At 63.2% G+C, this 57671-nt stretch carries 41 protein-coding genes and 1 pseudogene (1 of these 42 running past the window's edge); 15 read left to right on the top strand and 27 right to left on the bottom strand.

Annotated features, from left to right (window positions below; all coding sequences use genetic code 11):
- A protein-coding gene (locus GV819_RS15555; protein WP_178126015.1) for a molybdopterin molybdotransferase MoeA crosses the window boundary here: on the top strand, nt 1–870 show its 3' portion. Its footprint begins 318 nt before the window's first position; the window shows 870 of its 1188 coding nt (coding positions 319–1188); its start codon lies beyond the left edge, outside the window; it ends in the stop codon at nt 868–870.
- Nucleotides 871–916: 46 nt separating this feature from the next.
- Here the strand turns inward: GV819_RS15555 and GV819_RS15550 are convergent, their stop codons facing one another.
- From GV819_RS15550 to GV819_RS15490, 13 genes are all read right to left on the bottom strand, one after another.
- A complete protein-coding gene (locus GV819_RS15550; RefSeq protein WP_161756944.1) occupies nt 917–1171 on the bottom strand; it encodes a hypothetical protein in 255 nt (84 codons plus the stop codon).
- A 127-nt stretch (nt 1172–1298) separates the two neighbouring features.
- Nucleotides 1299–2225 (bottom strand): glycosyltransferase family 2 protein, encoded by a 927-nt coding sequence (locus GV819_RS15545; protein WP_161756943.1) that lies wholly within the window; start codon nt 2223–2225, stop codon nt 1299–1301.
- A gap of 27 nt (nt 2226–2252) precedes the next feature.
- Nucleotides 2253–3668, bottom strand: a complete 1416-nt coding sequence (locus GV819_RS15540) for a lipid II flippase MurJ (protein WP_161756942.1) — start codon at nt 3666–3668, stop codon at nt 2253–2255.
- A gap of 9 nt (nt 3669–3677) precedes the next feature.
- On the bottom strand, nt 3678–4499 hold the full coding sequence (locus tag GV819_RS15535) for an acyltransferase (RefSeq protein WP_161756941.1): 822 nt from the start codon (nt 4497–4499) through the stop codon (nt 3678–3680).
- Nucleotides 4496–5914 (bottom strand): O-antigen ligase family protein, encoded by a 1419-nt coding sequence (locus GV819_RS15530; RefSeq protein WP_161756940.1) that lies wholly within the window; start codon nt 5912–5914, stop codon nt 4496–4498. The genes GV819_RS15535 and GV819_RS15530 overlap by 4 nt, the downstream gene beginning before the upstream one ends.
- Complete coding sequence (locus GV819_RS15525) at nt 5914–7014, bottom strand: glycosyltransferase family 4 protein (protein ID WP_161756939.1); 1101 nt, start codon at nt 7012–7014, stop codon at nt 5914–5916. The genes GV819_RS15530 and GV819_RS15525 overlap by 1 nt, the downstream gene beginning before the upstream one ends.
- Nucleotides 7005–8222: a glycosyltransferase family 4 protein gene (locus tag GV819_RS15520; protein WP_161756938.1), complete on the bottom strand. Its 1218-nt coding sequence runs from the start codon at nt 8220–8222 to the stop codon at nt 7005–7007. Before GV819_RS15520 ends, GV819_RS15525 begins: the two co-directional genes overlap by 10 nt.
- 2 nt (nt 8223–8224) lie before the next feature.
- Nucleotides 8225–9529: a cellulase family glycosylhydrolase gene (locus GV819_RS15515; protein WP_161756937.1), complete on the bottom strand. Its 1305-nt coding sequence runs from the start codon at nt 9527–9529 to the stop codon at nt 8225–8227.
- A complete protein-coding gene (locus GV819_RS15510) occupies nt 9519–10709 on the bottom strand; it encodes a glycosyltransferase (protein WP_161756936.1) in 1191 nt (396 codons plus the stop codon). Before GV819_RS15510 ends, GV819_RS15515 begins: the two co-directional genes overlap by 11 nt.
- Nucleotides 10709–12703, bottom strand: coding sequence for a GumC family protein (locus GV819_RS15505; RefSeq protein WP_161756935.1), 1995 nt, complete (start codon nt 12701–12703; stop codon nt 10709–10711). Before GV819_RS15505 ends, GV819_RS15510 begins: the two co-directional genes overlap by 1 nt.
- A gap of 18 nt (nt 12704–12721) precedes the next feature.
- Nucleotides 12722–13498: a polysaccharide biosynthesis/export family protein gene (locus GV819_RS15500; protein ID WP_161756934.1), complete on the bottom strand. Its 777-nt coding sequence runs from the start codon at nt 13496–13498 to the stop codon at nt 12722–12724.
- 67 nt (nt 13499–13565) lie between these two features.
- A complete protein-coding gene (locus GV819_RS15495; RefSeq protein WP_161756933.1) occupies nt 13566–15023 on the bottom strand; it encodes a mannose-1-phosphate guanylyltransferase/mannose-6-phosphate isomerase in 1458 nt (485 codons plus the stop codon).
- Complete coding sequence (locus tag GV819_RS15490) at nt 15024–16460, bottom strand: undecaprenyl-phosphate glucose phosphotransferase (protein WP_161756932.1); 1437 nt, start codon at nt 16458–16460, stop codon at nt 15024–15026.
- Nucleotides 16461–16893: 433 nt separating this feature from the next.
- On the opposite strand from GV819_RS15490, the gene yegS reads away from it, so the two are divergent.
- Complete coding sequence (gene yegS / locus GV819_RS15485) at nt 16894–17793, top strand: lipid kinase YegS (RefSeq protein ID WP_161756931.1); 900 nt, start codon at nt 16894–16896, stop codon at nt 17791–17793.
- 2 nt (nt 17794–17795) lie between these two features.
- Here the strand turns inward: yegS and GV819_RS15480 are convergent, their stop codons facing one another.
- The 3 genes from GV819_RS15480 to GV819_RS15470 form a co-directional block, all read right to left on the bottom strand.
- A complete protein-coding gene (locus GV819_RS15480) occupies nt 17796–18455 on the bottom strand; it encodes a response regulator (RefSeq protein WP_161756930.1) in 660 nt (219 codons plus the stop codon).
- Complete coding sequence (locus GV819_RS15475) at nt 18452–19345, bottom strand: sensor histidine kinase (protein ID WP_161757114.1); 894 nt, start codon at nt 19343–19345, stop codon at nt 18452–18454. The genes GV819_RS15480 and GV819_RS15475 overlap by 4 nt, the downstream gene beginning before the upstream one ends.
- Nucleotides 19346–19851: 506 nt before the next feature.
- The gene (locus tag GV819_RS15470; protein WP_161756929.1) at nt 19852–20289 is read right to left on the bottom strand and encodes a hypothetical protein; all 438 of its coding nucleotides are present in this window, start codon (nt 20287–20289) and stop codon (nt 19852–19854) included.
- Between the two features lie 562 nt (nt 20290–20851).
- Between GV819_RS15470 and GV819_RS15465 the strand changes: the two genes are divergently transcribed.
- Both GV819_RS15465 and GV819_RS15460 read left to right on the top strand, forming a co-directional pair.
- Nucleotides 20852–21787, top strand: a complete 936-nt coding sequence (locus GV819_RS15465; protein WP_161756928.1) for a chemotaxis protein CheV — start codon at nt 20852–20854, stop codon at nt 21785–21787.
- Between the two features lie 91 nt (nt 21788–21878).
- Nucleotides 21879–22682 (top strand): MOSC domain-containing protein, encoded by an 804-nt coding sequence (locus GV819_RS15460; RefSeq protein WP_161756927.1) that lies wholly within the window; start codon nt 21879–21881, stop codon nt 22680–22682.
- 93 nt (nt 22683–22775) lie between these two features.
- Here GV819_RS15460 and GV819_RS15455 read toward each other — a convergent pair whose 3' ends face one another.
- The 9 genes from GV819_RS15455 to GV819_RS15415 form a co-directional block, all read right to left on the bottom strand.
- Nucleotides 22776–23060, bottom strand: coding sequence for a pyrimidine/purine nucleoside phosphorylase (locus GV819_RS15455; RefSeq protein WP_161756926.1), 285 nt, complete (start codon nt 23058–23060; stop codon nt 22776–22778).
- 74 nt (nt 23061–23134) lie between these two features.
- On the bottom strand, nt 23135–23674 hold the full coding sequence (locus GV819_RS15450; RefSeq protein ID WP_161756925.1) for an exonuclease domain-containing protein: 540 nt from the start codon (nt 23672–23674) through the stop codon (nt 23135–23137).
- Between the two features lie 62 nt (nt 23675–23736).
- Nucleotides 23737–24693, bottom strand: coding sequence for an Ldh family oxidoreductase (locus GV819_RS15445; protein ID WP_161756924.1), 957 nt, complete (start codon nt 24691–24693; stop codon nt 23737–23739).
- A gap of 74 nt (nt 24694–24767) precedes the next feature.
- The gene (locus GV819_RS15440; protein ID WP_161756923.1) at nt 24768–26723 is read right to left on the bottom strand and encodes an acetyl/propionyl/methylcrotonyl-CoA carboxylase subunit alpha; all 1956 of its coding nucleotides are present in this window, start codon (nt 26721–26723) and stop codon (nt 24768–24770) included.
- Between the two features lie 56 nt (nt 26724–26779).
- Nucleotides 26780–27574, bottom strand: a complete 795-nt coding sequence (locus GV819_RS15435) for an enoyl-CoA hydratase/isomerase family protein (protein WP_368668901.1) — start codon at nt 27572–27574, stop codon at nt 26780–26782.
- Nucleotides 27574–28731 (bottom strand): citronellyl-CoA dehydrogenase, encoded by a 1158-nt coding sequence (gene atuD, locus GV819_RS15430; RefSeq protein WP_161756921.1) that lies wholly within the window; start codon nt 28729–28731, stop codon nt 27574–27576. Before atuD ends, GV819_RS15435 begins: the two co-directional genes overlap by 1 nt.
- 128 nt (nt 28732–28859) lie before the next feature.
- Nucleotides 28860–30476 carry a geranyl-CoA carboxylase subunit beta gene (atuC, locus tag GV819_RS15425; RefSeq protein WP_161756920.1) on the bottom strand — a complete coding sequence of 539 codons (1617 nt, stop codon included), beginning with the start codon at nt 30474–30476 and terminating at the stop codon, nt 28860–28862.
- 3 nt (nt 30477–30479) lie between these two features.
- The gene (locus GV819_RS15420) at nt 30480–31349 is read right to left on the bottom strand and encodes an SDR family oxidoreductase (RefSeq protein WP_161756919.1); all 870 of its coding nucleotides are present in this window, start codon (nt 31347–31349) and stop codon (nt 30480–30482) included.
- Between the two features lie 9 nt (nt 31350–31358).
- Nucleotides 31359–33149: an acyclic terpene utilization AtuA family protein gene (locus GV819_RS15415; RefSeq protein WP_161756918.1), complete on the bottom strand. Its 1791-nt coding sequence runs from the start codon at nt 33147–33149 to the stop codon at nt 31359–31361.
- Between the two features lie 185 nt (nt 33150–33334).
- Between GV819_RS15415 and GV819_RS15410 the strand changes: the two genes are divergently transcribed.
- The 3 genes from GV819_RS15410 to GV819_RS15400 all read left to right on the top strand — a co-directional run bounded on the left by GV819_RS15410 (nt 33335) and on the right by GV819_RS15400 (nt 35303).
- Complete coding sequence (locus GV819_RS15410) at nt 33335–33958, top strand: TetR/AcrR family transcriptional regulator (RefSeq protein WP_161756917.1); 624 nt, start codon at nt 33335–33337, stop codon at nt 33956–33958.
- A 96-nt stretch (nt 33959–34054) separates the two neighbouring features.
- Entirely contained in the window at nt 34055–34849 is a 795-nt protein-coding gene (locus GV819_RS15405; RefSeq protein WP_161756916.1) for a substrate-binding periplasmic protein, read from the top strand.
- A 94-nt stretch (nt 34850–34943) separates the two neighbouring features.
- Nucleotides 34944–35303 carry a pyoverdine biosynthesis protein gene (locus GV819_RS15400; protein ID WP_161756915.1) on the top strand — a complete coding sequence of 120 codons (360 nt, stop codon included), beginning with the start codon at nt 34944–34946 and terminating at the stop codon, nt 35301–35303.
- 53 nt (nt 35304–35356) lie between these two features.
- Here the strand turns inward: GV819_RS15400 and GV819_RS15395 are convergent, their stop codons facing one another.
- The gene (locus tag GV819_RS15395; RefSeq protein WP_025127259.1) at nt 35357–35905 is read right to left on the bottom strand and encodes an RNA polymerase factor sigma-70; all 549 of its coding nucleotides are present in this window, start codon (nt 35903–35905) and stop codon (nt 35357–35359) included.
- Nucleotides 35906–36278: 373 nt separating this feature from the next.
- Between GV819_RS15395 and GV819_RS15390 the strand changes: the two genes are divergently transcribed.
- From GV819_RS15390 to GV819_RS15355, 8 genes are all read left to right on the top strand, one after another.
- Nucleotides 36279–49298 (top strand): non-ribosomal peptide synthetase, encoded by a 13020-nt coding sequence (locus tag GV819_RS15390; RefSeq protein ID WP_161756914.1) that lies wholly within the window; start codon nt 36279–36281, stop codon nt 49296–49298.
- 211 nt (nt 49299–49509) lie between these two features.
- On the top strand, nt 49510–49848 hold the full coding sequence (locus tag GV819_RS15385) for a hypothetical protein (RefSeq protein WP_161756913.1): 339 nt from the start codon (nt 49510–49512) through the stop codon (nt 49846–49848).
- Nucleotides 49849–49938: 90 nt separating this feature from the next.
- Nucleotides 49939–50976, top strand: a complete 1038-nt coding sequence (locus tag GV819_RS15380) for a hypothetical protein (protein WP_161756912.1) — start codon at nt 49939–49941, stop codon at nt 50974–50976.
- A 119-nt stretch (nt 50977–51095) separates the two neighbouring features.
- Entirely contained in the window at nt 51096–52145 is a 1050-nt protein-coding gene (locus GV819_RS15375) for a hypothetical protein (protein ID WP_161756911.1), read from the top strand.
- 113 nt (nt 52146–52258) lie between these two features.
- On the top strand, nt 52259–52765 hold the full coding sequence (locus GV819_RS15370; protein ID WP_161756910.1) for a sigma-70 family RNA polymerase sigma factor: 507 nt from the start codon (nt 52259–52261) through the stop codon (nt 52763–52765).
- A complete protein-coding gene (locus GV819_RS15365) occupies nt 52762–53721 on the top strand; it encodes a FecR family protein (RefSeq protein ID WP_161756909.1) in 960 nt (319 codons plus the stop codon). Before GV819_RS15370 ends, GV819_RS15365 begins: the two co-directional genes overlap by 4 nt.
- A gap of 88 nt (nt 53722–53809) precedes the next feature.
- Nucleotides 53810–56257, top strand: coding sequence for a TonB-dependent siderophore receptor (locus GV819_RS15360; protein WP_161756908.1), 2448 nt, complete (start codon nt 53810–53812; stop codon nt 56255–56257).
- A gap of 407 nt (nt 56258–56664) precedes the next feature.
- Nucleotides 56665–57030, top strand: coding sequence for a DUF6124 family protein (locus GV819_RS15355; protein ID WP_161756907.1), 366 nt, complete (start codon nt 56665–56667; stop codon nt 57028–57030).
- 249 nt (nt 57031–57279) lie between these two features.
- Here GV819_RS15355 and GV819_RS15350 read toward each other — a convergent pair.
- Nucleotides 57280–57671 (bottom strand): annotated as a pseudogene (locus tag GV819_RS15350) (molecular chaperone); the annotation flags it as partial.

The raw sequence follows: 57671 nt of genomic DNA, 5'->3' as shown, positions 1-57671 counted from the left end.
CAGGAAAACGCCCAGGTCCAGGACGATCAGCGGGTGCTCTTTACCGAGCCCTTGAAGGTCGGGCAAAACATCCGGCCCCAGGGGCAGGAGACCACTGTGGGCGAGCAAGTGCTGGCGCCCGGCACGCGTCTGGGGCCGATCGAGCAAGGCTTGGCCGCTTCTTTGGGGTGTGCGGAGCTGGAGGTAGTGCGTCGGGTTCGGGTCGCCGTGTTGTCAACCGGTGACGAATTGCTGGAGCCGGGTCAGCCTCTGGGACCGGGACAGATCTACAACAGTAATCGGGTGTTGTTGTGCAGCTGGTTGCAGCGCCTGGGTTGTGAAGTACTGGATGCCGGGATTCTGCCTGACGATTTGCCAGCAACTCGCCAGCGTCTGGCGGAGCTGGAGGGGGTCGACCTGATCTTGTCCACTGGCGGTGTGTCGGTCGGGGAGGCGGACTTTCTTGGTGTCGCATTGCGCGAAGCCGGCGAGCTGGGCATGTGGAAGCTGGCAATCAAGCCAGGCAAGCCTCTGACCTTCGGACATTTTCGCGGTGTGCCGGTGATCGGCCTACCGGGCAACCCGGCATCGACGCTGGTCACCTTTGCCTTGTTGGCGCGGCCTTATCTGCTGCGGCGCCAGGGTGTGCAGCAGGTACAGCCATTGCGCTTCCAGGTGCCGGCGGGGTTTGTCTGGCCACAGCCCGGCAACCGCCGCGAGTACCTGCGCGGCCGCCTTGAAGGTGGGCGGGCAATCATCTACCGCAACCAGAGTTCCGGTGTCTTGCGCAGTGCAGCCTGGGCGGAAGGCCTGGTGGAGGTACTGGAAGGGCGGACCCTGGTCGAAGGCGATTGGGTCAGTTTCATTCCCTTGAGTGAAGTGCTGGATTGACCCCGGTGTGGTGAGCCCGGTCGGGACCGGGCTCACAGGTCGCCGTTCAGCGCAGCAGCAGTAACAGCAGCAGGCCGAAACGGCTGTGGAAACCCCAGGTCACCAGGCCAGCCAGCATGGTCGCCGCCAATACCAGCCAGGCCAGGCGCTTGAGTGTCGGCAACAGCCTGGAGTGGCGTAGGGACGGTTCGGACGAGAGTGGTCGATCGAGTTGTCGAGCCGGGTTGCCGGTCAGCCATGAGTTGCCTGTCATGCGGTTGAGCGAAGAGTACGCTCGCGGATAAAGCCCCTTGTCGTTCATGACGGTGCACTTCCCTGTATGAGGCGTCAGCGCCTGACATGCACAGTCACTGATTGGCTCCGTAGGGTCAATTCAGGCAATTCTCTTTCTTCAGTCAGAAAAATCACTTTAAGGCGGGCGCGGCTGTTCAGGCGTAGGGGCTGTCCCAATAGCGTTTGTGCATCCCCAGGTTTTTCTTCAAGGCCAAAGGCAGGTAACGCTCCTGCTGGCTGAGTTTGTAGGCGAGCAATTTCAGCGCATTACGCAGCAACGATCCGGGCCATTCCATCATTCGTCCGAGGCCGAGGAACTTCAGTTCGGATTTGACGTAGCGCAACCCCTCACCGCCGGCGCCACCAAAAGCCTGGCGAATCCAGGGTTCCCGGGCATGGAACACGCCGATGTCGAAGTAGCGGCGAAACTCTTCCTTGAGGCTGTAGTTGTGCGAATGGCGGCAACAGGCGCTGCCTTCATAGGCGACCTTCCAGCCCGCCAGGAGCATCTTGGCGCCGACGTACATGTCTTCGGACAGAATCACGTGGCTGGGAAAGCCGCCAACCTGCATCAGCGCCTCGCGTCGATAGGCAGAGAAGGAGTTGGACATGAAGGCGGTCTTGATCCCCAGTGCCGGCACATCGGCCAGGCTTTTCACCTGGGAGGTCGGCGGGTAGTTGAACCGCCGTGCATGGCTGGCCAGGGGACTGGCATTCAGGTGTGGCAGTTGGCGCCCACACACGGCCCCCACTTGCGAGTCGGCGAAGGGGGCAATGATGTGGGCGATGCCATCGGCGTCATCCAGGTAGGCATCCTGGGTCATGAACACATAGACATCGTAGTCGGCATGGCGCTCTACCATCAGTTGCCGGGTACCACCGTGATTGAAATCCCGGCCGTCGATGCGCAGCACATTGGGGCAGCGGGACAGGGCCAGCTCGTAGGTGCCATCGCTGGAACTGGAGTCGACGATCAGGGTATCGAATGGGGTGCTCTGGATCGCCAGGGAATCCAGCAGCCGGGCCAGATCCTGGCAGCCGTTGTAGGTTGGGATCACACACGCTACGCGTAGTGTCGCCATGTTCGATATCTCCGGTTCCAGTCAGGTTCAGGTCAGGTTTTGGCGCCAGGGTCGCAGCCAGGCTGCGAGGATCAGCAACAGCAGCAGACCGCAGGCACTGCTCAGTCCCAGTTGCCACCAGATAGAAGTCAGCGGGTGCAGGAACAGCGCCGCCAGTACCATGCCGCCGATACCGATCAGCCAATGACTGCGCCATGGCACCAGGCCCAGCAGTTGCTGGCGTCGCATCAACAGCAGGCCGGTGAGGACAACGCCGCAGATGGCTGCCAGGGCTATCCCGATCAGGCCAAAGACGTACGGCAGCAGGGCCAGCAGCAATGCATTCAGCAGACTGCCGGCCAACTCGCAGTTGAGCGGCATGCGGGTGTCCCCTGCGGCGTAGGCATAGCGCGCCAGCAGGGCGTTCCAGGCGCCGAACATCAACGGTACGGAGAACCACGCCAGCAGTGTTGGTAGAGGGCTGTCGGCGGCCTGATTGGGCAGCAGCAGGTGCACCAGCGCCGCCGCCGCACCGATCAGGCCGACCACTGCCGGAATCGTCAGCAGGGTGGTGGTACTCAAGCCTTTACGCAGCAAGCCCAGGCGTTGTTCGCCGGAACTGCCGCTCATCAGCCCGAGCAACACTTGATTGAGGCTCATCAGGGCAATCAACGGCAGATTGATCAACTTGCGTGCCAGGTTGATCCAGGTGACGGCCCCTTCCCCCAGTAGCGATGCGGCCATACGCTCCAACAGTGCCAGGCCCTGGCTGGCCAGGTTGCTGCTCAGCAATGGGCCGATACGCTGCAGCAGCTCGCGCCCGGCCCCGGGTGCTGCCTGGAAGCGCCATGGGCGCCAGCCGTCCCGCAGCAGGCTTGGCAGCAACACGGTCGGCATCAGCAGGCTGCCTAGTACACAGGCGGCCGCCAGTCCGCCGGGCGTGGCGTCATGATGAAAACTGGCCAGGTAGATCACCGGCGGCAGGTTGAATAGCAGTGAACCCAGGCCCGCCAGGACAAAGCGTGCGCGAGCCTGCAGAGGAACGCAGAACAGGCTGTGGAGGATGAACCCTGGCGCGCACCAAGCCAGCCAGTGCAGGCCGCCGCTGGCCAGGGTGTAACCATCGTTGCCCAGGCCAGGCCCGATCAAGCGCACCCATAAGGGGGCGCCAAGGCTGAGTACACCGCCCAGTACCAGGCCACACAGCAGCAGGCGCGGTGCCAGGGCACTCAACCAGGCCTGTTGCTCAGGGGCCGAGCGTTGCTGGTACAGCGGCAGCGCGGCAGCACTGAGCAGCCCGGCGGCCAGGGCCATGCGCAGGGCCTCGGGCAGGAACATCGCCACCAGGAAACCGTCGCTCTGCCCCCCGGCCCCCCAGGCTGCCACCAGCAGCCATTCACGGGCAAAGCCTGCGGCCAGCCCGGTCAGGGTGGCCAGGGTCAGCCACAGCGTTGCACCGAACATGGGCGCGGTTCAGTGGAATAAAGTGAACAGGCCTTTGCCGCCCACTTTGTAGTTGAGGTTGCGGCAGCGTTCGCCTTTGATCGCCGCGTCCGGCCCGCTGACGATGGCGTAGGGGGGGACCGGCTTGGATACTACCGACTGTCCGCCGACCACTGCGCCTTCGCCAATGTCGGCGCCAAAGGACAGCAGTGCGCGACTGGCGATCCAGGCGTAGTCATGGATATAGATCGGCCCGCCCACCGCCCAGAACTCCGGCGCCTTCAGGTCGTGGCCGCCGGCGATGATCAGCACGTGGGAGGCAATGGTCACATGGTCGCCGATGATCAGCCCGCCGCGGGCATCCAGCTGGCAGTGCCAGGCGATGGTGCTGTCCTGGCCGATGCGCAGGCTGTCGATGCCAAGCACTTCGGTATTGCGCCAGACCGTGGAGCCCTTGCCGATCTTCGCCCCGCCCATGCGCAACCAGAGCAGCCGCAAAGTGTGGCTGGGGATCTTGCAGATCAGGATGTTGTAGATCTGCTCCCAGGTCCGCAGCATGCGGTCGCGCAGGGTTGGCCAGTTGATGCCATACATGGGAATCAGCGCACCTTTGACTTCACGGCCGAGCAATGCATAAAAGCGTCGGGGCAAGGGCGGCTCGATCTTCGATTCGATATTCAGGTAGCTGATATAGGTCAGCACATTGTCCTTGAGCGGCTGCTCGAACAGCACGTCGTTTTCCAGCATCCACTGATAGGCTGCCTCCAGTTCCTCGAGGTTCACGCCCATTTTTTGCGCATATTCAGGCAATGCCTGTTTCAGGTTCTGCGAGTGAAAGATGCGATGTTTCATGAGCGGATTCCTGAGGGAAGTGAGTCTGAAATAACCCTTGATGGCGAAAGCTTGGCCTTGAGTCGCAGGCGCCTGGCCTCATGCAGGTTGAGGCCCAGCAGCAGCCAGAACAGGGCAATCAATACTTGGGTAAAACTGAAGTAGTGGTCGAACAAGCCGCTGATCAGGGCGGCGCTGAGGCCTGCGCTGCTGCCGAGCCAGAGGGCGTTGTCACGGGTCAACTTGACCTGTAGACCGGGGCCACGGGTTTCCCGCCACCAGCTCCAGATCACGGCGATGAACAGCAACATGCCGGGTAGGCCGATCTTGTAGATGTAGTTCAACCACAGGTTGGAGATCCCCCACAGGCCTGTGCCCGGTACCGGGGGATCAACCTTGAAGCCGATGCCGAAGGGGAACATCGCCATGGCCGCGGGGAAGTGTGAATACTCGTCGACGCGTACGCTGGTACTGGCGTCGTTGGAGCTGAACAAGGTCAGCAGACGATCCTGCAGCGGTGGGTAGGACATCAGCAACAAGGCTCCGAGAACAAACCCGCCCATGAGCATGCGCCCGGTATAGGGCACCCGCTGACGAGCCATCCAGATCAGTACCAGCAACAGGCTCAGCAATGCCCCGCGGGACCCGGAAAGCAACAGCCCGACCGCTCCCAGCAGCGCCACGCACAGCCCCAGCTTGCGCTCCCAGCCACTGCGGGTCAGGCCAAAGCAGAAGGCCAGGGGCAGGATCAGCGCCATGGCCCCACCAGTGACGTTCGGGTGCATCCAGGGCGAGCCCATGCGATCGGCCAGGGCGCTGAGGCTATCACCCAGGGTCGCGATACCGCCGTATCCGAGTTTCTCCAGGATCGGCGTCATGGCGGTGGCACTGCCGTTTTTCAGGAACACCGGAATCGACAGCAGCAGGAGCAGCAGGGTCCCCAGCAACAGGCCGCAGACCAGTTGCTCCCGGGCCTTCTGTTCCTGCAGTAGGCGCGGTACCAGGAATAACGCCGACAGATTGAGCAGCCAACGTACCCAGTTCACCGGCCCGTTGCCCTCGGCGTTCACCGTCAACTGACCAATGATGAAAGGCAGGGCACTGAAGGCCATCAGTGCCAGCAGCAGTTTTTCGGTGCGCAACAGCTTGGGCGGGCGCGGCAGGTTGGAGAACAGGCTTTGCGCCAGAATGCTGACCCAGACCAACAGCAGCAGTGCTTCCGAGACCGTGGTGCGGATGCCGATCTGCACCGTTGAATAAGGCAGGAAAGTCGCCAGCACGGCGAACAGCAACAGCCCGCGCAAGGGCTGGCGGATCACCGTCACCGCGGCCGCGAGGCCGACCATCAGCACCAGCACCGTGAGCGGCGGCAGCAGCCAGATCAGCACGCCGAACACCAGGCTGAAGATCAGCGCCAACGGCAGAGCGATGGGCATTACTTGAGCTCCTCGAGCAATTCATTGAAGCGTTGGCGATAGGCGTTTTCGGCGTAGCCAGTGGCCCAGGCCTTGAGCGCCTCTGTGTTGTCCTTGGCAGCGCTGGCCAACTGCACCATCAGTTGGCTCAGCGCGCCGCTGTCGCTGGGTGAGAAGCGCGGGCTGTCGGTTGGGGTGATCTCATCCAGGGCCGAGCCGCTAGCCACCGCCACCGGGGTGCCAACACTCAGGGCCTCGATCACCGGCAGGCCGAAGCCCTCGGCGTAGGACGGCTGCCACAAGCGCTGGGCCTGGAGGTACACGGCATGTAATTGGCTCTCGCTGAGATCACTGAGAAAATGCAGGCCATGCAGCACCCGCAACTCGCTGGGCAAGTGCTCGGGTGCACCGACCAGCACCAGTTCCGGCACCTCGGAGGATTGCTGGCGCGCGGCCTGCCAGGCAGCGACGAACCAGGGAATGTTCTTGCGTGGTTCGCGGGTGCCCACCGCCAGCCAGTAGCGCTCGGGCAGTTGCAGATCGGCGATATCGGCGGGCTCGCCGTGAAAGCCGTTGACCAGGTTGGGCAGCACCCGGACCTTGTCCCGGGCCGCGGGGAAGAGCTTCACCAGTTCATCGGCGGTGTACTGCGAGGGGGTCCAGATCCGGTCCGCCTGTTTCACCGAGTGGCCGATGGACAGCTTGTCACTGAGGCCATAGACCCGCTCCTTGAGCCTGGAGCCGTGGCTGTTGGTCAGGGTCAGTTGGAACAGGTCATGCAGTTGCAGCACATATCGCAAGTCCTGGGGTTTCTTGCCCAGCGGCAGGCCCATGTTGAAGTTGCAAATGTACAGCTCGACCCCTGCCTCGCGCAGGGCGCCAGGTAGAAAACCGCCCTCGAAGCGCAAGCGACTCGGCAAACGGTGGATTGCCTGCAAGGGCGCGCCCCAGCGTGGACAATGCACGTGCCGGCGCAGGGGATGGTCCTCCGGGGCCACGCCGAACAATTGCAGGCTGACATCCGGGTGGGCACGCAGGGCGTCTTCCAGTGCCAGGTTCTGCCGGCCGATTCCAGTGTTGCTGTAGCCCGCGGCGGGGCGGTAATCCAGACCTATGCGCATACGGACACTTCTTCTTTGACAGAGGGGAGTTGGTGGTAGACCGCTTCCAGCTGGGCGGCGGCGGCGGTCCAGTCATGTTCGGCCAACACGTAATCGCGTCCGGCCGCGCCAATGCGCTGCAGGCGCGCAGGGTCGGCCAGGGCTTCGGCAAGAATCTGCGCCAGGGCGCCGGGGGTTTCGCTGCCCAGGTAGTGCCGGCCGTTCTCCACCTGCAGGCCCGAGGTGCCCTGGGCAGTGGTGACCACCGGCAAGCCGGCGGCCATGGCCTCCAGGACTTTGAGCTTGGAGCCGCCGCCCTGGCGTAGCGGGGCGAAGAACAGCGCCGAGCGCCGTTGCAGGTCCCGCAGGTCAGGGACAAAACCCTGCCACTCGATGCGCGGGTCCGGCCAGCGCTGGCGGAAACTGTCCGGCAGGGCGTAGCCGCAGATGGCGAAGCGCACTTCGGGATTGAGGGCCCACAGGCGCGGCAGGATTTCCTCGAGGGCCCATTCCACAGCGTCCAGATTGGGGCTGTATTCGTAGTTGCCGATAAACAGCAGGCGCTGGCTGGTGAGATCCGGCTGCACCGCCGCGTAGTGTTTGCAATCCACGCCGTTGACCACCACTGCCGCAGGTTTTCCGCTCAGCCGGGCCAGGGTCAGGGCATCCTGCTCGGTCACCGCAATGACTCTTGCGGCTTGCTGGAACACACGGCGCTCCCAGCGTCGGTAGCGCCATTGATCATAGCGGGTGAAGGGTTTCGACCAGGTCGGCAGGCGGTCGTAGCTCGCGGCGCCCAGGGCTGATTCGACATTGTGTTCGGTAAGAATGAAATCCCGCTGCAGTTGCTGCAGAGGCTGCTCGAAGGGCTGGAAGCTGTAGCTGTGTTCGATCTGGATCACATCCCAGGGCTCGTGCAGCAACTCACGAAAGCGTTGCTGCAGCGGCCCCGCCAGGCCGTTGATGTCGGCCAGCATCGGATAGGGCGCGAACAGCACCGAAAGAAGGGTCTTGAGGCTGCGCAAAGGCCGTCGTGGCAGCACGATCAGGCGCTCCAGCCAAGGCTCCAGGGCGGCGCGAGTGGCTTCGTCCAGCGGGGTCTTCGACTGCACCAGCAAGGTGATTCGATGGCCCCGGGCCGCCAGCGCCCGCAGCAGATGGTATTGCCGGGTCTTGCCACCACTGGTGGCGGGCCAGGGCAGGTAGGGCAGGGTCCAGAGGATTTTCAAACTCACCACTCCAGAAGTTGCAGGCTGGTTTTCAGCGGGACGCTGAGGCCCTGCGGCCCGCTCAAGTTGGTTTGGGTGCCGGCCAACGGGTCGTGCAACACTGCGGCATTGAGCCCGGGAACTTGCAGGCTGCTGCCACTGGCACTCCAGAACATCCACACATGGGAACCGTTGGGGCGGGTCCAGGCGATGCTGTACAGGTCATTGGGGGCGTTGCTCAACGTCGGTGGATCATCCGGAATCAGGCTGGGACCGGTGGTGTCGAGAAAGTACTTGAGGGCGTTGTACACCGGCTTGGGTTCGCCTCTCAGGTCCACCAGGCCATAGGACTGATCACGGTTGCTGGCACGGGCATCGAGGTCGCTCAAGTTGAACAGGAAGATCCGCTGGTAATCCATGGTTGCCATCAGTGCCAGGCGCCGCAAGGTGTAATCGGCCTGGCCATTGAGGCCGATCATCGCCTGCATCTCGCGGGCGCCGGTGGTGTAGCTCGACCAGCCCCACTCGGTGGCCCACACCTGCTGCACGCCGCGGCTGTGCAGGGCGTCGTTGAGGAAATTGCCGCGAACCAGGAAGTCTTTTGCCGCGGCATCGTCGCCTTCCGGGAACTCTGAATAAGGGTGGTAGGCAGCGATCAGGTTCTCGGAGCCCAGGCCCTGTTCCAGCAGGTCTTTGAGCATCAGTCCCTGAGTGCTGCGCATCTGGCTGTAATAGGCCATGCCAGCGGTGGCCACGGGTTTGTCGGGAATGGCTGTACGAATGGCGCTGGTGGTGGTGTTGAGCAACCGGTCGTAGGCGTTGGGGTCTTCTTTGGGCAGCCAGACGATATTCGGTTCGTTCCACACCTGCCAGGTGTTCACCTGGGGATAGCGCAGGGCGAGCATCTGCATGCGTTGGGCGAAAACGTTGAAGTCCTTGGGCGGGTACTGATCGGAGGGCGTCGCACCGTTCGGAACGTTGGCGGCAAAGGGTGCCGAGCCGACCATGTAGGCCAGGATGTTGTACTGGTGGCTGTGCATGGCATTCATCGCGCCATCCAGGGCGTCGAGTTGCAGGTTATTTTCGCTTGGCTCGATCATCGCCCAGTGAATGGCCAGGCGGACCCAGTTCAGGCCGAGGGCGTTGAGCCGGTTCATCTGCTTTTGATAGACGCCCGGATCGAAGTACTGGAACTGCGCGTTGACCCCGAGGAAATCCTTCCACACCACCGGGTGCGAGCCGCGCAGGCTGTTGTCCGCCAGAACCGGCCCGCAGAGGCTGCCCAGCCCTAGCAGCAAGGCCAGCAGGATGTTCGCTTTACGCCACATGTGCCGACCCTCCACACGCTTGTGCGAAGACCTGGGCAAAGCGTTCGGCGGTATGGCTCCAGACCCTGCGGGAACCGATCACGCCAGCGTGCTCGGCCCAGCGCTCCACTCGTTCGGGACTGGCGCACAAATGGCTGAGTTCAGCTGCCAGGGCCGCGACATTACCTTGAGGAAAGATCACGCCGTTGTCTTGGGCCACTTCCTCGGCGAATGAGCGGGCATCGGAAGTGATAGCCCCACGACCGCAGGCCACGGCCCATGACAAGGCGCCGCTGGTACCCCGCAGTTTGCCCAGGAGCTTGAGTTTGCTCGATTCGCGGTAGGGCAGCACCATCACATGGTGGGCCTGGATCAGCTTGGGGATATCGTTGGCTGGCAGGTCCAGCTGCCAGTCGATGCTGTCTTGCAGATTCAAGCGCTGGATGTGCTGGCGCAATTGATCGAGGTAGCTGCCGGCGGTGCCGAAGGCCATCTCCGGTTCGCTGCCGCCAGCCAGGGTCAGGCGCATGCGCTGGCGCATTTCGGGCTGCTGGGCAAAGGCCATGGCCAGTGCATCCAGCAGGTCTTCGATGCCCTTGCCGCGATAGATGAAGCCGAAATACAGCAGCCTCAGAGGCAACAAAGGTGGCAGGGGCTGGGCGGGGATCGCCAGGTTACCGTGGGGGATTACCATCATCTGCTCGGCCCGCAACCCCATGCGCTGGCGCAGGCAGGCGCTACCGGCTTGGGTCAGGGTGATCAGCCGGGTAAGGCTGCGAGCCAGTTGCTGCTCCTCGTACAAGCAGATCGGATCGCTCAGCACCGTGGCGATTTGTGGCAGAGGCGAGGGCAGTCGCGCGGCCCACGACAGTGGCCAGGGCAGTTTGGCCCGGCGCCAGACCAGGCGCTCCGGATCGTGCACCGTGGCGCTTAGCGGCAGCTGGGGAAAGCGTTGGCGCAGGGCTTTGAGCGCGTGAAATTCCGCGAGTCGTCCACCGCCCAGTTCGGCATGGACCAGGTCGATGCCCTGCCAGTCGGTTTGCGCTACGCGTTCGATGGCCCGATCGGGATCGTTGCCAATCCCGGCCAGAGGCGTGCTGATCCGCAGCCCCAGACTCTCCAGTGCGGCCCGCAGATGCCCTGCATAGTCGGCAATACCGTTCTGCTCGGGGGCCATGGGGGCCAGCAGCGCGATATGCATCAGCTGTTGCCCCTGACCCGCGCCATGAAGCTCAGCACGTTCTCCGGAATCCCAAAGCGCCGACGGTTAATGATGATGCCATCGACCCGCTTGAATGCGGTATTGAGGATCGACAGGGCATTTTGCAGAACCGGTACGGTGGTGGTTTCGGCCTCGACGATCAGGGCGATCAGGTTGGCCTCCCGCAGGCTGACAAACGCCTCCTGATTGGAGAAGAAACCCGAGGCCTCCAGCAGCACGATTTCACCGGGAGCGGCCTTGGGCGCGCCGTTGATCCGCACGTTATGGCCGCGCTCCTGCAGCAGGTCGCGCAGATGGCTGGTGACGAAACTCACTCCTTCTCCATGGCGCGCCGAAGTCAGGCCGATCACCAGCCCTTGTTCCGCCACCTGTTCCAGGGGCAAGACGCCGTACAGACGATAGAGGCTGGCAGTGAAGGCACTGTTGCGTTGCGGCAGGTGGCTGTCGAGGTCCTGCAGGCTGCTCCAGACCTTGACCCCGAAGCGCTCTTCGATCTGGTCGCCATCATGGATGCGTTGATCCAGCAGGTAGAAGAAATACAGGGCCAGCAAGCCCACGGCCAGGCTCAGGGGAATGGCCGCCAACAGCATAGTCAGGCTTTTTGGAAAGACTCGGCTGGGCTTGAAGGTGGCTTCCTCGATCACTGCGATGTTGCTGATCTGGCTCTGATCCAGCTCGCGGTCGATTCGGGCTTTCTCGGTGCTGTCGCTATACAGCGCAAAGCTTTTCTCCGCCGCGTTGAGCTCGCGCTGCAGGCGCGCCAGTTCGGGTTCCATTGCCAGCGCCTGGCGCCGGTCCTGCTCCAGCTTGAGCAATTGGGCTTGTTGCTGGGCGGCCTGGGTTTGCAGGCGGCTGAGGCTCGCCTGCTGGTCGGCGAAACTGTTTTGCAGGCGGGTATAGACCGGGTTCGGGGCCAGGTTCTCACTGCGCTGCACCGTGCTGTTTTCCGACTTGAGCAACGCTTGCAAATTGGCGATCGCACTGTCCATGGCCCGCACCGGTGGAGCGCCTTCCTTGAAGGTGCGGAGCATTTCCTGGCGTTCGATCTGCTTGGCGTTGATCCGCTGCTGCAGGTCCTGCCGATCAGGATTGAGGCTCATCTGGCGGCCGATGCTGATCTCTTTCTTCATGCTGTTGAGCTGCTTCTGGATGGTTTCCAGGCCGCTCTTGGTGGACGCCACTGCACGGGTGGTATTGAGGTGTTCACCCTTGAGGTTGTTGAGGTTGCGCGAGATGTCGTTGAGGCGCTCTTCGATGCTCACCGCACCCAGTTGGTTGAGGTAGTCGGCGATCTGTTGCTTGTAGCCGAGTATGCGCTGGTTGGTGTTGGCGCTTTCGCTTTCATAGAAGGCATACAGGCTTTTGCGTCCGAGGGTTTGCGCGCGCTCCTGCTGGTATTGTTCGATCCAGCTCTTGACCACTGTCTGGGCCACTTGCGGGTCGTTCCAGGTGAAGCTCACCTCCATCACCGAAGAGCCTGGCGTGTGGGTCACGCTGAAGTTTTTCAGCATGCGTTCGGTCAAGCGCTCGACCGCTGTCTGCTTCTCCAGCAGGCCCACCAGTTGCAAGGCCCCGCGCAGTAGATCGACGATGCCTTCCAGGGCGCTTTTCAGGGCGTTTTTTACCGTACTCAGAACACCGCCAGGCTGGGGTTGGCGGGAGAGGTCGTCGAGGTACTTTTCCGCTACTTTGCGAGCAATGGGTTCGCCGCCGAGGATGCGTTCCTCATCGATGATCGGGTCACGCTGGGCGCTTGGAATCACCACCGCCTGGCGATCGGCAATCTCGATCGGCAGGGTGCTAGTGTCACGCCCCGGCTTGACCAGCAGCAACGCCGTGGATTCGAAGCGGTTGGGCAGCAGGAAGGCCCCCAGCACAATGATGATGAAGGTCACCAGCACGGTAATTTTGACTTCGCGCTTGAAGATGAAAAACAACCGCAGCAAATCGCGAAAGGAACGGATATTGATCATATGGGCTGTCCTTGGCGATCAATTGGTGGATTGGCGATTGATTTCGTAGCTCGCCCCGATACCGATCGACTTGGTGAACGGGATCAACTGGTTGAGGTACAGGTCCACCCACTCAATGCCGTTGCCGACGCTGGACTTGGGTACGAATACCACGTCGCCTCGCTGCAACAGCACCGGCGCCGCTCCGGCGTTGCCGGCGATCATGAATTTGCGGTAGTCGAAGAAGTAGGTCTTGTAGCGGCCGTCCTCGCCCTCGCGCAGCAGGGCGATGTTGCGACTGTCACCCACCGATAGCAGCCCCCCGGCGCTGACAATGGCTTGCTCCAGGGTGGTAATCACCGTCACCGATTGGGGCGCCGGGTTGCGCACCGAGCCGCCGACGAACACGGTGTTGCCTGGTGCCTGGTTGATGTTCACGGTCAGTGCCGAATCCTGATAGATGTTCTTCAGGCGGTTTTCCAGGACCTGGGTCAGTTGTTGCGGGGTCAGCCCCGCGGCCTTGACCTGCCCGGCATAGGGGTAGGCGAAGGTGCCGTCGTTGAGCACGGTGAACAGCGTCAGTTCATAGATCGAGTTGGCGGTGAAGGCCGAGATCGATGGCGCCTCGCCGGTATTGCGGACGATGCGCAGGGTGTCTCCCGGACGAATTTTCTGGGCTGGCAGCGGCTGGCCCGCCAGGGCATCACCGGCGCGATGAGCGGCCTCAAGGTCCTGGCTTGGAGGCAGCTCGACTTTCGCCGGTATGGAACAGGCGCAGAGCATGAGAACACTGGATATCAGCAGGAGTTTTTTCATCGAGCGGTCTTCCTGGCGTGCATAGTCACAACTCCCTGTCGGGCCACATTACTGCGTGAGGTCTAACTCAGGTCTTGCTGGTGTCGGCGGGAACCCGTCCATAAATGTCGTTGAAGCGCACGATGTCGTCTTCACCGAGGTACTCCCCGCTCTGCACTTCGATCATCACCAGATCAATCACCCCGGGATTGACCAGTCGATGGGTGCGGCCGGGTTTGATAAAGGTCGATTCGTTGGTGTTGAGCAGGAACTCGTCCTCGCCGTTAGTCACTCGGGCCATGCCGCTGACCACGATCCAGTGCTCACTGCGGTGGTGGTGCATCTGCAGCGACAGCGACGCGTCGGGCTTGACCATGATGCGTTTGATCTTGAAGCGTGGCCCTTCTTCGAGCACGGTGTAGGTACCCCAGGGCCGGGTCACGGTGCGGTGCAGCTTGTAGGCGTCGTGGCCCAGGCGCTTGAGTTCCTGGGCGATCAGCTTGACGTCCTGGCTGCGATTGCCATCGGCCACCAGCAGTGCGTCCGGGGTGTCGATGATGATCAGGTTGTTCAGGCCGACGCCGCCCACCAGGCGCCTGCGTGAGTCGATGTAGCAGTTGCTGACATCGTGCAGCACGGTTTCACCGTTGCACTGGTTGCCGTGTTCGTCGGCGGGGGCCAGTTCGCGAACTGCCTGCCATGAGCCGATATCGCTCCAGCCCAGTTGGCAGGGCACCACGGCGACTTTGTTCGAGCGTTCCATCACCGCGTAGTCGATGGAGATGTCCTCAGCCTGGGCGAAGCTGCCGCCGTCCAGTTCCACCTGCAATTCATGCTTGCCTTCTTTGCGATGGCTCAGTTCCAGGCACTGCTGGACGGCGGTCACTACGTCGGGCACGAGTTCGCGCATTTCCTGCAGGATGGCGTCGGCGCGCATGCAGAACATACCGCCGTTCCACAGATGCTGGCCGCCCTCGACATAAGCCTGGGCAGTAGCGGCGTCGGGTTTTTCAACGAAGCGGCTGACCTGGAAGCTCTCGGTGTTCAGGGCCTGGCCCTTTTCGATGTAGCCGAAGCCGGTTTCTGCGTGTGTCGGTACTATGCCGAAGGTTACCAGCCAGCCCTGCTCGGCCAGTTGTCGGGCGCTGTCCACTGCGGCGGCAAAAGCTTGCACATCCTTGATCAAGTGGTCGGCGGGCAGGACCAGCAGTTGCGCGTCTTCACCGTACAAGCGGCTGACGTGCAGGGCGGCTGCGGCGATTGCCGGCGCCGTGTTACGGCCAAAAGGTTCGAGGATGAAGTCCAGGTCGATGTGGGTCTTGTTCAGCTGGCGGTAGTCGTCCAGGGTGCGAAAGAACACCTCGCGGTTGGTCACCGTCAACAGGCGACCGACGTCTTTCAGGGCGGTGGCGCGGACGAAGGTCTTCTGCAGCAGGCTTTCGCCGTCCGGCAGGCGCATGAAGGGCTTGGGCATCGCTTCGCGGGATACTGGCCATAGCCGGGTGCCGGCGCCGCCAGCAATGATGCAGGGAATGAGTGTGCTCATTCAGAAGGCCTCGCGGGTCATGATGACGGACGGAATAGTGCGGAACAGGATGTACAGATCAAACCAGACTGACCAGTTTTCGATGTATTCCAGGTCGAACTCGACACGTTTCTCGATTTTTTCCAGGGTGTCGGTTTCGCCTCGATAACCGTTGATCTGCGCCAGGCCAGTAATCCCCGGCTTGACCCGGTGGCGCGAGGTGTACTCCTTGACCGCCTCTTCGAACAGGATACCAGCGGCCTTGGTCGCGGTGGCGTGGGGGCGCGGTCCGACCATGGACATGCTGCCGCCGAGCACGTTGAACAATTGTGGCAGCTCGTCGAGGCTGGTCTTGCGGATGAAACGCCCGACCCGGGTAATGCGCGGGTCGCCGCGGGTGGTTTGGTTTTCGGCATTGGCGTCGCTCAGATGCTGGTGCATCGAGCGGAACTTGTAGACCTCGATCAGTCGGTTGTTGTAGCCATAGCGCTTCTGCTTGAACAGTACCGGGCCTTTGGAGTCCAGCTTGATCGCCAGGGCCACCAGCAGCATCACCGGTGATAGCAGCACCAGGGCAATGCTGGAGAGGATCATGTCCTCCAGGCGTTTGAAGAACGGCGACCAACCGCGCAAGGGCACTTCCGAAGCGTTGAACATCGGCAGGTTGGCGACTTCAGTGATGCGGTTGTGAGCATGTCGGAACGCCACCATGTCGGGCACCAGCAGCACGTTCACCGGCAGCCGGCGCAGCTCGCGAATCACGTAGGCCATGCGGTTTTCCGCCGACCAGGGCAGCGCCACCAGGACCTGGGTGACTTTCTCCTCGCGGATCAGCCGTTCCAGGTCGCTGGAGTTGCCCAGCAGCGGCAGGTTGCACAGGGTCTTGGGCAGGCGGCCGATGCGGTCGTCGATGAAGCCTATGACTCCGGAGCGGATGTCCTGATGCTGGGCCAGGTATTCCGCCAGGCGCTGGCCGTTTTCCGTGGCGCCGAGGATCACCGCGTTCTGCAGGAAAACCCCGCGTTGCATCAATTGCTGGAATAGGGTCAGGAGAATCAGGCGCTCGATGCCGAACAATACGAAACTGCCGAAAAACCAGGCGAACAATTCGGTGTTGCCGATACTGTCGAACATCTGCATCGAATGATGCATGAACAGCAATACGCAAAAGGAAGATGCCCAGGCAAACAGGGTCAGCTGAAAACGCAGTTGGTTGCTGAAGATGGACTCGGCGTAGACCCCCAGCGCCTGGAAGATCAGCACGCTGATGACGCCAAAGAACACGAGGATGGTCAGGTCGCTCTTGAGCACGGCCAGGTTCTGGTCCGTGAGCAGCAGAAGCAGCAACAGCCCCGGAACGATGGCGGTCACGCCATGTACCACTCGGATTCCGAAGAGAAAGTACTCGACCATGCTGGGTCGAGTCAGTAGCAGGCTGTCTACAGGTTGCAACCGCATAAGATCAATTCCCTCGACCCAAGGCTATGTTGACTGGAAATACAATCAGTCAGGACGTTGGAGAAGGCCCCCTGTAACGACCTGTCCATGACATGAAAAAGCCACGTCGAATGATCCCTCGGGTGACTGGCGGATAGCCGGAAGGTGGGCAGTTGATGCTTTCAGGTGGGTTCCCCCCGCGCCCGACAAGCTTGCTGCTGACACCCCCTCATCTACTCGACAAGGGTCAGTAAAGCTCATGAAACACAGGCTGGCGAATCGAAAGCAGGCCTGGGATGGAAGATTTTTCCAGCGCCCCTTCAAGCCGCCTGATTACTGGCGGAGCGCGGGTTAGGCCCGCTCCCGGGAAAAAATAAATCACAGCGACAGACTTTTTCCTGTCTGTCCGGGGTCAATACGTTTCACCAATCTGCAACAGCAGGAGTCAGGGCTGATGAGTGAACGCAAGGCACTGTTGATACTGCACGGCAAGCAGGCCCTCAACGAGGAGGTGCGTGCTGCGGTCCAGGCCAAACGCGACGCCGGCTGGGAGCTGGCGGTGCGCCTGACCTGGGAGGCCGGGGATGCCCAACGGCTGGTGGGCGAAGCGCTGGCCGCCGGGTACACCCGGCTGATTGCCGGAGGCGGCGATGGCACCTTGCGCGATATCGCCGAGGCCATGGCCAATGCCTCCAGTGAGGCCAGCCTGGTACTGCTGCCCCTGGGCACGGCCAATGATTTTGCCCGGGCTGCCGGTGTGCCGCTGGAGCCTGCGGCGGCATTGGGTTTGCTGGATGTTCCGGCGCAGGCGATCGATCTTGGCGAAGTCGGTGGGCAGGTTTTCCTCAATATGGCCACCGGTGGTTTTGGCAGCCAGGTCACCGCCAACACCTCTGAGGAGCTCAAGAAGGTCCTTGGCGGTGCTGCCTATCTGTTTACCGGCCTCTCGCGCTTTGCCGAATTGAGCGCGGCTTATGGCGAGTTGCAGGGGCCGGACTTCCATTGGCGTGGTGAACTGCTGGCCTTGGGAATAGGCAACGGCCGGCAAGCCGGTGGTGGTCATGAGTTGTGCCCGGATGCCCTGGTCGATGACGGGTTGCTGGATATCAGCATCCTGCCGGCGCCCCAGGAGCTGCTAGGCACCCTCAAGAGCCTGCTGTCCGGTGGGCTGGGAATCGATAATCTGTTTGTCCGGGCACGGTTGCCCTGGGTGGAAATCAAGGCTTCACAAGGTCTGGACATCAATCTCGACGGCGAGCCATTGCAAGGCGACACCTTGCGTTTTACCGCTCGTCGCGCAGCCTTGCGGGTGCATCTGTCGGCCGACTCGCCGTTGCTCGGCAGCGGCGGCTGAGTTCAGTCGTCGAGGCTGATGATGCGCTCGCGCACGGCGAACAGCACCAGCCCGGCGACGTCGAAGATTTGCAGGCGCTTCATGATTTGCGAGCGGTGGGTTTCCACGGTCTTGATGCTCAAACCCAGCCCCAGGGCAATCTCGCGGGTCGATTTGCCGCGGACGATCAGCCGCAGGATTTCCAGTTGGCGGGCTGTCAGGTTGTGGTTCTCAATCGGCAGCGGCTGGCTTTTCTGGGCTCGGGTCAGTGCCTGGTTGATCACCGTGTGGGCGATGGCCGGACTCAAGTAGCGCTCGTTGTTGCGCAGGGCTTCAAGGGCATGCTCAAGCTCGACGGCGGTGGTGTCCTTGAGCAGGTAACCGTGAGCGCCAGACTCCAGGGCCTGCATGATCAGGCCGGGATCGGTATGCATCGACAGGATCAATACTTTGCTCTGGGGGTGCATCGCCTTGAGCCTTCGCAGGGCATCGAGGCCACTGGTGCGCTTCATCGACAGATCCAGCAGGACGATATCCGGGCGTAGTTTCTCGACCATTTCCAACAGGTGCGCGCCATCATCGGCTTCACCGATCACCGCGTAGCCGGGAATGTCCATGACCAGGGCGCGCACGCCAGCCCTGATGAGCGAGTGGTCATCCACCAAAAGTAAATTACAGGTCAATGTAAAACCTTATTCGTACTGGCCCGCTCCAGAGTGCGAGGGGCCCAGGGAAAGAGTGCTTCGATCTGAGTGCCTTGGTCGGTCTCGCTGGTGACCTTCAACAGGCCACCCAGTTGGCTGATGCGTTCCTGCATCCCGGCCATGCCACGCTGGCCCTGGGCGCCAGGATCGGCAGCCGGTGCAAAACCCTGGCCATCGTCGCTGATGAACAGCGAAAGACCTTCCGGCAATCGTTGCAGGCGCACCAGCAGGTTTTTCGCCTGGGCGTGACGCAGGATATTGGTCACGGCCTCCTGGGTAATGCGAAACGCCGCAACGGCCATTTCCTCGGAAATCCCTGCCAGGCGCTGGTGGCATTCCAGGCTCCAGTGCACCGAGGTGTTTTCCAGGGTCTTGAGCAAGTGGGCGCGCAGGCTGGCTTCGAGCCCGAGGCTGGCCAGTTGCCGGGGATTGAGGATGGCCGATACGTCACGGACCTTGGCCAGGGTTTCTTCGAGCGTGGTGCCGAGCGCCGTGCAGTGTTCCTGCAAATCGTCCGGCAGGCGGCGCTTGAGCCAGTCGGTCTGCAGTTTTGCTGCTGTCAGCAACTGGCCGATGTCATCGTGCAGTTCGCGGCTGAGGCGATGCCGCTCATTCTCCTTGACCTCCAGCAAGCGCTCGGCCAGTTCCTGAGGCTGGAAGCGGATGGAGTTGCGCGAATAGCCATACTGCACCCAGATGCAGGCCAGGGCCGCGATACTGAGGATCAGCAGGGGCAGAGGCAAGGGCTGGTCCAGGCAATAGATCAACACATTGCCCAAGGCCGAGCCGGAGAACAGCAGCAGGCTGAGCCAGCGCAGATGATCTCGGGAAAGGGGCCATGAGAGGAGTGACTTGAGGCTGGCGTACATAGCGGATGGAGCCAATGAATGTTCGCTGCGAAGAGCCTGGTCAAGGGTGGATGACGGGGCTTGTGTGAAAAGCGGTGCTCTTTGAATATCAGGTTGTAATCAACACTGTCTGTTTGTCATGTGCAGGCCAGGTAGTGACCGCTGACATTGGAGTCAAAGTGCCATTAATGGTGTCTATTAATGCGCGACATAATACCACCGAAGATACCGTTGGTCGCGGTTATACGCTCAGTTATATATGTCTTTGGAGTCAGGAATAGGAGCGTTTCGGTACACCTGTCCGATTTTTGCTGTCAGTGGCGAGGCACAGCAAATACTAGGGGAAAGGAGGTCTTGCGAGCAGGTGCAAGTCTTGGAACATAAAGTCCCAGGATGGATACAAGTTGGAGTTATTTAGTCGACGATGTCGTTCTCGGGTATGAAATACTCAATAACGACGGTGCGCTGGACAGTTGAGCGGATGTTTATTGATGTTCTACCCGGCTTCCTGCGGGATAAACGCAACTTCAATGCCGGCAAGATGGATATGTACAGGTGCAGTTCTGCGCCACTTGCTCAGCCAACTCCTCAATCAGCATCACTTGTTCGCTGTCATCCAGGTTTAGCTGGCCGTTGTTCGGGTCGATCAGCTCCAGTTGCCAGGCCATCAGTGTCAGGCAGCTCTTCAAGGCATCAAGGGTCGATTCATTGAGGTCCAGCGGGTGAGCTGTGCGTTTCAGCAGGCCATGGATATGCAGGGAAAACTCTGATAGTGGGCTGATGGCATGACGCATTGCAATCTGTGCCAGGCGCTGCAGGCTGACGAGCAGGCAATTGATGGCCTCTTCGTCATTTCTGATCAGGAGCAGATGATTCAGGCAGTCTTCCGACTTCGCCAGTAGGGCATGGGCTTCAAACAGGAATTCGGGCAGTGGGGTCGTGCACTCATGGCCGTCCTTTAGCATGCTTATCTCCATGACTTCGTGTCCGATGGTGGGATAGGGCGTTGGCTAAACGGTTTCAAGGTAGAACGTGATTTTTGCAGTTGTATATCAGATAAATCTGATTTTTTATCGGCGATCACAGTCGGCCGCGAGAGTGGGCTTTCATCACTTTCTGACGCTGCCCAAATGCCGGCCACAGCCATGCTGCGCGCGGACGCAGGGGTTTGATGGGCGAGGGTATTTAGGCTTGAAAGGCTGCTAGGCCACCTTTCTGCGATCAAAAACAAAAGCCTGACTCCATTCATGCAATGAGAATGGCGTCACATTAATGGCTATTGGATATCGCGAATATCAGGCTGATCCTGATTGTTGCTAGGGGATTCCCCTAGATATGGGAACCTACCGCCGAGATAGAGGTCTCGCCGTCGCAGAGTTGCGGTGCTGAATTGACCGTCTCAGTAAAGCATGATGTTAATGTGACATCAATGGCTTTGTATGCCAATTTGCATGCGGGTCAAGATACGGCGTATCCGGCCGATATCAGTCTTTAGTGAATTCATCAGAACAAGCCCAGGAGTCTTTAATGGCCGGCATTCTCGACACGGTAGATCAACGCACGCAGCTGGTGGGTGAGAATCGCCTGGAAATCCTCATGTTCCGGCTGGCCGGTCGACAGCTGTTCGCGATCAACGTGTTCAAGGTGCAGGAGGTGCTGCAACTGCCGAAGTTGACCCTGATGCCCCAGCGCCATCCGTTTGTCTGCGGTGTGGTCAATCTGCGTGGCCAGACTCTCCCGGTCATCGACCTGTCCCAGGCGATCGGCATGCGGCCGCTGATTCCGGGGCCCAACAGCACCATCATCGTTACCGAATACAACCGTTCGGTGCAGGCATTCCTGGTGGGCGGAGTGGATCGCATCGTCAACATGAACTGGGAGGCCATCATGCCGCCACCTGCCAGTGCCGGGCGCCAGCACTATCTGACAGCCATCAGCAAGGTCGACGACCAGCTGGTGGAAATCATCGATGTCGAAAAAGTCCTGGCGGAAATCGTGCCGTACAACGCCAAGGTGTCCCGCGACAAACTCGATGATCCGATCCTGGCTCGTGCCCGTGATCGTGAAGTGCTGCTGGTGGACGACTCCAATGTGGCCCTGTCGCAACTGCGCGATACCCTTGGCCAGTTGGGGGTGAAGATGCACATTGCCAGTGACGGCCTCAAGGCGTTGAACATGCTCAAGGCCTGGGCGGATACCGGGGTCAACATGACCGAGAAGCTATTGATGGTGTTCACCGATGCGGAAATGCCAGAGATGGACGGTTATCGCCTGACCACCGAGATCCGCAATGACCCGCGGCTGCGTGGGCTCTACGTGGTATTGCACACGTCCTTGTCCGGTAGCTTCAACGAATCCATGGTGAAGAAGGTCGGTTGCGACAACTTCCTCTCCAAATTCCAGCCGGACAAACTGGTGGATGTGGTCCGTCAGCGTCTGTTGCTGGATGAAGTCAGCGCCTGAGTGACAGGGGTGTGTCCGGCACTGACGCGCTCCTTTGTTTCATCGGGGCGCTGGTATAGGGTGAGGGTTTTGCCCATACAGGGAGCTGGACATGCGTCTTAGCGCGCTATATCGATACCCGTTGAAATCCGCCATGGGCGAAACCCTGCAACAGATCGGCCTGGACAAACTGGGCCTTGAGGGGGATCGCCGCTGGATGCTGGTGGATGAGGCCAGTGGACGTTTCCTGACCCAGCGTGCCGTGGCGCGGATGAGTCAGCTGTCAGCGTTGTGGAATGATCAGGGTGGCCTGACCCTGAGTGCTCCCGGATACGCCACCCTTGAAGTGCCGCTGCCGGATGTCGATTCGCCGTTGCGCGGCGTGACCATCTGGCAGGACACCTTGCGCGTGCCCGATGCCGGGGACGAGGCGGGTGCTTGGGTCAGTGAGTTCATCGGCAAGCCGACCCGCCTGGTACAGGTCCCCCAGGAGCGCGCACGGACCACTGCCGCCGGTTATGGCAAGGACGATGACCAAGTGGCGTTTGCCGATGGCTTTCCCCTGCTGCTGATTGGCCAGGCATCGCTTGAAGACTTGTCGTACCGCGTCGGACGGCCCCTGGAGATGCTGCGTTTTCGTCCCAACCTGGTGATCGAGGGCAGCGAGGCCTTTGCCGAGGATAACTGGAAGCGTGTGCGTATCGGCGATGTCGAGTTTCGCGTGGTCAAGCCCTGTGCCCGCTGCATCCTCACGACCATCGATCCGCAAACCGGCGAACGCAGTGCTGATCGCGAGCCCCTGGCCACCTTGCAGAAATACCGTGCCCGGGAAGAGGGGGCCATGTTCGGCCAGAACCTGGTCAACGACAGCAACGGGCGACTGCAAGTAGGGATGTCGGTGACGGTCCTCGAATAGCCCGCCGGGAACCGATCCTGGCTGCACTATGAAAAATGCCCGTCTCCTGGGAGACGGGCATTTTTTGTCAGCGATAAAACTGCAGCGGATCGATCAGCCGCGGTATTCGCACAGGTAAGCGGTGTCCACCGCGACTTTCAGCTGGAACTTGCTGTTGGCCGGTACGTTGAACTGGCTGCCGGCGGGAAAGGTTTCCCAGTTGGCGCTGTCGGGCAGCTTGACGCTCAGGGCGCCGGAAACCACGTGCATGATTTCCCGCTGTGCAGTACCAAACTCGTATTCGCCCGGGGCCATGACGCCAATGGTGGCGGGACCTTCGGCCGTGCCGAAGGCAATCGACTTGACGGTGCCGTCGAAGTACTCGTTGACTTTAAACATGGGCGATTCCTCAAGAAAGGGTCAAAAAGGTCGGCCAGTATGCACAAGGCCTTCAGGGCCGTCACCTGTCGCCATCAAGGAAGAATCAGCGGTAATAAACGCGCTGTATTGCGTGCATCTTCCAGGGCTCGATGTTGCTGGCCATTGAACTGCATGCCGGCCAATTGCAAGGCTGCGTTGAGGCCCAGCGGGCGCTCCAGGCGTCGAGCCTTGGCGAAGCGCTGCTTGAGGTTCATGTGTGGGACGTCATTCAACAGGCTGTGCAATTGCTGGTTGTGCCACTCCAGTTGCAGCTGCTTGCGATCGTAGTCCCCCCAACTGGCCCAGCCTTCGAGGCGCGGTTGATGCTGGCCGAGCCAGCGCTCGAACAGGCTCCAGACCTCGCTCAGGGGCGCGGCGCTGTCGATGTTGGCCTGGGTGATGCGGGTCAGCTCACGGCAGAACGGCGTTAGCCGGGGGCGTCGCAATGGTCGGACGAAACGCTGGAAGTGGTCCTGTTCCCGGCCTTGGCGGTTAACCAGGGTGGCGCCGATTTCAATAATCTCCATCTCGCTCACCGGCCAGCCCCCTTCATCCGTCGTGGCTTCCAAATCTATTACCAGCCAGTGGGGCATCACAAATTCCAGCCTTCAACATCCTGATGAGGCTTGAGCGTAGCCAAAGCCGAGGCATCCGCCTAGTGCTCGAGTTCATGAAGCAGGGCGGCACTCAGTTCGATACTCAGTCTCGCCGTCTGCCTGCCGGGAATATGAATGCCTTTTTCCTTCAGGCGCAGCAGTTGCTGGCTCAGTCGCGTTGCAAAATCCGCAGCCAGCAACTCAGGTTGCAAGGCGATGATCAGCAACCCCGCGCCTGGGCACTGCGAGCCTTCGATGAAGGACGGGGCATCCAGGGACCAGTGGGCACCGCTCAACCCCGCGGCGAGTACCTCCACCATCAGCGCGATGTTCGCCCCGCGCGCGCCACCGAAGGCCAGCAGCAGGCCGTTGATTGCTTCCCGAGCGTCAGTGGTGGGGCGCCCGTGGCGGTCCAGGGCCCAGTCGGGGGGAATCGGCGTGCCGTTTTCGGCGGCCTGGCGCAGGTTGACGAAGGCAGTGGCGCTGGAGGCCTGGTCGATCACCAGGGGCGAACCATCGACGACCGGAGCGGCAAAGGACAGCGGGTTGGTGCAGTACACCGCCTCTCGGCAGTGGCCGGCACCCATCAGGGCCGGGCCATTGGTGGCGGCGAAACATACCAGCCCGGCATCGGCCAGGCGCCGAGTGTAATAACCCAGCTCGCCGCAGGTGTAGCTGTTGTGCTGGGCCAGCAGGCTGATGCCGTAGTGGCCGGCGCGCTGGCACAGCTCGTCGAAGGCTCGATCGAAACCCAGCTGGGCAATGCCGCCCTGGGCGTCCACGCGAATCAGTGCCGGCGCCGGGAACTCCAGCAGCGGCTCGGCGCCAGGGGCTATCCGCCCGGCCCGCATGGCCCCCAGATAATCCTGCAGATGGCTGAAACCCACTGCGGGACGGCCCGCAAGCTCGGCGGCCACGGTGGCGGCGGCCAAGGCATCGGCTACTGCCTCACTGGCGCCCACACGGATTGCCAAGCGTTTTGCCAACTGATGGGCCTGTTGCGGGGTATAGCGCATTCTCGTGCTCCGCGACCTGGCTCCAACCCCGGCAGGTCGGATCGCCGTCTGTCTGTATAGAAGGCGCCGCCGACTTATTCCACTTCCACGAGAATCTGCCGGTTTTTCACCTGGTCACCAAGGTTGACCTGGACCCGGGTGATCACCCCGTCGATCCCGGCCTTGAGTGGGTGCTCCATCTTCATCGCCTCCAGCACCAGCAACAGTTGGCCTTTGCTGACGCTCATGCCTTCACTCACCAGCACATCGACGATAGCCCCATCCATGGGCGCCTTGAGGGTGCCCGAGTGAGCTCCCAACTGACTCTTGACCGGTGCATGGGTGCGATCCTGCAGGTGCAGGCTGCCGCCGGCGCAGCTCAGCCAGAGTTCCCCGTCCTGCAGATGATAGGGGTAATGACGGCGAATACCGTCGATCTCCAAGGTTGCCCGGCGACCATCGGCACTGTGTACCTTGAGCTCGAACTGTTCCTGCGCCTGTCGCACCTGTACCACGCCCGATGCCAGCGCCGTCAGTTCCAGCGCCCATTGGCTGTCATGCAGTCCGAGGCGGTAGCCCAAGGGCACGCTGGCGTGGTTGCGCCAGGTACTCAGCGCAGAGCTGTGTGCGCTTGCACTGTGGTGATAGAACAGCGCAGTGGCAATCGCCAGTTCTTCACTGCTGGGCACTTGGGGCTGCAGGCTTGGGTCCTGGGCAAAATGCTCGGCGATGAAGGCCGTGCTGAATTGGCCGCTAGCGAACAGCGAGTGCCGGAGCAGATTGGCCAGCAACCGGCGATTGCTTTCGAGCCCCAGCAGCACGCAATCCTCGACCCCGCGCAACAGCTTGCGCCGCGCCTCTTCGCGAGTCGCGCCGTAGGCAATCAATTTGCCCAGCATCGGGTCGTAGAAGGGGCTGATCCACTGGCCTTCCAGCAGGCCATGATCGACGCGTATCCCCGGTGCAGGCTCCCAGCGCAGGACCTGGCCGGTCTGCGGCAGGAAGTTCTGCGCCGGGTCTTCGGCGTAGAGTCGCACCTCGATGGCGTGGCCGTTGAGCACCACCTGCTCCTGGGTCAGGGGCAGAGGCTCGCCGGCAGCCACTTGCAGTTGCAGGGCAACCAGGTCCAGGCCGGTGATCAACTCGGTGACTGGGTGCTCCACCTGCAAGCGGGTGTTCATCTCCAGGAAATAGAACTGCCCGCGGGCGTCCAGCAGAAACTCCACGGTGCCGGCGCCGACATAGTTCACCGCGCGCCCGGCCTTCAGGGCGGCTTCGCCCATGGCTCGACGCAGCGCCTCGGTCATCACTGGGCAGGGTGCTTCCTCGATGACCTTCTGATGCCGGCGCTGGATCGAGCAATCCCGTTCACCCAGGTAGATCAACTGACCCTGCTGGTCGCCGAACACCTGCATTTCCACGTGCCGTGGCTCGATCAGAGCCTGCTCCAGAATCAGCTCGTCGCTGCCGAACGCATGCAGGGCTTCGGAGCGCGCGGTACGGATCTGCTCCAGCAACTGCTCTGGCTGCTGCACCAGGCGCATGCCGCGTCCACCGCCACCGGCGCTGGCCTTGATCATCAGCGGATAGCCGATGCGCAGGGCTTCGCGTTGCAGGGTGAGGTCGTCCTGTGCTTCGCCCTGATAGCCCTGGATGCAGGGCACGCCGGCTTCGAGCATGGCGATTTTCGAACGGCGCTTGCTGCCCATCAACTCGATGGCGGCGGCGCTAGGACCGATGAACACCAAGCCGGCGTTTTCACAGGCTGCGGCGAACTCGGCGTTTTCTGAAAGAAAGCCATAACCCGGGTGGATCGCATCGGCACCGCTGCGCCGGGCCGCCTCAAGGATTGCCGCGCTGTTGAGGTAGGACTGCTGCACCGCCGAGGGGCCGATATACACGGCTTCGTCAGCCATTTGCACATGCAGGGCAGCGGCGTCGGCGTCACTGAACACTGCGACGGTGCGATAGCCCAGGGCCTGGGCGGTGCGCTGGATCCGACAGGCGATTTCGCCACGGTTGGCGATGAGGATCTTGTTGAAGGCGGGCATCGGTGGCTCCCAGAAAGCGGTGTGATAGCGGCTCGCGTATTCGCAGCTGACAGGCTTCAGTTGGCCCAGGCCGGTTTGCGTTTTTGCACGAATGCCAGGGTCCCCTCGATGCCTTCCTCACTGCTGACGGCATTGGCAAAGTCTTCTGCCGCCTGATCGAGCAAGGGCCCCAGGGGCTGGTCGACACTGGCCAGGAGCATGGCCTTGGTGGCGGCATTGGCTCCCGGCGCGCAGCGCAGCACCAAGGCGACTTGTTGCTGCAAACGTTGTTCCAGAGCCTGCGTGCCATGCTCGACAAAGTGCACCAGACCCAGGTGCTCGGCCTCGCTGCCGTCGAAGCGCGCGGCGGTCAGGGCCAGGCGCCGGGCCTGGGTCAGGCCGATGCGCCGGACCACGAACGGAGCGATCTGCGCCGGCAGCAGGCCGAGGCTGGTTTCCGGCAGGCCGAACTGCGCCTGGGCCTCGGCAATCGCGATATCGCTGACGCAGGCCAAGCCGAAACCGCCGCCCAGGACCGCGCCCTGAAGCACACAGATCAGTGTCTGGGGCATCCGTTGTGCTTCTTCCAGCAGCGTGCCGAAAGCCCGGTTCAACTGGCGAAAGGCGCTGCTGCCATGGGCCCGGGCACCGGCCATGTCCTTGATATCGCCGCCTGCGCAGAAGTGCCCGTCGCTGCCACTGATCACCAGCACGCGCAGGTGCTGCTGGTCGCGTACCGCGGCGAGCACTGCACGCAGTTCGGCGACCATCTGCAAGCTCATGGCGTTGCGGCTTTCAGGGCGGTTGAGGGTGATATGCAGGACGCCGCCAGCCGGTTTCAGCAGCAGAGTTTCGCAGGAGGGCAGGGTGATCATTTTTTCTTCCCCGGCAGGATGCCCATGAGTTTGCAGATGATCCCCAGCATGATCTCGTCGGCACCGCCGCCAATCGACACCAGGCGCACGTCGCGGTAGGCCCGTGCCACCGGGTTGTCCCACATGAAGCCCATGCCGCCCCAGTATTGCAGGCAGCTGTCGCTGACCTCGCGGCCCAGGCGCCCAGCCTTGAGCTTGGCCATGGACGCCAGGCGGGTCACGTCCTGGCCGCGCACGTACTGCTCGGTGGCTTGATAGACCAGAGCCCGCAGGCATTCGATCTCGGTGGACAGTTCGGCCAGGCGAAAATGGATCACCTGGTTGTCGATCAGCGGGCTGCCGAAGGTCCGGCGTTCCTTGCAGTATTCGATGGTGCTGTCGACGCAGTATTCCAGGCCCTTGAGCATGTTCGCCGCGCCAAACAGCCGCTCTTCCTGGAACTGCAGCATCTGCATCATGAAACCGGCGCCTTCATGGCCGATGCGGTTGCGCTGGGGCACCCGCACGTTGTCGAAAAACACCTGGGCGGTTTCCGAGCTGCGCATGCCGAGCTTGTCCAGGTGCGAGCTGAGGCTGATCCCGGGGCTATTCATCGGCACCATGATCAACGACTTGTTGACGTGGGGCTTGTCCTCCGAGGTGTTGGCCAGCAGGCAGATGAAGTCGGCGCTGGGGGAGTTGGTGATCCACATCTTGCTGCCGTTGATCACGTAGTCGTCGCCGTCCTTGCGCGCATGGGTCTTGAGCCCGGCGACATCGGAACCGGCACCGACCTCGGAGACGCCGATGCAGCCCACCTGCTCGCCGCTGATGGCCGGGCGCAGGAACTCGTCGCGCAGCTCATCGGAGCCGAAGCGCGCCAGGGCCGGGGTGCACATGTCGGTCTGCACGCCGATGGACATCGGGATGCCGCCGCAATGGATGGTGCCGAACTCTTCGGCAGCAACGATGGAGTAGCTGTAATCCAGGCCCATGCCACCGAATTTTTCCGGTTTGGAGATGCCCAGCAGCCCCAGCTCGCCGGCCTTGCGGAAGATGTCGTGAATGGGAAAACGCCCGGCCTTTTCCCACTCATCGACGTGGGGATTGATCTCGCGGTCGACAAAATTGCGCACTGTGCGCCGCAGTTCTTCGTGTTCCTGGGTGAAGATCATTGTTGTTGTTCTCCTCAAGTTGGCTCACACCGCGAAATTCCATTGCTAGCCGCTGCCGAAGGCTTGGGCTGCGTTTGCACGACAAGGTCCTGCGGCGACCGGAAGGGCACCTGCGCTTGATCGCGCGGTTAAAAGCGTGCCACGCCGAAGCTGTTGGGTTGCAAGGTCCGCACCTCTGCCTCATGGCAGATATCCAGCAGATAGCCGAGCAGGGTCCGGGTATCCCGCGGATCGATCAGGCCGTCGTCCCACAGGTTGGCGCTGCCGTACAAGGCGGTGGACTGGCTGTCGAGTTTCTGCGCGGTGACCTGCTCCAGCATGTCGAGCATCTTCGGGTCGGCTTCCTGGCCGTTCTTCGCATGCTTGGCCTCGGTGACAATACGCAGCACCTTGCCGGCCTGGGCGCCGCCCATCACTGCGGTGCGGCTGTTGGGCCAGGCAAAGATGAAGCGCGGGTCCAGGCCGCGGCCGCACATTGCATAGTTGCCGGCGCCATAGGAGCCGCCGACGACGATGGTCAGCTTGGGCACTCGGGCATTGGCCACCGCCTGGATCAGCTTCGCCCCGTGCTTGATCACCCCTTGCTGCTCGGACTCGGTGCCGACCATGAAACCGGTGGTGTTGTGGAAGAACAGCAGCGGCGTGCGGCTCTGGTCACACAGCTGGATGAACTGCGCCGCCTTGCTCGCACCCTGGGGCGTGATCGGTCCGTTGTTGCCGATGAAGCCGCAGGGCCGACCCTGGATCTGCAGCTGGCCGCAGAGGGTCTGTGAGTCGAACTCGCCCTTGAACTCCAGGAACTGCGAGCCATCCGCCAGGCGGGCGACGATTTCCCGGGCGTCATAGGGTTTTTTCGGATCTTCGGGAATCAGCCCCAGCAGTTCTTCGATGGGGTACAGCGGCTCATTCCAGGTCCTGGAAGGTGGCACCGGCAGCAGGGCGTTCCACGGCAGCAGGCCAACGATTTCGCGAACAATGCGGATGCCGTCGGCGTCATTTTCCGCCAGGTACTCGGCGGTGCCGGCGATCTGGGCGTGCATCTCGGCACCCCCCAGCTCTTCGTCGGTGGCCACCTCACCGGTGGCAGCCTTGAGCAGCGGCGGCCCGGCGAGAAACAGCTTGGCCTTGCCGCGCACCACCACCACGTAGTCCGACAGGCCGGGCTGGTAGGCGCCACCGGCAGTGGCCGAGCCATGGACCACAGTGATCTGCGGCAAGCCCATGGCCGACATCCGCGCCTGATTGGCGAAGCTGCGTGCGCCTTCGACGAAGATCTCTGCCGCGTAGTTGAGGTTGGCGCCACCGCTTTCCGCCAGGGTCACCACCGGCAGTTTGTTCTCCATGGCGATCTGTTGCAGGCGCAGGGACTTCTTCAAGCCGCTGGGGGAAATGGTCCCGCCCTTGATCGCACTGTTGTTGGCCACCACCAGCATGCGCACCCCGCAGACGTAGCCGATGCCGGCGATCAGGCCACCGCCGGCTTGGCTGCCGTCCTTGTCGTCATGCAGCTTGTAGCCGGCGAGGCTGGCCAGTTCAAGAAACGGCGCCCCCGGGTCCAGCAGCAGGTTGAGGCGTTCCCGGGGCAGCAATTGGCCGCGCTGGTCGAACTTGGCCTTGACCTCGGCGGCCTTGTCCAGCAGGTTCTGCTGCAGGCCTTGCAACTGTTGCAGGCCCACCAGCATGGCCGCGCGGTTCTGTGCGAACTGCGGGCTGTGGGGGTCGAGTTGGGAGTGGATCAGCGGCATGGCTTAGTCCTCGCCCTTGAGTACGTCTGGCAGATAGGCACGGTGAAAGCCGTTGTACGACTCACTGTTGCGCGCCTTGCCCAGGGGCCAGGCACGACTGCCAAGGCTGGCGGCGCCGTCGATGCGCAAGGTGCTGCCGCTGACAAAGGCGGCGCCAGGGCTGAGCAGAAAGACAATCGCTGCGCTGACTTCCGACTCGGTGCCAATGCGCTTGAGCGGCACGTGCTCGCGCAAGGTTGGAATCACCGCCTTGAATGCGCCTTCGTAGGTGTCCATGCCGCTGGAGGCGATCCAGCCCGGCGCCACGGCATTCACCCGGACCCCGGCGTGGCCCCATTCATAGGCGGCGGTCTTGGTGAAGTTGTCCATGCCTGAACGCGCCGCGCCGGAGTGACCCATGCCGGGCATGCCGCCCCACATGTCGGCGAGCATGTTGACGATGCTCCCGCCATGCTTGCTCATGGACTGGTTGAACACTTCCCGGGCCATCAGGAAGCCACCCACCAGGTTGGTGCGCAACACGGTTTCAAAGCCTTTCTGATTGATCGAGGCCAGCGCTGCCGGATACTGGCCGCCGGCATTGTTCACCAAGCCGTGAATCGCTCCGTGGCTGGCGATCAACTGGCCCACCAGGGCCTTGACCGCCTCCTCGTCGCGAATGTCACAGGCCTGCCAGTCGGCCTTGCCGCCGTCCTCGGTGATCTCGCCGGCGACCTTCTGCAGTTTTTCCGCCTTGCGGCCCACCAGCAGCACGTGAGCCCCCAGCGCCGCCAGTTCGTGGGCGGTGCAACGGCCAATGCCGCTGCCGCCGCCGGTGACGATGATGGTCTGGCCGACGAATAGTTGGGCTTTGAAAATCGACTCGTACACCACGGCAGCTCCTTAATTGACGGCGTCGGCGATGCGCTGGGGCACCGGAATCTGGATTTCCAGCAACTGCTGGGCGAAGGCTTTGCCTTGCGGGTCGATGCGCAGGCTGGCGACACCGCCACCGCCCAGGGCGTTTTCCAGCAGGAAGTTGAGGCTGTGGGTGCCTGGCAGGTACCAGCGCTGTACCCGGCCCTGGACCGGGTCGAGCACATGGCCCATCCAGTCCACCAGCACCTCGGGGGTCAGGGCTTCGGCGATCCATGGCAGGTAGTCGGGATGGCGCGCGAGCACACCGATATTGCTGTGATTGCCCTTGTCCCCGGAGCGTGCCACCGCCAGCTTGACCAGGGGCACGCTGGCATCGGCGCGGCCTTGGGGCGTGGGCAGCGGATGCGGGGCGGGCAGGGCGCTGGAGTCCAGGCGGTCCACCTCGGGCAGGGCACAAGGATGGCGCTGGCCGGCAAAATCGATCGCCAGTTGGCAAGCGTCTTTATCCAGCAGGAAGGAGAACAGTCGAATCACCGGATACACCGTCGGCCGTCCGCCGACGATCCCGGTCAGCCCTGGGGCCATGCCGGTGGCAGCTTGGGCGATCTCCCGGGAAAACAGCACCAGGGCGGCTTTGTTCGGATGGCGCACCGCCAGTTTGATCACCACTTCGCGGCTGTCCTGGCGCTGGCCGTGAGGGCCGTAGGTGGCCTCGCTGCCCAACAGCTCGATATTCACTTCGCTGTAGGGCCCCCAACCGCGTTGGGCGAACATCTCGCTGGTCTTGTCGATGATCGCCTGGCTGACCCGGCGCGCCTTGGCCACCGCATCAATCCCGGCCATCAGGCAACTGGCGGTGCAGCGAAAGCCGTCCGGGTAGGTGGCGCTGACCTTGTACTGGTGGCTGGGAGGCAGGCCTTTGGCGCCACGGACGCTGACTGCATCCGGTGCCCGCTGATGCAGCTGCACCTGGGAAAAATCGCACACAACATCTGGAAGCAGGTAAGCCCTTGGATTGCCTATTTCGTACAGCAGTTGTTCGCCAACCGTCAGCGTGCTCACCAGCCCGCCGGTGCCGGGGGGCTTGCTGACCACGAACTGGCCATCGCTGTCGACTTCCACGATGGGAAAGCCGATGTGTTCGTAGTCCGGCACTTCGCGCCAGTCGGTGAAATTGCCGCCGGTGCATTGGGCCCCGCACTCGATGATGTGCCCGGCCAAGGCGGCCTGGGCCAGGCGATCGTAGTCCTGCCAGGACCAGGCGAACTCGTGCACCAGGGCGGCGCTGACCACTGCGCTGTCGACGCCGCGTCCGGTGATCACGATGTCCGCGCCCAGGCGCAGGGCTTCGACGATACCGGGAGCGCCGAGGTAGGCGTTGGTGGAGGCGCACATCGGCGGCAGCGGCGCGCCGCTGAACATTTCCTTGATTCCGGCGCTGCCCAGTTGCTTGAACTGCGGTTGCAGGTCGTCCCCCAGCAACACGGCGATCTTCAGTGGTACCCCGGCCTGCTCGCAGGCGGCCCGCAGCGCACTGGCACAGGCCTGCGGATTGACCCCGCCGGCGTTGCTGATAACCCGGATGCTCTGTTGATGAATCGAGGCCAGCAGTGGTTTGAGCACCTCGACGAAATCCGTGGCGTAGCCCGCCGCCGGGTCCTTCATACGGGCCCCGGCCATGATCGACAGGGTGATCTCGGCGAGGTAGTCGAACACCAGGTAATCCAGGCGGCCACCTTCCACCAGTTGCCCGGCGGCGCTGCTGGTGTCGCCCCAGAAGGCGCTGGCGCAGCCGATTCGTACAGTCTTGGTCATGACAGGGCTCTCGAAGAAAGAACTGCGAGGAGGCTACCAAGCAAGCGCTTGGTTTGTAAATGGGCGGATGGATTCTTCTAGTCAAGCGCTTGCTTGGTGATCCCGAGGAGCTTAAATTGCGCGCGCCACGGCCGGTGTTGCCGGAGTACGCTGGCTCTTGATGAAGTGAATGTAGGAGAACACCGGTGGACGAGCAAAAAGCCTTGCAGGTAGTACGCGAGCTGATCGCCAGCGGGCAAATGACCGATCCCGAGAGCGCCCGGGGCAAGCTGCTGCAGACGGCGGCGCACCTGTTTCGCAACAAGGGTTACGAGCGCACCACGGTGCGTGACCTGGCCGGTGCGGTGGGCATTCAATCCGGCAGCATCTTTCATCACTTCAAGAGCAAGGACGACATCCTGCGGGCGGTGATGCAGGAAACCATCCACTACAACACCGCCTTGATGCGCGCCGAACTGGCCGAGGCCGGCAGCGTGCGCGAGCGGGTGCTGGCGCTGATCCGCTGCGAACTGCAATCGATCATGGGCGGCAGCGGCGAAGCCATGGCGGTACTGGTCTATGAGTGGCGCTCGCTGTCCGCGGAAGGGCAGGCCGCAGTGCTGGCGCTGCGCGATATCTACGAGCAGATCTGGCTGCAGGTGCTGGGAGAGGCCAAGGATGCCGGGTTCATCAAGGGCGATGTGTTCATCACGCGGCGTTTTCTGACCGGTGCCCTGTCCTGGACCACCACCTGGTTCCGTGCGCAGGGTAGCCTGACCCTGGAGCAGTTGGCGCAAGAGGCTTTGTTGTTGGTGCTCAAGGATCATTGAGACACCGACTAATTCTGTGCCGCAACATTGTCGAAGTGGCGGAATGCGCCTAGCGTTATGGCATTACTTTTCTTTTATCCGAGGTGTGTTGCCTTGATGTCCTTGCCGCTGCGGTCGGCCTTGCGAATGCTCTTGCTGACTCTGGCAACACTGTGGCTTTGTCCGGCTTCATCGGCGCAGTTGGTGCGGGTCGCGGCGGCGCATTTTCCGCCCTATACCGTACGCCCGGAAACCGGCGCCGACACCGGTTTGCTGCCGCAACTGGTGGAAGCCCTCAACCAGTCCCAGAGCGATTACCAGTTCGTCCTGGTGCCGACTTCGATTCCCCGGCGTTTCCGTGATTTCGAGCAAGGCCGGGTGGACCTGGCGATCTTCGAAAACCCCGCCTGGGGGTGGCAGGATATTGCCCACACCAGCGTTGACATGGGGCTGGAGGATGCAGAGATTTTCGTCGCCCAGCGCGAGCCTGAACGCGGCCAGGAGTACTTCGCCGAGCTGACGGGCAAGCGCCTGGCGCTGTTCAGCGGTTACCACTACGCCTTCGCCCAGTTCAATGCCGACCCCAAATACCTCGCCGACACCTACAACGCCACGCTGACCTATTCCCACGACAGCAACCTGCTGATGGTCCTGCGGGGCAGGGCGGATATTGCCCTGGTGACCCGCTCCTACCTCAGCGACTTCCTCGCCCGCAACGTCGAGAACACCGACCAACTGCTGGTGTCTGAACGTATCGATCAGGTCTATCACCACTACACGCTGATCCGGCCCAAGGCGCCCATCACGGCGGCGGACTTTGCCGGGATTTTGCAAAAGCTGCGGGACAACGGCCAGATGCAGAAGATCTTCGATCCCTACCGGATTACCGTGATGCCCGTACCCCGCGCCTGAGCGCCTGTTCACCGAGCCCGGTTCGCGCCGGGCTAAATTTCCTTCGGCGGCCCACGTCACTTGGTTGAATGCCCAACTGACAGTGAGCCCTGCCATGTCCCTTGTGAATCCGCTGAGTGTTGACGCCATGCCTAAGGGCGCGGCTGCGGGGATCGATGCGATCGCCGCCCGGCAGGTGCTGTTCGAGGCATTGCGCGCCGGGGGCCTGGGGCCAGCGGCGAGCGATCCCCAGGCGGCTGAAACGGCCCGGCAGGACCGGTTGGCGTTCTGGTTATCGGCACAGGTGCATGCGCTGTACCTGGATCAACCGGGAGCTGAACGGCCCCCGGCGTTCGCCCACACACCGGTCTGTGCTGCACATGACCGTTGTCGGTACTGTCAGCAGGAATTCGATCTGTTGCACAAGCGTGCGGCGTTGCTGGTACTTGGCCAGAGTGGCCTGCTTGAGGTGTGAACACTGCCCAAGCCGGGTGTTGCACGGCGCCTTGGCTCGGCGCCGGTCGCGGGTCAGCGACGGGCGAAGGTATCGGGGCGGTTGCCCGAGACTTTGCGGCAGTGCACCAGGGCATCGCGAATCATGAAGTTCACCAGGGTCGGCGAGACTCCGAGCTCCTTGGCAATGTCCTTTTGCGGGACGCCATGCAGGCGATACATCTCGAAGGCATAGCGCGTGCGGCTGGGCAATTCGGTCAGCGCGTCGGCGATGTTTTCCAGGGTGGAGAAGTTCATGTGCGAGGTTTCAGGTGACGCGCCATGAATGACCACATTCAAGCCTTCCTCTTCAGTGCCTGAATACTTCTGCTCCAGCGCCTGCTTGCGATAGTGGTCGATGGCCAGGTTGCGCACGATCTGGAACAGGTAGCTGAGCTGGGCCTTGAACGAGGAGGTGATTTGCGGCGCCGATTGCAGGCGGAAAAACGCATCTTGAACCACATCTTCAGCCCGGGATCGGCAGCCGGTAATACGGGCTGCGATCTTGACCAGGATCAGACGGTTGTCGACAAAAGCCTGGAGTAACGGTGAATCGCACCTGCTTGTGGATACTTGTTCCGTCATGGAAATCACCTTGTAGCAAAGAGGTAAGTGGGACGTCAGAAAAATCCGACCGGTCCTACACATCGAGCGACAAATTAGGCTGAATGATAATGATTGTCAATTGAGAAAAAGAACTAATCCTCTCGGTTGGTGAAGATTGAGAACGGCTGCTCGTTCAGGGGCTGGATCAGGGCCTCCCAGGCAGGATGCGGACTAATTATTTCAAGATGTCATCCGTTCTCATTGGAGAAAGATTCCGGGCAGCAGCCCCGGCCGCGGCGCCTTCCGGATGCCCATGATTTTCTTATAACTATTTGATTTATCGATAGTTATAAAAGTTATGGCAGAGCAGGGCCCGATCTCCATTGCATGCACTCTCCTGGCAGGAAACCCCATGACGGACGCGTTCGAACTCCCCAGCACCCTGGCCCAAGCCCTGCAACGCCGGGCGGCCCAGACCCCTGATCAAGTGGCCTTGCGCTTTCTTGCCGAAGAGCAGGATCAGAGCGTGGTGCTGAGTTATCGGGACCTGGACCTTCGCGCGCAGAGCATTGCCGCCGCCTTGCAGGCCAATGCCGCATTGGGTGATCGCGCGGTACTGCTGTTCCCCAGTGGCCCGGATTACGTCGCGGCGTTTTTTGGCTGCCTGTACGCCGGGGTGATCGCGGTGCCGGCCTATCCGCCGGAATCCACCCGGCGCCATCACCAGGAGCGGTTGATCTCGATCATGGCCGACGCCGAGCCGCGCTTGCTGCTGACCAGCGCCGGGTTACGGGACTCGCTGTTGCAGATGGACGAACTCAAGGCCGAGGGCGCGCCGCAACTGCTGTGCGTGGATACTCTGGAGGCCGGGCTGGCCGAAGGCTGGAAAGCCGTTGACCTGCAAGCCGACGACATTGCCTTCCTGCAGTACACCTCCGGCTCCACTGCCTTGCCCAAGGGCGTACAGGTCAGCCACGGCAACCTGGTGGCCAACGAACTGCTGATCCGCCGCGGCTTCGGCATCGATCTCAATCCGGACGACGTGATCGTCAGCTGGCTACCGCTGTACCACGACATGGGCCTGATTGGCGGCCTGCTGCAACCGATCTTCAGTGGCGTGCCCTGCGTGCTGATGTCGCCGGCCTACTTCCTCGCCCGGCCACTGCGCTGGCTGGAAGCTATCAGCGAATACGGCGGCACCATCAGCGGCGGCCCGGACTTCGCCTACCGCCTGTGCAGCGAGCGGGTCAGCGAGTCGGCCCTGGAGCGTCTCGACCTGAGCCGCTGGCGCGTGGCCTATTCCGGTTCCGAGCCGATCCGCCTCGATACCCTGCAACGCTTTGCCGAGAAGTTCGGCGCCTGCGGTTTCAGTGCCGACAATTTCCTGGCCTCCTATGGCTTGGCGGAAGCCACCTTGTTCGTTGCCGGTGGCGTGCGTGGCCAGGGCATTGCGGCCCTGCACCTGGACGACCAGGCCCTGGCGCAGCACCGTGCCGAGCCGGGGTCGGGCAGTGCCATGATGAGCTGCGGCTTCAGCCAGCCGGAACACGCAGTGCTGCTGATGGACCCGCAGCAACTGAGCGAATTGCCTGACAACCACATCGGCGAAGTCTGGGCCACTGGGCCGAGTATCGCCCACGGCTACTGGCGCAACCCCGAAGCCACGGCCAAGACCTTCGTCCAGCACGCCGGCCGCACCTGGCTGCGCACCGGCGATCTGGGCTTCTTGCGCGATGGCGAGCTGTTCATCACTGGCCGCCTGAAAGACCTGCTGATCGTGCGCGGGCACAACCTGTATCCCCAGGACATCGAAAAGACCATCGAGCGCGAAGTGGAAGTGGTGCGCAAGGGCCGCGTAGCAGCCTTCGCGGTCAGCGACCAGGGCCAGGAAGGCATTGGCATCGCCGCGGAAATCAGCCGCAGCGTGCAGAAGATCCTGCCCCCCGAAGCGCTGATCAAGGCGATCCGCCAAGCCGTGGCCGAAGCCTGCCAGGAAGCGCCGAGCGTGGTGGTCTTGCTCAACCCCGGGGCCTTGCCGAAAACCTCCAGCGGCAAGTTGCAGCGTTCCGCCTGCCGTACGCGCCTGGCGGATGGCAGCCTGGATTACTACGCACTGTTCCCGGATGCATCGGCCAGCGAAACCGCTGGCACCGATGAAGCCTCCGGCGACGAACTACAGGGCCTGATCGCCCGCATCTGGCAGGAACAACTGCAATGCGCTGCGGTGGTGGCCGACGATCACTTCTTCCTCCTGGGCGGCAACTCCATCGCCGCGACCCAGGTGATGGCGCGCTTGCGCGAAGAATTGGGCCTGGAGCTGGGCCTGCGCCTGTTGTTCGAAGCGCCGACCCTGGCGGCCTTTGCCGCCGAAGTGGCGCGCCAGCAGCAAGATGGCGGCGTGGCCCAAGGCAGTATCCAGGCCTTGTCGCGCCAGCAGCCGCTGCCGCAATCCCTGGCGCAGAACCGCCTGTGGATCACCTGGCAACTGGACCCACACAGCAGCGCCTACAACATTCCCGGCGGCCTGCGCCTGCGCGGCGAGCTGGATGAAGAGGCCCTGCGTGCGAGCTTCCAGCAACTGATCCAGCGCCATGAGGCGCTGCGCACGCGCTTCTTCGAGCGCGATGGGCAGGCCCTGCAACAGGTCGAGCCGGCCGCCGAATTCAATCTGCAAGTGATCGACCTCGGCGACCTGCCAGCGGCCGAGCGCGAAGCCCGGGCGCGGCAGATCCGCGAGGATGAAGCCCGCACTGTGTTCGACCTGGAGCAAGGCCCGCTGTATTGGGCGACCCTGGTGCGCCTGGACGACGAAGAGCATCAACTGCTGCTGACCTTGCACCACATCATCGCCGACGGCTGGTCGCTGAATGTGCTGATCGACGAGTTCTCACGCCTGTACGCCGCAGCTGCCCAGGGCCAGCCTCTGCAGCTGGCGCCGCTGACCCTGCAATACGCCGACTACGGCAGTTGGCAGCGCCAGTGGCTGGCCCAGGGTGAAGGTGCGCGCCAGCTGGACTACTGGAAGCAGCAACTGGCTGACGAAGCGCCGGTATTGAGCCTGGCCACCGATCACCCACGTTCCGCGCAGACCCAGCACAGCGCTGCGCGCCACAGCCTGCGTTTGAGCGCGACCCTCAGCGCGGCGATCTGCCAGGCGGCCCAGGCCCAGCAGGCGACGCCGTTCATGCTGTTGCTGGCGGCCTTCCAGACCCTGTTGCACCGCTACAGCGGGCAGACCGATATCCGCATCGGTGTGCCCAACGCCAACCGTCCGCGCCTGGAAACCCAGGGCTTGCTGGGTTTTTTCATCAACACCCAGGTACTGCGCGGCCAACTGGACTCGCGCCAGTCGTTCGCCGACCTGCTGCAACAGACCCGGCGCTGCGCGCTGGAGGCCCAGGCCCATCAGGACCTGCCGTTCGAACAACTGCTCGAAGCCTTCCCCGAGGCTCGGGAGCAGGGCCTGTTCCAGGTCATGTTCAACCACCAGCAGCGCGACCTGAGCGCCTTGCGCCGCCTGCCCGGGCTGTTGGCCGAAGAGTTGCCGTGGCACAGCCGCGAAGCCAAGTTCGATCTGCAACTGCACAGCGACGAAGACCGCAATGGCCGCTTGAGCCTGGCCTTCGACTACGCCAACGAATTGTTCGACGCCAGCACCATCGAGCGTCTGACCCAGCACTTTGTCAGCCTGCTGGAGCATGTCAGCCAACAGCCGGACAGCGCCCTGGGCGATCTGCCGTTGCTGGCCAAGGCCGAAACCGCACAACTGCAGCAGTGGGGCGTGGCGCCGTGCGCGGTTGCCGAACACTGGCTGCCGGAGTTGCTCCACGAACAACTGCGCCAGACCCCGGAGCGCACCGCGCTGATCTGGGACGGCGGCCAGTTGAGCTTTGCCCAACTGCATGCCGAGGCCAACCGCCTGGCCCATTACCTGCGGGACAAGGGCGTCGGCCCGGACGTGTGCGTAGCCATCGCTGCCGAGCGCTCGCCGCAATTGCTGATCGGCCTGCTGGCGATCATCAAGGCCGGCGGCGCCTACGTGCCGCTGGACCCGGATTACCCGGCCGAACGCCTGGCCTACATGCTCAGCGACAGCGGCGTGCAACTGCTGTTGACCCAGACCCACTTGCTGCAGCAGATGCCCCAGGCCGAAGGCGTCAGCGCCATCGCCATGGACAGCCTCAACCTCGACAGCTGGCCAAGCCACGCGCCGGGCCTGCACCTGCATGGCGACAACCTGGCCTATGTGATCTACACCTCCGGTTCCACCGGCCAGCCCAAGGGCGTGGGCAACACCCACAGCGCCCTGGTGGAACGTTTGCAGTGGATGCAAGGCAGCTACCAGTTGCAAGCCGATGATGTGCTGATGCAGAAGGCTCCGATCAGTTTCGACGTATCGGTGTGGGAGTGCTTCTGGCCCCTGATCACCGGCTGCCGCTTGCTGATCGCGGCCCCCGGTGAGCACCGCGATCCTCATCGCATCGCGCAACTGGTACAGGAATACGGCGTGACCACGCTGCACTTCGTGCCGCCGCTGTTGCAGCTGTTCGTTGATGAGCCATTGAGCGCCGAGTGCCACAGCCTGCGCCGGGTATTCTCCGGTGGCGAAGCCTTGCCCGCCGAGCTGCGCAACCGGGTGCTGGAACAGTTGCCCAACGCCCGGTTGCACAACCGCTATGGCCCGACCGAAACCGCGATCAACGTCACCCACTGGCAGTGCGCCACGGAGGACGGCGAGCGTTCGCCTATCGGCCGGCCATTGGGCAACGTGGTGTGCCGGGTGCTCGACGCCGAGCTCAACCCGCTGCCGGCCGGCGTTCCCGGCGAGCTGTGCATCAGCGGCCTGGGCCTGGCCCGGGGTTACCTGGGCCGCCCAGGCATGACCGCCGAGCGTTTTGTCGTTGACCCGCTGAGCGCGGAGGGCGCCCGCCTGTACCGCACCGGCGACCGTGTGCGCTGGTGCGCCGATGGCGCCCTGGAGTACCTCGGGCGTCTAGACCAACAGGTCAAGCTGCGGGGCTTTCGTGTCGAGCCGCAGGAAATCGAAGCACGCTTGCTGGCCCAGGACGGTGTGGCCCAGGCTGCGGTCCAGGTACGGCAGACCGTGGCCGGCGCGCAACTGATCGGCTACTACACGCCGAGTGCCGATGACGAGGAGCAAGAGGCACAGAACCAGCGCCTGAAAACCGCCCTGGCTGCCGAGTTGCCGGAATACATGGTGCCGGCGCAACTGGTGCGCCTGGATGCCATGCCCCTGAGCCCCAGTGGCAAGCTGGATCGCCGGGCACTGCCCGAGCCGCAATGGCAGGTGCGCGAGCACATCGAGCCGAGCACCGAGCTGGAGCAGCAGATCGCGGCCATCTGGCGCGAGGTGCTGGGCCAGCCACGGATCGGCCTCAAGGATGATTTCTTCGCCCTCGGCGGCCACTCGCTGCTGGCCACCCAGATCATTTCCCGTACCCGCCAGGCCTGTGATGTCGAGCTGCCGCTGCGGGCGTTGTTCGAGGCCAGCGAACTGGGGGCCTTCGCCGAACAGGTGCGGCTGATCCAGGCGTCCGGTGAGCGTAACCAACAGCCACCGATTGCCCTGGTCGACCGCAGCCAACCGGTGCCGTTGTCCTATTCTCAGCAGCGCATGTGGTTCCTCTGGCAGATGGAGCCGGACAGCCCGGCCTACAACGTCGGCGGCATGGCGCGTTTGAGCGGCGTGCTGGATGTGGGCCGTTTCGAAGCGGCGTTGCAGGCGTTGATCATGCGCCATGAAACCCTGCGCAGCACCTTCCCCAGCGTCAATGGCGTGGCCCAGCAGCGGGTGCATCCCGACACCGGGCTGCGCATGGCCTGGAAAGACTTCTCGGCGCTGTCGCCAGAGGCCCGCCAGACCCGCCTGCAACAACTGGCGGACAGCGAGGCGCACCAGCCCTTCGACCTGGAGACCGGCCCGCTGCTGCGTGCCTGCCTGGTCAAGGCCGGCGAGCAGGAACACTACTTCGTCCTGACCCTGCACCACATCGTTACCGAAGGCTGGGCCATGGACATCTTCGCCCGCGAGTTGGGCGCGTTGTATGAAGCCTTCCTCGACGACCGCGAATCGCCCCTGCAACCGCTGCCGGTGCAGTACCTGGACTACAGCGTCTGGCAGCGCCAGTGGCTGGAGTCCGGCGAGCGCCAGCGCCAGCTGGATTACTGGACCGGGCAACTGGGCCGCGAGCACCCGTTGCTGGAACTGCCCAGCGACCGGCCACGGCCGCCGGTGCAAAGCCACCAGGGCGAGCTGTACCGTTTCGATCTGAGCGATGAACTGGCGGCTCGGGTGCGCGCGTTCAACGCCGAGCATGGCTTGACCCTGTTCATGACCATGACCGCCGCGCTGTCGGTGCTGCTGTACCGCTACAGCGGCCAGACCGACCTGCGCATCGGCGCGCCGGTGGCCAACCGTATCCGTCCGGAAAGCGAAGGGCTGATCGGCGCCTTCCTCAACACCCAGGTGCTGCGTTGCCAGCTCGACGGGCAGATGAGCGTCGGCCAGTTGCTGGAGCAGGTGCGCCACACGGTGATCGAGGGCCAGTCGCACCAGGACCTGCCGTTCGACCACCTGGTGGAAGCGTTGCAACCACCGCGTAGCGCCGCCTACAACCCGCTGTTCCAGGTGATGTGCAACGTCCAGCGCTGGGAGTTCCAGCAAAGCCGGCAGCTGGCTGGGATGACCGTGGAATACCTGGTCAACGATGCCCGGGCCACCAAGTTCGACCTCAACCTGGAAGTCACCGACCTGGACCATCGCCTGGGTTGCTGCCTGACCTACAGCACCGACCTGTTCGACGAGCCACGCATTGCGCGCATGGCTGTCCATTGGCGCAACCTGCTGCAAGCCTTGCTCAGCGATCCGCAACGGCGCCTGTGCGAGTTGCCGCTGCTGCAGGCCGAGGAACAGCAGCACCTGCTGGACAGCTTGAGTGTCGAGCCCGGCGAGCAACGCCTGGACCAGTGCATCCACCACCTGTTCAGCGAGCAGGCCCTGGCGCGCCAGGACGCGCCGGCCCTGACCTTCGCCGGGCAGACCCTGAGCTACAGCGAGCTGGACAGCCGTGCCAATCGCCTGGCCTGGATGCTCCGCGAGCGCGGCGTGGGCCCGCAGGTGCGGGTCGGCCTGGCCCTGGAGCGTTCCCTGGAAATGGTCGTCGGCCTGCTGGCGATCCTCAAGGCCGGTGGTGCCTACGTGCCGCTGGACCCGGAATACCCCCTGGACCGCCTGCACTACATGATCGAAGACAGCGGCATCGGCCTGCTGCTCAGCGATACGCGGATGTTCGAAGCCCTCGGCGAGCTGCCGGCCGGTGTCGGTCGTTGGTGCCTGGAAGAGGACGGCGCGTTGCTGGCCGACTACCCGGCCAGCGAGCTGCCGTTCATCAGCCTGCCCCAGCATCAGGCGTACCTGATCTACACCTCCGGTTCCACCGGCCAGCCCAAGGGCGTGGTGGTGTCCCACGGTGAAATCGCCATGCACTGCCAGGCGGTGATCCGCCGTTTCGGCATGCGCCCGGACGATTGCGAACTGCACTTCTATTCGATCAACTTCGACGCCGCCACCGAGCGCTTGCTGGTGCCGCTGCTCAGCGGTGCGCAAGTGGTACTGCGGGCCCAAGGCCAGTGGGATGCCGAGGAAATCTGCCAGCTGATCCGTCAGCACCGCATCAGCATTCTCGGTTTCACCCCCAGCTACGGCAGCCAACTGGCCCAGCACTTGGCAACGCAACAGCAGACCCTGCCGGTGCGCATGTGCATCACCGGTGGTGAAGCCCTGACCGGTGAACACCTGCAACGCATCCGCGCGGCCTTCCAGCCGAGCCTGTTCTTCAACGCCTACGGCCCCACCGAAACCGTGGTCATGCCCTTGGCCAGCCTGGCGCCGGAGCAACTGGCTGAAGGCGTGGCCAGCGTGCCGATCGGCAGCATCGTCGGCGCACGTGTGGCTTACATTCTCGACGCCGATCTGGCCCTGGTGCCGCAAGGCGCGACGGGTGAGCTGTATGTCGGCGGTGCCGGCCTGGCCCAGGGTTACCACCGTCGTCCGGGGATGAGCGCCGAACGTTTCGTCGCCGACCCGTTCGCCACCAATGGCGGGCGCCTGTACCGCACCGGCGACCTGGTGCGCCAGTGCGCCGACGGCCAGGTGGAGTACATCGGCCGGGTCGACCATCAGGTGAAGATCCGCGGTTTCCGCATCGAGCTGGGGGAAATCGAAACCCGCCTGCTGGATCATCCATCGGTGCGTGAAGCCGTAGTGCTGGCCTTGGACACGCCGGCCGGCAAACAGCTGGCCGCTTACCTGGTCAGTGATGTCGCCGAGCAGAATGAGGTGCAGCAGGCCAACCTGCGTGAAGCCCTCAAGCAGCAGCTGAAAACCCAGCTGCCGGACTACATGGTGCCGACTCACCTGATACTGCTCGGCAGCATGCCGCTGACCGCCAACGGCAAACTCGACCGTCGCGCCTTGCCGCTGCCCGATCCGGAGCTCAATCGCCAGCAGTACGTGGCCCCGAGTAACGAACTGGAGCAGACCCTGGCTAGGGTCTGGGGCGAAGTGCTGAACGTGCAGCAGGTGGGCCTCAACGACAACTTCTTTGAACTGGGCGGCGACTCGATCCTGTCGATCCAGGTGGTCAGCCGCGCCCGTCAGCTGGGGATTCACTTCACTCCGCGCGACCTGTTCCAGCACCAGACCGTGCAGAGCCTGGCTCGGGTGGCCAGCCATAGCCAGCGCATCACTGCCGAGCAGGGCCTGCTCAGTGGCGAAGCGCCGCTGACGCCGATCCAGCATTGGTTCTTCGACAGCGCCATTCCCCAGCCGCAACATTGGAACCAGGCGTTGCTGCTGGAGCCGGTGGGCGTGCTGGATGCCCAACGCCTGGAGCAGGCGCTGTTGGCAGTGGTGGAGCAGCACGACGCCCTGCGCCTGCGCTTCAATCAGGTTCAAGGCCAGTGGCACGCCGAATACCTGCCGCTGTCCGACGCACCGTTGCTGTGGCAAGTGCGGGTGCCGTCCATGGACACCTGCGCATCGCTGTTCGCCGATGCCCAGCGCAGCCTCGACTTGGAACACGGCCCGCTGCTGCGCGCGGTGCTGGTGGACGGTCCGGAGGGCCAGCAACGCTTGCTGATTGCCATTCACCACCTGGTGGTGGATGGGGTGTCCTGGCGGGTGCTGCTGGAAGATCTGCAGAACGCTTACCGCCAACTGGAGTCGGCACAGGCCCTGCGTCTGCCGGCCAAGACCAGCGCCCTGCGCGATTGGTCGAGCCGCCTGCAAGCCTATGCCGGCAGCGAATCCCTGCGCGAGGAGCTGGACTGGTGGCAGCAGCAACTGGCGGGTCCGGTCGCGCAACTGCCGGGGTTGAACGCCAGCGGCGGCCAGCAACACCAGCATGCGAAAACCCACAGCGTGACCTTGGATGCCGAGCGCACCCGACAGCTGCTGCAACAGGCGCCAGTGGCTTATCGCACCCAGGTCAACGACCTGCTGCTGACCGCCCTGGCCCGCGTGCTGTGCCGCTGGAGCGGGCAGCCTTCGGCGCTGGTGCAACTGGAAGGCCACGGCCGCGAAGCGCTGTTCGACGAGATCGACCTGACCCGCACCGTGGGCTGGTTCACCAGCGCCTATCCGTTGCGCCTGACCCCGTTGCAAGTAGAAGAAGCGGCCGGGCAGGGCGCCTCGATCAAGGCCATCAAGGAACAATTGCGCGCCGTGCCGCACAAAGGCCTGGGTTATGGCGTGCTGCGCTACCTGGCGGATGAAAGCTGCCGCGAGGCCCTGGCGGCCCTGCCGCCGGCGCCGGTGACTTTCAACTACCTGGGGCAGTTCGACCAGAGCTTCGGCGCCGATGCACTGCTGCGGCCGCTGGATGAATCCGTCGGCCCGGCTCATGCACCTGAAGCACCATTGCCCAACGAACTGAGCATCGACAGCCAGGTCTATGGCGGCGAGCTGGTGCTGCGCTGGACCTACAGCGCCGAGCGTTTCGACGCCGAGCTGATCGGCGACCTGGCCGAGGCCTACCTAGGCGAGCTGCAGAGCCTGATCGGCCATTGCCTGAAGGACGATGCCGGTGGCCTGACGCCGTCGGACTTCCCTCTGGCCTCCCTGACCCAGGCCCAGCTGGACAGCCTGCCGGTACCGGCGGCGCAGATCGAGGACGTCTACCCGCTGACGCCGATGCAGGAGGGCATGCTGCTGCACACCCTGCTGGAACCGGGCACCGGCCTGTACTACATGCAGGACCGCTACCGCATCAACAGCGAGCTGGACCCGCAGCGTTTCGCTCAGGCCTGGCAAGCGGTGGTCGCCCGTCATGAAGCACTGCGCGCGTCCTTCTGCTGGAACATCGGCGAAGACATGCTGCAAGTTATCCACAAACCAGGCAGCACCCCGATCGAGTTCCTCGACTGGAGCGCGCTGCCCGAGGCCGAGCAGGAACCTAAACTGCAAGCCCTGCACCAGCAGGAGCGCGAAGCCGGTTTCGATCTGCTCAACCAGGCGCCGTTCCACCTGCGCTTGATCCGCGTCGGCGCCGCGCGCTACTGGTTCATGATGAGCAACCACCACATCCTCATCGATGCCTGGTGCCGTTCGCTGCTGATGAATGACTTCTTCGAGATCTACACCGCCCTCGGCGAAGGCCGTGAGGCCCAGCTGTCGGTGCCACCGCGTTACCGCGACTACATCGGCTGGCTGCAGCACCAGAGCCTGTCGGAGGCGCGGCAGTGGTGGCGGCAGAACCTTCAAGGTTTTGAACGCACTACGCCGATCCCCAGCGACCGACCTTTCCTGCGGGAACACGCCGGTGACAGCGGCGGGATGATCGTCGGTGACTGCTACACCCGCCTCGATGCCCGGGATGGCGCGCAACTGCGCGAGCTGGCGCAGCAGCATCAACTGACCATCAACACCTTCGCCCAGGCGGCCTGGGCCTTGGTGCTGCGGCGCCTGAGCGGTGATCGCGACGTATTGTTCGGGGTCACTGTGGCCGGGCGCCCGGTGGCAATGCCGGAGATGCAACGCACCGTCGGCCTGTTCATCAACAGCATCGCCCTGCGGGTCAAACTGCCCCAGGACGGTGAGCGCTGCAGCGTGCGCCAGTGGCTCAGCGGCTTGCTCGACAGCAACATGCAACTGCGTGAATACGAGTACCTGCCGCTGGTGGCGATCCAGGAAACCAGCGAACTGCCCAAGGGCCAGCCGCTGTTCGACAGCCTGTTCGTGTTCGAGAACGCGCCGGTGGAAGTCTCGGTGCTGGACCGTGCGCAAAGCCTGAATGCCACGTCGGATTCCGGCCGTACCCACACCAACTTCCCGATCACCGCGGTGTGCTACCCGGGGGATGACCTGGGCCTGCACCTGTCCTACGACCAGCGCTACTTCGAGCAGGCGACCATCGAGCGCATGCTCGGCGAGTTCAAGCGCCTGTTGCTGGCGCTGATGCAAGGTTTGCATGGCGACATGGCCGAGCTGCCGTTGCTGGGTGAAGAAGAGCAGGACTTCCTGCTGGCCGGCTGCAACCAGAGTGAGCACGAGTACCCGCTGGAGCGCAGCTACGTGGAGCTGTTCGAGGCCCAGGTGGCGGCCCACCCGCAACGCATCGCCGCCAGTTGCCTGGATCAGCGCTACAGCTACGCTGAATTGAACCGCTGCAGCAACCGCCTGGGGCATGCCTTGATCGCCAATGGCGTGGGCTTCGACCAGCCGGTGGCCTTGTTGGCCGAGCGCGGCCTGGAACTGCTGGGCATGATCATCGGCAGCTTCAAGGCCGGGGCCGGCTACCTGCCCCTGGACCCGGGCCTGCCGGGCCAGCGCCTGGGCCGGATCATCGAGCTCAGCCGCACGCCGCTGCTGGTGTGCACCGCGGCCTGTCGCGAACAGGCCCAGGCCCTGCTGGACGAATTCGGCTGCGCCGGTCGGCCGCGACTGCTGGTCTGGGAAGAACTGCAAGCCGCCGGGCATGCCGAGAGCAACCCGGGCCGCTACAGCAGCCCGGACAACCTCGCCTACGTGATCTACACCTCCGGTTCCACCGGCTTGCCCAAGGGCGTGATGGTGGAGCAGCGTGGCATGCTCAACAACCAATTGAGCAAAGTGCCGTACCTGCAACTGAGCGAGACCGACGTGATCGCCCAGACCGCCTCCCAGAGCTTCGACATTTCGGTCTGGCAGTTCCTTGCCGCGCCGCTGTTCGGCGCCCGGGTCGACATCGTGCCCAACACCATTGCTCACGATCCCCAGGGCCTCCTGGCCCACGTCGAGGAGCAGGGCATCACGGTGCTGGAAAGCGTGCCGTCGCTGATCCAGGGCATGCTCGCCCAGGATGCGATTGCCCTCGATGGCCTGCGCTGGATGCTGCCCACCGGCGAGGCCATGCCGCCGGAGTTGGCGCACCAGTGGCTGCTGCGTTATCCACAGATCGGCCTGGTCAACGCTTACGGCCCTGCCGAATGTTCCGATGACGTGGCCTTCTTCCGGGTGGACATGGCCTCGACCCGGGGCGCCTACCTGCCGATCGGCACGCCCACCGACAACAACCAGCTGTACCTGATGGACGAGGCCCTGGAGCTGGTGCCCCTGGGCGCCGTCGGCGAGCTGTGCGTGGCCGGCACCGGTGTCGGCCGTGGCTACGTCAGCGACCCATTGCGCACCGCGCTTGCCTTCGTGCCCCATCCGTTCGGTGCTGCGGGCGAACGCCTGTACCGCACCGGCGACCTGGCACGCCGGCGCAGCGATGGCGTGCTGGAATACGTCGGCCGCATCGACCATCAGGTGAAGATCCGCGGCTACCGCATCGAACTGGGGGAGATCGAAGCGCGCCTGCACGAACAGCCGGAAATCCGCGATGCCGCCGTCGGTGTGCAGGAAGGTGCCAACGGCAAGCACTTGGTCGGCTACCTGGTGGCCAGCGATTCGGGCCTGAGCCCGAGCGAGCGCCTGGAGCGGATCAAACCGCGCCTGCGCGCCGAGCTGCCGGAGTACATGGTGCCGCTGCACTGGCTGTGGCTGGAGCGCCTGCCGCTCAACGCCAACGGCAAGCTCGACCGCAAGGCCCTGCCGGCGCTGGAGATCGGCCAACTGCAGAGCGAGGACTATCAAGCCCCGGGCAGCGAGCTGGAGCAGACCCTGGTGGAGATCTGGGCCGAGGTGCTCAAGGTCGAGCGAGTGGGGGTGCGCGACAACTTCTTCGAGTTGGGCGGGCATTCCCTGCTAGCCACGCAGATCGCCTCGCGGGTGCAGAAGACCCTGCAACGCAACGTGCCGCTGCGGGCCATGTTCGAATGCAGCACGGTGCAAGAACTGGCCGCCTACATCGACGGCCTGGGTGCCAATGAAATCAACGAGGAGAAGGTCGATCGGCTGAGCGACCTGATGGCCGAGTTGGAGGGCTTGTAAGCTTTTGCGGCGGGCGCAGCCACCCCAAAGGCTGCGCCTCACTCCTTCAGGAAGGTCGCGCATTCAGGCTTTACGGCCGCTGTATAACCGAGCGCTCTCTACAGGAAGCCTATACAGGGGGTGAAATAGAAAGGCAGTATTAAGCTAAGGGTTTTTGTTTGCCCTTATCGATTGGACTGAGCATGAAGAAAAAATAACAAGGATGCATCGAATGAAAGCAGAGTTGCGAGGCGGCGAAAAAATCATCAAAGAAGGGCCGGCAAACCTTCAAAGAAATATTGAGACGGTGGGCGGAAGGCTTTTTCTGACGAACCAGCGTGTGCTATTTGTCGCGCATAAAATTAACTTCCAAAGCGCTCCTGATGAGATTGAAATTTCAAACATCCAGTCATTGCAACCGGCATGGACTAGATTTTTAGGTCTTATCCCCATTTTCCCCAACTCTTTATCTGTTTTTACAAAGCAGGGTATAGAGTCTCGATTTGTACTATTTGGCCGTGACGCATGGGCTGCTGCCATTGCTGCAACCATGAATGGGGCCAATGGCTAAATAACCTTCAGTTTGAAATAGTCCACCGCGCATTGCCCGACAGCAGCCCTGTCGGGCTTTGTCGTTTCAGACAGTTCAAGGACCGGAACCATGGCAGAACCGCTTTACTGGCACGACATCGAAGACTCCCTGGGCAACTGGAGTGGCCTCGGCGTTGAAGTGGAACCGGGCGCCACCGACAAACCGCCGCTGTACCTGCGCACCGGCAGCAATACCCGGATCAAGCTGATGCACCACGACACGCCACTGTTCTGGGCCACCTTCGCCCGGGACCACGGCGGTGTCTGGCTGGTGCGCAACCCGCTGGCCGCTGGCGCCGAATGCCGGCTGCTGGCGCCCATCGACTCACCCACCGTCGAACAGCACGCCGCCCTGGCCCCCGAGCAGCGGATCAAGGCCTGGAGCCGCTATTTCGTCAGCCGTCTCAGTGACAGCGCCCGGCACTTCCTCACCCCCGGTTTCTGGCTGGCCCAGAGCCTGTTGCCGGAACCCTCCAGCACCGCGAACGGCCTGGACAACTGGCGCTTCAGCTCGGTGAGCGATCCCCTGACCCACGTGCCCAATTGGCACCTGTACGGCGAGGACTTTCTCGACAATCTGCAACCCCAGGCCCTGGAGTGGATCGACTGGTGGCACGGCGGCGGCAAGCTTATCGGCCTGCACCGCGTCGATCCCCTGGCCGGGCGTCTGAAGTGGTGGCGCAAGAAAGCCCGGGAGGGCAGCCTGCCGCCGGTGCTGCTGTGGTATGTCGGCGGGCTGGCGTCCTATGTGGTGATCGATGGGCATTACCGCTTGCAGGCGGCCATTGCGGAAAATCTTGCGCCGTCGTTTATCGTCCTCAGCGCTACCCGCGAGCTGGATTTCACGCCGAGCACCGAGCACCAGCAGCGGGTCATGGATTCATTGCGCAAGCGCGGCGACGCGGTGCCGCGCAACAAGGCCCTGAGCACCGAGCACCTCAACCGGGTGCTGATCCAGGCTTTCGATGACCGGCCCCACTACCGTAGCGCTACCCCGGCTTGGGCCGGCACCGAGCCGGAGTCGCAGTGGTGTGACGAGGTGCGCCAGTGCCTGAGCGGGCAGGGGCTTGCGGATGAGGTGGACGCGGTCATCGCCCGGCAGGGGTAGGGCGTTGGCCGCCTTCGCTGGCAAGCCAGCTCCTACAAGCGAATGCGTGTTCCGGCCATCTGCTATATTCGCGCCCGGCCGCCGCAGGGCCGGTCATTGTTGAAGGATTAGGGACAATCGTGGAACAGATTTTCTGGCGTGATATCGAGGATTTGGCCGGCCACTGGAACGGCCTGGGGCTGGACGTCAAAGGTCCGGCCAGCGGCAAGCCGAACCTGCGCCTGCTCAGTGGCAACAATGAGCGCATGCAGCTGGTGTTGGGGGACCAGACCCTGCTCTGGGGCACCATGTCGCGCTGCCTCTATGGTGTGTGGCTGGTGCGCAATGACCTGCTGCAGCAACTGCCGCAGACCCTGGTCGACCCCATCGATTCGCCCCTGGTGGAACAACAGGCGCGCCTTGATCCGGCCTTGCGCCTCAAGGCCTGGAGCCGCTTCTTCGTCCAGCAGCTGATGCAGCACCAAGCGGATTTCTTCTACCCCGGTTACTGGCTGGTACGGGCGCTGCGTCCGGAATCCCAGAAGCCGCTGCGACCCATGCTCAAAGGCGTTGACGCCTGGTACTTCAAGGGCGGCGAAGACGCCCAGAGCCATATGCCGCAGTGGGCGATCTACGGCCGCAACATCCTCGACAACCAGCAGCCCGGCTCGGCGCGCTGGGTCGAGTTGCACGAGGGCGGCGGGGCGGTGGTCGGCCTGCATGCCGTGGACCCGCATTCCGGGCGCTTGAAATGGTGGCGCAAAAAAGCCCGTGAAGGCAGTTTGCCGCCGATTCTGCTGTGGTACGTCAGCGGCCTGAACAGCCACCTGATCCTCGATGGTCATTACCGCCTGCAGGCGGCCATCGATGAAAACCTGCCGCCGGAGTTTCTGGTGCTCAGCTCGCCGCGACTGCGTCGCTATCGTCCCAACCCGCAAGAGCAGCAGAAGGTGCTGGGGGCGCTGCAAGTGCAGATCCAGCGCAAGAACCTGGACATCGGGCGCTTCAACCAGCTGCTGATCAGCACCTTCGATGACCGGCCGTATCACGGCTTTGGCAGCCAGTCCTGGGCCGGGATTGCTTCGGAGCAGGTGTGGATCGATCAAGTCAGCGGCATTCTCAAGGCGCGCGGCGACCTCAGCGATCTGGAGGAAGTCCTCGAACGCGAGGGGCCGGCGGAGTACTACTGAGCGCTAGCTCACAGGTTCGCCGTGGCAACTTGGAGTTTTGCCGCGACGAACATTGATTTCCGTGACCGGCCAACTGGATAATGATAACAATTACCATTAGCGTGCCGATCTCGATGCACAGTCCCGTAGACACCAAAGCCATAGTCGCCAACCTCTACAGTGAGAATTACCGCTGGTTGCGGGCCTGGCTGTATCGCCGATTGCAGTGCCCGCAGGATGCCGCGGACCTGACCCAGGACACCTTCGTGCGCACCCTGACCGCCGGCCAACTGGCCGATCTCAACGAGCCACGGGCCTTTCTCGCCACCGTGGCCAGGCGCTTGTTGAGCAACCTGTTCCGGCGCCGTGCCCTGGAGCAGCAGTACCTGCTGGAGCTGGGCCGGCTGCCCCAGGCCTTCAGCCCCTCCGAAGAGGACCTGGCACTGGTGCGCGAAGCGCTGGAGCTGATCGATCGGCTGCTGGAAGGTTTGCCGCAACGGGCGCGCCAGGCTTTTATCCTGCATCGCCTTGAGGGCTTGTCGCAGCCACAGATTGGCGAGCGCCTGGGGGTGTCCCTGGCGACCGTCGAGCGTGACCTGCGGCGGGCCTTCCTGCATTGCCTCAGCGAGGGCGCCCCATGAGCCGTAGCGCCATCGACCAGGCCAATCGCGCCGCTGTGGATTGGCTGCTGAAGCTGGAATCCAGCACGCCGGGGGATGCCGTGCAGCAAGCGTTTGCCCACTGGCTGGCGCAGAGCGGCGAACACGCCGCTGCCTGGCAGCGGGTCAATGCCGTGCTCAGCCAGCCCTTGCAGCAACTGCAGGGCGCCGAGCAGTTGCAGGCGGCCAGCCGGGCCTTGCGTTCGCTGCCCTCGCCTTCGCGGCGCAAGGTGCTGGGCGGCGGCCTGGCGTTGCTGGTGCTGGGGGGCGGTGCTGCCGGGCTGGTCAACCGCGTGCTGCCCCTGGGCCAGGTGCTGGCCGACCTGGATACCGCCACCGGCCAGCGCAAGTCCATGACCCTGGCCGATGGCAGCCGCATCCACTTGAATGCCCGCAGCGCGGTGGATATCCGCTTCGATGCCGGGCAGCGGCGCATTGTCCTGCGTGAAGGCACGGTGCAGGTCGAGGTCGCCGCCGACCCGGCGCGGCCGTTTATCGTCGAAAGCCGCGAGGGGCGGGTGCAGGCCCTGGGCACTCGTTTCATGGTCAGTCGCAACGACCTCGGCAGCCTGGTTTCGGTGCAGCAGCACAGCGTACTGCTGAGCACGCCCCAGGGCCGCCAGCAGCGTGTCGAGGCCGGTGAAGCCTTTGCCTTCAACGCGCAAGGCATCGAGCGCCAGGCGCCGTCGCTGCGCACCCGGGTGGACTGGCTCGACGGCCGCATCGATGTGCGCAACGAGCCCCTGGGCGAATTGATCGAGCTGTTGCGGCCCTACCGCAGCGGCCTGTTGCGCATCAGCCCGCAAGCGGCGCGGGTGCGGGTCTACGGGGTGTTCCCCCTGGATGACAGCGATCAGGTGCTGCTGTCTCTGGGCGAAACCCTGCCGATCCAGGTGACCCGCTATGGCTTCTGGCTGACCCGCATCGAGCTGCGCTGATTCTTTTCAAAAAAAGCCGGGACGGTGAGGGGGTTGGGCTTTTCCCGTGTCCTGGTTATGGAAAGCCAACCTACAACGAGCCCTTTCCATGCCCCAGATTATTTTCCGTCCCAGCCTGCTGGCGATGGCTGTCGTTCTGAGTTACGCCGCTCTGCCCGCTGTCGCTCACGCCGCGGCCACCGCGCAACAGGCTGAGGCCAGCCGGTCGTTCAATCTTCCCGCCGGTGACCTGGGCGAGACCTTGAGCCGCATCGCCCGGGACAGCGGCCGGGTGCTGTCGGTGGCCCCGGAGCTGCTCGTCGGTAAGCGCGCCAGCCGGGTCAGCGGCCAACTGACCCCCGAGCAGGCCGTGCAGCAGGCCCTGGCGGGCAGCGGTCTGGGCTTGACCACGACCCCCAGCGGCACCTGGAGTCTCTACCCGTTACCCGAGGGTTCGGCGTTGCAATTGCAACCGACCCATATCCAGGGCCAGGGCCAAGTCCAGGAGCAGGCCTGGGGCCCGGTGGATGGCTACGTGGCCACCCGCAGCGCCACCGCGACCAAGACCGACACACCGATCCTGGAAATTCCGCAGACCATCAACGTGGTCACCGCCGACCAGGTGCAGACCCAGGGTGCGCGCAACCTGACCCAGGTGCTGCGCTACACGCCGGGGCTGAGCGTCAACGGCTACACCGACCGCAACACCATTGCCGACGAGATCACCAGCCGCGGTTTCACCCCGACCCCGCTGTACCTGGACGGCGCCTACCTGCCCTATGCCGGCAGCCTGGGCGGGGCGCCGCAGATCGATCCCTACACCCTGGAACGCATCGAGGTGCTCAAGGGCCCGTCGTCGGTGCTCTACGGGCAGAACCAGCCCGGCGGCCTGGTCAACCTGGTGTCCAAGCGCCCCAGCAGCACGCCGCAACATCAGGTCAAGTTCGGCCTGGGCAGCTACAACCGGGTCAACGGCGCCCTGGACAGCAGTGGCCCGCTGGATGACCAGGGGGAGTTCTCCTACCGCCTGATCGGCGTGGCGAAGAAGGGCAACGAGCAGGTCGCCCACACCAACAGCCAGCGCACCCTGCTGGCGCCGAGCCTGACCTGGAGCCCGAGCGACGCCACCCGCCTGACGCTGTTCGCGCAGATCCAGCGCGACGATGGCCTGGCCGACTACCAGGCGTTGCCAAAGATCGGCACCCTCGAACGCAGCCCCGACGGGCGCAAGATCGACCGCGATTTCTTCAACGGCGATTCGCACTACAACAATTACAAGCGCGACCAGTACATCCTCGGCTACGAGCTGAGCCAGGCCTTGAACGACGACCTGAAGTGGCGCTCCAGCGCCCGCTACATCGACGTGCGCGACCGCTACACGGGCTTCTACCTGCGCGGCTTCGTCACCGAAGCTGGCGGCGCGACCGACTACACCCGGGCCACCCGCACCAAGCTCGACTGGCAGCAGCACAACACGGCCTACACCCTGGACAACAACCTGGAGTACCGCTTCAACACCGGCGCCCTTGAGCACACCGCCCTGGCGGGCGTGGACTATCGCCACTTCAACCGCAAGTACACCGGCTACAACGCCTACGGGGTCTTGCCGGTGGAGCTGTACGGCAAGAACAACTACGACACCCGCAGCGTCACTCCCCAACTGACCACCCGCTGGGACAACACCGTCAGCCAGACCGGCCTCTACGCCCAGGACCAGATCAAGCTCGACCAATGGCTACTGACCATCGGCGGCCGCCAGGACTGGGCCGAAGTGGAAAACAAGGACCTGCTGGCGCGCAGCATCGTTGAACAGCGGGACCATAAGTTCACCGGCCGGGTGGGCCTGACCTACCTGACCGATTTCGGTCTGGCGCCCTATGTCAGCTATTCCCAGTCCTTCCTGCCGACCGTGGGCACCGGTGCGCCGGAGCGTGGCGCCAAGGCCTTCAAGCCGACTGAGGGCGAGCAGTATGAAGTGGGGGTGAAATACCAGCCCCTGGACAAGACCCTGATGACCGCGTCGGTGTTCCAGGTCAAGCAGAAGAACGCCCTGACCAGCGACATCCAGTACCCCGAATACAGCGCGCAGCAGGGCGAGGTGCGTTCCCGGGGCATCGAACTGGAAATCAAATCCAGCCTGGACAACATCGATCTGATGGCCGCCGCCACCTACATCGACTCCTTCTATACCAAGGCCAATGACGCCACCAAGGGCAACCGCAATGAAGCCCAGGCGCCGGTCTCGGCCAGTGCCTGGGTCGACTACCACTTCACCCAGGCGGCGCTCAACGGCCTGACCTTCGGCGTGGGCGCGCGCTACACCGGCAAGAAGCCGGGGGATTCGGGCAACAGCTTCAGCACGCCGGCCTATGTGGTGTACGACACCACGGTCAGCTACGACCTGGGCAAGCTCGACCCGAGCCTGCGCGGGCTGAAAAGCAGCCTCAACGTGCAGAACCTGTTTGACCGGGAATACGTCTCGGACTGCAACTACAACTTCGGCTGCTATTACGGCCAGGAGCGGGTGGCCTCGGTGGAAATGAGCTACGACTGGTAACGCCGGGCAGGCGCAGTGGCTGGTGTTGCCTGCGCCTGCTTCCCTGGCATGGAGTGGATCTGAAGGCCGTGGAACAGCGTCTGAAAGTAAGGCAGTTCGCTTTCTTTTGTAAGGCAAATCCGAGAAACTGCTGGCCGCTTGAATGCGTCTGGTGGGCGGGCTAGGGTGCTGGAGCCATCGTCAAATCGATGGCTCGGATGTGCAAGTCCGGACTGTTACCAGACGCATAAACGCTCAGTCATGCCTGAGCGTTTTCATGTTCGCCGTGTTATGGCGACCGTGCGCGGGAGATCTTCGGATCTGCCGGGGTTCTGGTAACTCGGTCTTGCACACCCGCGTACGGCTGCCACCTTTATTCGTGTGCAAGCGAACGGTGTCAGCTCCTTTTCATTACCAGGAGTTTGACCATGAAAAAGCTTGTCCCCGATCCACCCACTTCCTATCGCGACCCCGAACTCAAGGCTGCCAACGCCACCTTGCGCGTGGCCCTGGCCCAGCAACCGCTGGACCCCGGGCTGTTCCAGCGCAATACCCAATCCAAAGCGGTTTCTCCTGACTCCCTGTTCAGCGTGCGCGAAGGCGTCAGCGCCGAAGAGGCATTGGTGCATGTGGTGCTGCTGCTCAAATGCGCCGAAGAGGTCTGCGATGAGATCACCCAGCAGGGCAGTGGCCTGGAGCGCGGGCTGATCTGGTCCATGGTGCATTCCGTAGAGATGGCCCGGGCGGTGGTGGACGCCTTGCTCGACGGCCAGCACGCGCCGGTCGATCGCTAACCGCCATCGACCGCACGCAGGGTCATCCGTTGCAAGGAACATCCGCGAAGCAGCGGACTGCGCGAGTGCGCCTGAAGGGCGCACCCGTGTGTTGCAGGCTTGGCCTGATCGATGGCTCGGCTGTGCAAGCCCGGTCATGTCGGCGCATCGTTGTTTCTGCGTCATGGCAGCGGTGCATGGCAGGCTTTCGAGTCCGCCGGGTTCCGAACGGCGGTATTGCTCGACGGGCGTCTGGGCGCTGCGTTCGACTCAGGGCTTCAGTGGGGCGCTGCCGGGTCGCAGGTTGCCATCGTCGTCGACACGGCTGAATTCAACCGTGGTGGCGCCGCGGGTGAAGCGCTCAGGTTGCGAGAGCGGCAAGGCGAGCTCGGCAAAAGGCGCAATCATGGTGCCTGGCACGGCCTGGCGGGTGGCGCCGTGTTTCAGCTGGATCTCACTGAGGGTGGCGAAGTACGGCGTCGGGTTCTCGATGCGCAGCAGGGGGCTGTCCGCGCTGTTATCCAGGGTGAACCGCAGCTGCTGATTGAGGCTGTCCGGACTGCCGGGCAGGTGCTCCGGGCGCACCAGCACTTTCATCTGTGTGCGCAGGGTCACGGTCAGGCGTGTGGTGTCCGGTGGCAGGGGCGTGTTGGGGCGGGGAG

Origin of the sequence: Pseudomonas sp. Fl5BN2, from assembly GCF_009908205.1 — a bacterium.
GTDB lineage: Bacteria > Pseudomonadota > Gammaproteobacteria > Pseudomonadales > Pseudomonadaceae > Aquipseudomonas.
Note: the sequence above shows the minus strand (reverse complement) of the source record. Positions and strands in the feature narration are given on the sequence as shown.

Excerpts from the sequence above, each read along its gene's own strand:
- GV819_RS15445 (WP_161756924.1), bottom strand. The coding sequence starts at position 24,693 with ATGCGCTATACCCCGCAACAGGCCCATCAGTTGGCAAAACGCTTGGCA.
- GV819_RS15500 (WP_161756934.1), bottom strand. The coding sequence starts at position 13,498 with ATGAAAAAACTCCTGCTGATATCCAGTGTTCTCATGCTCTGCGCCTGT.
- GV819_RS15380 (WP_161756912.1), top strand. The coding sequence starts at position 49,939 with ATGGCAGAACCGCTTTACTGGCACGACATCGAAGACTCCCTGGGCAAC.
- GV819_RS15355 (WP_161756907.1), top strand. The coding sequence starts at position 56,665 with ATGAAAAAGCTTGTCCCCGATCCACCCACTTCCTATCGCGACCCCGAA.
- GV819_RS15365 (WP_161756909.1), top strand. The coding sequence starts at position 52,762 with ATGAGCCGTAGCGCCATCGACCAGGCCAATCGCGCCGCTGTGGATTGG.
- GV819_RS15550 (WP_161756944.1), bottom strand. The coding sequence starts at position 1,171 with ATGAACGACAAGGGGCTTTATCCGCGAGCGTACTCTTCGCTCAACCGC.
- GV819_RS15395 (WP_025127259.1), bottom strand. The coding sequence starts at position 35,905 with ATGACGGAACAAGTATCCACAAGCAGGTGCGATTCACCGTTACTCCAG.
- GV819_RS15455 (WP_161756926.1), bottom strand. The coding sequence starts at position 23,060 with ATGTTTAAAGTCAACGAGTACTTCGACGGCACCGTCAAGTCGATTGCC.
- GV819_RS15405 (WP_161756916.1), top strand. The coding sequence starts at position 34,055 with ATGTCCTTGCCGCTGCGGTCGGCCTTGCGAATGCTCTTGCTGACTCTG.
- GV819_RS15460 (WP_161756927.1), top strand. The coding sequence starts at position 21,879 with ATGCGTCTTAGCGCGCTATATCGATACCCGTTGAAATCCGCCATGGGC.
- GV819_RS15400 (WP_161756915.1), top strand. The coding sequence starts at position 34,944 with ATGTCCCTTGTGAATCCGCTGAGTGTTGACGCCATGCCTAAGGGCGCG.
- GV819_RS15440 (WP_161756923.1), bottom strand. The coding sequence starts at position 26,723 with ATGCCCGCCTTCAACAAGATCCTCATCGCCAACCGTGGCGAAATCGCC.
- GV819_RS15475 (WP_161757114.1), bottom strand. The coding sequence starts at position 19,345 with ATGTACGCCAGCCTCAAGTCACTCCTCTCATGGCCCCTTTCCCGAGAT.
- atuC (WP_161756920.1), bottom strand. The coding sequence starts at position 30,476 with ATGCCGCTGATCCACTCCCAACTCGACCCCCACAGCCCGCAGTTCGCA.
- GV819_RS15515 (WP_161756937.1), bottom strand. The coding sequence starts at position 9,529 with ATGTGGCGTAAAGCGAACATCCTGCTGGCCTTGCTGCTAGGGCTGGGC.
- atuD (WP_161756921.1), bottom strand. The coding sequence starts at position 28,731 with ATGATCTTCACCCAGGAACACGAAGAACTGCGGCGCACAGTGCGCAAT.
- GV819_RS15525 (WP_161756939.1), bottom strand. The coding sequence starts at position 7,014 with ATGCGCATAGGTCTGGATTACCGCCCCGCCGCGGGCTACAGCAACACT.
- GV819_RS15535 (WP_161756941.1), bottom strand. The coding sequence starts at position 4,499 with ATGAAACATCGCATCTTTCACTCGCAGAACCTGAAACAGGCATTGCCT.
- GV819_RS15530 (WP_161756940.1), bottom strand. The coding sequence starts at position 5,914 with ATGCCCATCGCTCTGCCGTTGGCGCTGATCTTCAGCCTGGTGTTCGGC.
- GV819_RS15540 (WP_161756942.1), bottom strand. The coding sequence starts at position 3,668 with ATGTTCGGTGCAACGCTGTGGCTGACCCTGGCCACCCTGACCGGGCTG.
- GV819_RS15510 (WP_161756936.1), bottom strand. The coding sequence starts at position 10,709 with ATGCATATCGCGCTGCTGGCCCCCATGGCCCCCGAGCAGAACGGTATT.
- GV819_RS15450 (WP_161756925.1), bottom strand. The coding sequence starts at position 23,674 with ATGCCCCACTGGCTGGTAATAGATTTGGAAGCCACGACGGATGAAGGG.
- GV819_RS15495 (WP_161756933.1), bottom strand. The coding sequence starts at position 15,023 with ATGAGCACACTCATTCCCTGCATCATTGCTGGCGGCGCCGGCACCCGG.
- GV819_RS15505 (WP_161756935.1), bottom strand. The coding sequence starts at position 12,703 with ATGATCAATATCCGTTCCTTTCGCGATTTGCTGCGGTTGTTTTTCATC.
- GV819_RS15545 (WP_161756943.1), bottom strand. The coding sequence starts at position 2,225 with ATGGCGACACTACGCGTAGCGTGTGTGATCCCAACCTACAACGGCTGC.
- GV819_RS15490 (WP_161756932.1), bottom strand. The coding sequence starts at position 16,460 with ATGCGGTTGCAACCTGTAGACAGCCTGCTACTGACTCGACCCAGCATG.
- GV819_RS15385 (WP_161756913.1), top strand. The coding sequence starts at position 49,510 with ATGAAAGCAGAGTTGCGAGGCGGCGAAAAAATCATCAAAGAAGGGCCG.
- GV819_RS15390 (WP_161756914.1), top strand. The coding sequence starts at position 36,279 with ATGACGGACGCGTTCGAACTCCCCAGCACCCTGGCCCAAGCCCTGCAA.
- GV819_RS15360 (WP_161756908.1), top strand. The coding sequence starts at position 53,810 with ATGCCCCAGATTATTTTCCGTCCCAGCCTGCTGGCGATGGCTGTCGTT.
- GV819_RS15465 (WP_161756928.1), top strand. The coding sequence starts at position 20,852 with ATGGCCGGCATTCTCGACACGGTAGATCAACGCACGCAGCTGGTGGGT.
- GV819_RS15415 (WP_161756918.1), bottom strand. The coding sequence starts at position 33,149 with ATGACCAAGACTGTACGAATCGGCTGCGCCAGCGCCTTCTGGGGCGAC.
- GV819_RS15370 (WP_161756910.1), top strand. The coding sequence starts at position 52,259 with ATGCACAGTCCCGTAGACACCAAAGCCATAGTCGCCAACCTCTACAGT.
- GV819_RS15470 (WP_161756929.1), bottom strand. The coding sequence starts at position 20,289 with ATGCTAAAGGACGGCCATGAGTGCACGACCCCACTGCCCGAATTCCTG.
- yegS (WP_161756931.1), top strand. The coding sequence starts at position 16,894 with ATGAGTGAACGCAAGGCACTGTTGATACTGCACGGCAAGCAGGCCCTC.